Annotated in this window: 59 protein-coding genes and 1 other RNA gene (2 of these 60 only partly in view); 32 read left to right on the forward strand and 28 right to left on the reverse strand. The window is 55.4% G+C overall.

Features of this window, described 5'->3' with window-relative positions; translation table 11 throughout:
• The 3 genes from JYB84_RS16890 to JYB84_RS16900 form a co-directional block, all read left to right on the forward strand.
• Positions 1–926, forward strand: the 3' portion of a protein-coding gene (locus JYB84_RS16890) for a helix-turn-helix domain-containing protein (protein ID WP_207321171.1). The gene continues 55 nt to the left of window position 1, outside the view; only the last 926 of its 981 coding nucleotides appear in the window; the start codon falls outside the window, past its left edge; its stop codon occupies positions 924–926.
• A 302-nt stretch (positions 927–1,228) separates the two neighbouring features.
• Positions 1,229–2,632 carry a DUF3300 domain-containing protein gene (locus tag JYB84_RS16895; RefSeq protein ID WP_228290828.1) on the forward strand — a complete coding sequence of 468 codons (1,404 nt, stop codon included), beginning with the start codon at positions 1,229–1,231 and terminating at the stop codon, positions 2,630–2,632.
• 64 nt (positions 2,633–2,696) lie between these two features.
• Positions 2,697–3,338, forward strand: a complete 642-nt coding sequence (locus tag JYB84_RS16900) for a class I SAM-dependent DNA methyltransferase (RefSeq protein WP_207321172.1) — start codon at positions 2,697–2,699, stop codon at positions 3,336–3,338.
• Positions 3,339–3,378: 40 nt separating this feature from the next.
• On the opposite strand, the gene JYB84_RS16905 is transcribed toward JYB84_RS16900, so the two are convergent.
• Positions 3,379–4,116, reverse strand: coding sequence for a DUF1223 domain-containing protein (locus JYB84_RS16905; RefSeq protein WP_207321173.1), 738 nt, complete (start codon positions 4,114–4,116; stop codon positions 3,379–3,381).
• Positions 4,117–4,263: 147 nt separating this feature from the next.
• Between JYB84_RS16905 and JYB84_RS16910 the strand changes: the two genes are divergently transcribed.
• Complete coding sequence (locus JYB84_RS16910) at positions 4,264–4,527, forward strand: Rho-binding antiterminator (protein ID WP_207321174.1); 264 nt, start codon at positions 4,264–4,266, stop codon at positions 4,525–4,527.
• 14 nt (positions 4,528–4,541) lie between these two features.
• Here the strand turns inward: JYB84_RS16910 and JYB84_RS16915 are convergent, their stop codons facing one another.
• Together JYB84_RS16915 and JYB84_RS16920 are read right to left on the reverse strand one after the other, a co-directional pair.
• Complete coding sequence (locus JYB84_RS16915) at positions 4,542–4,895, reverse strand: RidA family protein (RefSeq protein ID WP_207321175.1); 354 nt, start codon at positions 4,893–4,895, stop codon at positions 4,542–4,544.
• A 45-nt stretch (positions 4,896–4,940) separates the two neighbouring features.
• Entirely contained in the window at positions 4,941–6,410 is a 1,470-nt protein-coding gene (locus tag JYB84_RS16920; protein ID WP_207321176.1) for a Na+/H+ antiporter NhaC family protein, read from the reverse strand.
• Between the two features lie 184 nt (positions 6,411–6,594).
• On the opposite strand from JYB84_RS16920, the gene zapB reads away from it, so the two are divergent.
• A complete protein-coding gene (gene zapB, locus JYB84_RS16925; RefSeq protein WP_207321177.1) occupies positions 6,595–6,798 on the forward strand; it encodes a cell division protein ZapB in 204 nt (67 codons plus the stop codon).
• Here zapB and JYB84_RS16930 read toward each other — a convergent pair.
• The 7 genes from JYB84_RS16930 to JYB84_RS16960 all read right to left on the reverse strand — a co-directional run bounded on the left by JYB84_RS16930 (position 6,795) and on the right by JYB84_RS16960 (position 11,999).
• Positions 6,795–7,007: a DUF1107 domain-containing protein gene (locus JYB84_RS16930; RefSeq protein WP_207321178.1), complete on the reverse strand. Its 213-nt coding sequence runs from the start codon at positions 7,005–7,007 to the stop codon at positions 6,795–6,797. The two genes, zapB and JYB84_RS16930, sit on opposite strands and share 4 nt — an antisense overlap.
• A 352-nt stretch (positions 7,008–7,359) precedes the next feature.
• Complete coding sequence (locus JYB84_RS16935; RefSeq protein ID WP_207321179.1) at positions 7,360–7,971, reverse strand: thiol:disulfide interchange protein DsbA/DsbL; 612 nt, start codon at positions 7,969–7,971, stop codon at positions 7,360–7,362.
• 115 nt (positions 7,972–8,086) lie between these two features.
• Positions 8,087–9,070 carry a serine/threonine protein kinase gene (locus JYB84_RS16940; RefSeq protein WP_207321180.1) on the reverse strand — a complete coding sequence of 328 codons (984 nt, stop codon included), beginning with the start codon at positions 9,068–9,070 and terminating at the stop codon, positions 8,087–8,089.
• Complete coding sequence (locus JYB84_RS16945; RefSeq protein WP_207321181.1) at positions 9,067–9,387, reverse strand: DUF3630 family protein; 321 nt, start codon at positions 9,385–9,387, stop codon at positions 9,067–9,069. Before JYB84_RS16945 ends, JYB84_RS16940 begins: the two co-directional genes overlap by 4 nt.
• A 21-nt stretch (positions 9,388–9,408) precedes the next feature.
• Positions 9,409–10,857 (reverse strand): protein adenylyltransferase SelO, encoded by a 1,449-nt coding sequence (locus JYB84_RS16950; RefSeq protein WP_207321182.1) that lies wholly within the window; start codon positions 10,855–10,857, stop codon positions 9,409–9,411.
• Complete coding sequence (locus tag JYB84_RS16955) at positions 10,847–11,149, reverse strand: hypothetical protein (RefSeq protein ID WP_207321183.1); 303 nt, start codon at positions 11,147–11,149, stop codon at positions 10,847–10,849. The genes JYB84_RS16950 and JYB84_RS16955 overlap by 11 nt, the downstream gene beginning before the upstream one ends.
• A 100-nt stretch (positions 11,150–11,249) precedes the next feature.
• The gene (locus JYB84_RS16960) at positions 11,250–11,999 is read right to left on the reverse strand and encodes a hypothetical protein (protein ID WP_207321184.1); all 750 of its coding nucleotides are present in this window, start codon (positions 11,997–11,999) and stop codon (positions 11,250–11,252) included.
• A gap of 309 nt (positions 12,000–12,308) precedes the next feature.
• Between JYB84_RS16960 and JYB84_RS16965 the strand changes: the two genes are divergently transcribed.
• Positions 12,309–12,704 (forward strand): nitrous oxide-stimulated promoter family protein, encoded by a 396-nt coding sequence (locus JYB84_RS16965; RefSeq protein ID WP_207321185.1) that lies wholly within the window; start codon positions 12,309–12,311, stop codon positions 12,702–12,704.
• 107 nt (positions 12,705–12,811) lie between these two features.
• Positions 12,812–13,381, forward strand: a complete 570-nt coding sequence (locus tag JYB84_RS16970) for a YSC84-related protein (protein WP_207321186.1) — start codon at positions 12,812–12,814, stop codon at positions 13,379–13,381.
• Positions 13,382–13,448: 67 nt separating this feature from the next.
• Here the strand turns inward: JYB84_RS16970 and JYB84_RS16975 are convergent, their stop codons facing one another.
• Together JYB84_RS16975 and JYB84_RS16980 are read right to left on the reverse strand one after the other, a co-directional pair.
• Entirely contained in the window at positions 13,449–14,498 is a 1,050-nt protein-coding gene (locus JYB84_RS16975; RefSeq protein WP_207321187.1) for an acyltransferase family protein, read from the reverse strand.
• A 12-nt stretch (positions 14,499–14,510) separates the two neighbouring features.
• Positions 14,511–15,866 carry a hypothetical protein gene (locus JYB84_RS16980; protein ID WP_207321188.1) on the reverse strand — a complete coding sequence of 452 codons (1,356 nt, stop codon included), beginning with the start codon at positions 15,864–15,866 and terminating at the stop codon, positions 14,511–14,513.
• A gap of 262 nt (positions 15,867–16,128) precedes the next feature.
• Here JYB84_RS16980 and JYB84_RS16985 point away from each other — a divergent pair, with 262 nt between their 5' ends.
• The 6 genes from JYB84_RS16985 to JYB84_RS17010 all read left to right on the forward strand — a co-directional run bounded on the left by JYB84_RS16985 (position 16,129) and on the right by JYB84_RS17010 (position 21,483).
• Complete coding sequence (locus JYB84_RS16985) at positions 16,129–16,638, forward strand: GNAT family N-acetyltransferase (protein ID WP_207321189.1); 510 nt, start codon at positions 16,129–16,131, stop codon at positions 16,636–16,638.
• A 95-nt stretch (positions 16,639–16,733) separates the two neighbouring features.
• Entirely contained in the window at positions 16,734–17,129 is a 396-nt protein-coding gene (locus JYB84_RS16990; RefSeq protein WP_207321190.1) for a BlaI/MecI/CopY family transcriptional regulator, read from the forward strand.
• Complete coding sequence (locus tag JYB84_RS16995) at positions 17,122–18,324, forward strand: M56 family metallopeptidase (protein ID WP_207321191.1); 1,203 nt, start codon at positions 17,122–17,124, stop codon at positions 18,322–18,324. Before JYB84_RS16990 ends, JYB84_RS16995 begins: the two co-directional genes overlap by 8 nt.
• Positions 18,325–18,672: 348 nt before the next feature.
• On the forward strand, positions 18,673–19,044 hold the full coding sequence (locus JYB84_RS17000) for a hypothetical protein (RefSeq protein ID WP_207321192.1): 372 nt from the start codon (positions 18,673–18,675) through the stop codon (positions 19,042–19,044).
• A gap of 95 nt (positions 19,045–19,139) precedes the next feature.
• Entirely contained in the window at positions 19,140–20,663 is a 1,524-nt protein-coding gene (locus JYB84_RS17005; RefSeq protein WP_207323281.1) for a putative bifunctional diguanylate cyclase/phosphodiesterase, read from the forward strand.
• Between the two features lie 280 nt (positions 20,664–20,943).
• Positions 20,944–21,483, forward strand: coding sequence for an HPP family protein (locus JYB84_RS17010; RefSeq protein ID WP_207321193.1), 540 nt, complete (start codon positions 20,944–20,946; stop codon positions 21,481–21,483).
• Between the two features lie 56 nt (positions 21,484–21,539).
• On the opposite strand, the gene JYB84_RS17015 is transcribed toward JYB84_RS17010, so the two are convergent.
• On the reverse strand, positions 21,540–23,918 hold the full coding sequence (locus tag JYB84_RS17015; RefSeq protein ID WP_207321194.1) for a YgiQ family radical SAM protein: 2,379 nt from the start codon (positions 23,916–23,918) through the stop codon (positions 21,540–21,542).
• 181 nt (positions 23,919–24,099) lie between these two features.
• Entirely contained in the window at positions 24,100–24,495 is a 396-nt protein-coding gene (locus JYB84_RS17020; protein WP_207321195.1) for an MAPEG family protein, read from the reverse strand.
• A gap of 181 nt (positions 24,496–24,676) precedes the next feature.
• Here JYB84_RS17020 and JYB84_RS17025 point away from each other — a divergent pair, with 181 nt between their 5' ends.
• Both JYB84_RS17025 and JYB84_RS17030 read left to right on the forward strand, forming a co-directional pair.
• A complete protein-coding gene (locus JYB84_RS17025; protein ID WP_207321196.1) occupies positions 24,677–25,897 on the forward strand; it encodes a threonine/serine exporter family protein in 1,221 nt (406 codons plus the stop codon).
• Positions 25,898–26,022: 125 nt separating this feature from the next.
• Positions 26,023–27,666, forward strand: coding sequence for a ShlB/FhaC/HecB family hemolysin secretion/activation protein (locus tag JYB84_RS17030; RefSeq protein ID WP_407696005.1), 1,644 nt, complete (start codon positions 26,023–26,025; stop codon positions 27,664–27,666).
• A 60-nt stretch (positions 27,667–27,726) separates the two neighbouring features.
• Here JYB84_RS17030 and rnpB read toward each other — a convergent pair.
• Positions 27,727–28,100, reverse strand: an RNA gene (gene rnpB / locus JYB84_RS17035) — RNase P RNA component class A.
• A 56-nt stretch (positions 28,101–28,156) separates the two neighbouring features.
• Positions 28,157–28,999, reverse strand: a complete 843-nt coding sequence (gene rsmI, locus JYB84_RS17040) for a 16S rRNA (cytidine(1402)-2'-O)-methyltransferase (RefSeq protein WP_207321197.1) — start codon at positions 28,997–28,999, stop codon at positions 28,157–28,159.
• 88 nt (positions 29,000–29,087) lie between these two features.
• Between rsmI and JYB84_RS17045 the strand changes: the two genes are divergently transcribed.
• From JYB84_RS17045 to dolP, 4 genes are all read left to right on the forward strand, one after another.
• A complete protein-coding gene (locus JYB84_RS17045) occupies positions 29,088–30,896 on the forward strand; it encodes a penicillin-binding protein activator (RefSeq protein ID WP_207321198.1) in 1,809 nt (602 codons plus the stop codon).
• A complete protein-coding gene (locus JYB84_RS17050) occupies positions 30,893–31,219 on the forward strand; it encodes a YraN family protein (protein ID WP_207321199.1) in 327 nt (108 codons plus the stop codon). Before JYB84_RS17045 ends, JYB84_RS17050 begins: the two co-directional genes overlap by 4 nt.
• Before the next feature lie 81 nt (positions 31,220–31,300).
• Positions 31,301–31,894: a phosphoheptose isomerase gene (locus tag JYB84_RS17055; protein WP_207321200.1), complete on the forward strand. Its 594-nt coding sequence runs from the start codon at positions 31,301–31,303 to the stop codon at positions 31,892–31,894.
• The gene (dolP, locus tag JYB84_RS17060) at positions 31,891–32,457 is read left to right on the forward strand and encodes a division/outer membrane stress-associated lipid-binding lipoprotein (RefSeq protein WP_207321201.1); all 567 of its coding nucleotides are present in this window, start codon (positions 31,891–31,893) and stop codon (positions 32,455–32,457) included. Before JYB84_RS17055 ends, dolP begins: the two co-directional genes overlap by 4 nt.
• A 69-nt stretch (positions 32,458–32,526) precedes the next feature.
• On the opposite strand, the gene trpS is transcribed toward dolP, so the two are convergent.
• The 3 genes from trpS to rpe are packed head-to-tail and all read right to left on the reverse strand — an operon-like array spanning position 32,527 to position 34,899.
• Positions 32,527–33,525: a tryptophan--tRNA ligase gene (gene trpS / locus JYB84_RS17065; protein WP_207321202.1), complete on the reverse strand. Its 999-nt coding sequence runs from the start codon at positions 33,523–33,525 to the stop codon at positions 32,527–32,529.
• Positions 33,526–33,547: 22 nt separating this feature from the next.
• Positions 33,548–34,225 carry a phosphoglycolate phosphatase gene (locus tag JYB84_RS17070; protein WP_207321203.1) on the reverse strand — a complete coding sequence of 226 codons (678 nt, stop codon included), beginning with the start codon at positions 34,223–34,225 and terminating at the stop codon, positions 33,548–33,550.
• Positions 34,225–34,899: a ribulose-phosphate 3-epimerase gene (gene rpe, locus JYB84_RS17075; protein ID WP_207321204.1), complete on the reverse strand. Its 675-nt coding sequence runs from the start codon at positions 34,897–34,899 to the stop codon at positions 34,225–34,227. The genes JYB84_RS17070 and rpe overlap by 1 nt, the downstream gene beginning before the upstream one ends.
• A gap of 195 nt (positions 34,900–35,094) precedes the next feature.
• Between rpe and JYB84_RS17080 the strand changes: the two genes are divergently transcribed.
• Entirely contained in the window at positions 35,095–35,445 is a 351-nt protein-coding gene (locus JYB84_RS17080; protein WP_207321205.1) for a hypothetical protein, read from the forward strand.
• Complete coding sequence (locus JYB84_RS17085; RefSeq protein ID WP_207321206.1) at positions 35,445–35,633, forward strand: DUF2970 domain-containing protein; 189 nt, start codon at positions 35,445–35,447, stop codon at positions 35,631–35,633. Before JYB84_RS17080 ends, JYB84_RS17085 begins: the two co-directional genes overlap by 1 nt.
• Before the next feature lie 51 nt (positions 35,634–35,684).
• Here the strand turns inward: JYB84_RS17085 and JYB84_RS17090 are convergent, their stop codons facing one another.
• The 9 genes from JYB84_RS17090 to JYB84_RS17130 form a co-directional block, all read right to left on the reverse strand.
• Entirely contained in the window at positions 35,685–36,527 is an 843-nt protein-coding gene (locus tag JYB84_RS17090) for a Dam family site-specific DNA-(adenine-N6)-methyltransferase (protein WP_207321207.1), read from the reverse strand.
• A gap of 61 nt (positions 36,528–36,588) precedes the next feature.
• Positions 36,589–38,016, reverse strand: a complete 1,428-nt coding sequence (locus JYB84_RS17095; RefSeq protein WP_207321208.1) for an AAA family ATPase — start codon at positions 38,014–38,016, stop codon at positions 36,589–36,591.
• A 13-nt stretch (positions 38,017–38,029) separates the two neighbouring features.
• Complete coding sequence (gene aroB, locus JYB84_RS17100) at positions 38,030–39,109, reverse strand: 3-dehydroquinate synthase (protein ID WP_207321209.1); 1,080 nt, start codon at positions 39,107–39,109, stop codon at positions 38,030–38,032.
• Positions 39,110–39,115: 6 nt separating this feature from the next.
• Complete coding sequence (gene aroK / locus JYB84_RS17105) at positions 39,116–39,631, reverse strand: shikimate kinase AroK (protein WP_207321210.1); 516 nt, start codon at positions 39,629–39,631, stop codon at positions 39,116–39,118.
• A 208-nt stretch (positions 39,632–39,839) separates the two neighbouring features.
• A complete protein-coding gene (locus JYB84_RS17110) occupies positions 39,840–41,846 on the reverse strand; it encodes a type IV pilus secretin PilQ (protein ID WP_407696041.1) in 2,007 nt (668 codons plus the stop codon).
• Between the two features lie 60 nt (positions 41,847–41,906).
• Complete coding sequence (locus tag JYB84_RS17115) at positions 41,907–42,422, reverse strand: pilus assembly protein PilP (protein WP_207323284.1); 516 nt, start codon at positions 42,420–42,422, stop codon at positions 41,907–41,909.
• Positions 42,423–42,424: 2 nt separating this feature from the next.
• On the reverse strand, positions 42,425–43,054 hold the full coding sequence (locus JYB84_RS17120) for a type IV pilus inner membrane component PilO (RefSeq protein WP_207321211.1): 630 nt from the start codon (positions 43,052–43,054) through the stop codon (positions 42,425–42,427).
• A complete protein-coding gene (locus JYB84_RS17125; protein ID WP_207321212.1) occupies positions 43,051–43,650 on the reverse strand; it encodes a PilN domain-containing protein in 600 nt (199 codons plus the stop codon). The genes JYB84_RS17120 and JYB84_RS17125 overlap by 4 nt, the downstream gene beginning before the upstream one ends.
• On the reverse strand, positions 43,638–44,717 hold the full coding sequence (locus JYB84_RS17130; RefSeq protein WP_207321213.1) for a pilus assembly protein PilM: 1,080 nt from the start codon (positions 44,715–44,717) through the stop codon (positions 43,638–43,640). The genes JYB84_RS17125 and JYB84_RS17130 overlap by 13 nt, the downstream gene beginning before the upstream one ends.
• A gap of 185 nt (positions 44,718–44,902) precedes the next feature.
• On the opposite strand from JYB84_RS17130, the gene JYB84_RS17135 reads away from it, so the two are divergent.
• The 11 genes from JYB84_RS17135 to JYB84_RS17185 form a co-directional block, all read left to right on the forward strand.
• Positions 44,903–47,416, forward strand: coding sequence for a penicillin-binding protein 1A (locus JYB84_RS17135; protein ID WP_207321214.1), 2,514 nt, complete (start codon positions 44,903–44,905; stop codon positions 47,414–47,416).
• 155 nt (positions 47,417–47,571) lie between these two features.
• Complete coding sequence (recG, locus tag JYB84_RS17140; protein WP_207321215.1) at positions 47,572–49,647, forward strand: ATP-dependent DNA helicase RecG; 2,076 nt, start codon at positions 47,572–47,574, stop codon at positions 49,645–49,647.
• A gap of 96 nt (positions 49,648–49,743) precedes the next feature.
• Positions 49,744–50,631, forward strand: a complete 888-nt coding sequence (locus JYB84_RS17145) for a DUF3014 domain-containing protein (protein ID WP_207321216.1) — start codon at positions 49,744–49,746, stop codon at positions 50,629–50,631.
• Positions 50,632–50,839: 208 nt separating this feature from the next.
• Positions 50,840–51,547 carry a beta-ketoacyl synthase chain length factor gene (locus JYB84_RS17150; RefSeq protein ID WP_207321217.1) on the forward strand — a complete coding sequence of 236 codons (708 nt, stop codon included), beginning with the start codon at positions 50,840–50,842 and terminating at the stop codon, positions 51,545–51,547.
• Positions 51,540–52,349 (forward strand): lysophospholipid acyltransferase family protein, encoded by an 810-nt coding sequence (locus tag JYB84_RS17155; RefSeq protein WP_207321218.1) that lies wholly within the window; start codon positions 51,540–51,542, stop codon positions 52,347–52,349. The genes JYB84_RS17150 and JYB84_RS17155 overlap by 8 nt, the downstream gene beginning before the upstream one ends.
• Positions 52,346–52,600, forward strand: a complete 255-nt coding sequence (locus JYB84_RS17160) for a phosphopantetheine-binding protein (RefSeq protein ID WP_207321219.1) — start codon at positions 52,346–52,348, stop codon at positions 52,598–52,600. The genes JYB84_RS17155 and JYB84_RS17160 overlap by 4 nt, the downstream gene beginning before the upstream one ends.
• Before the next feature lie 11 nt (positions 52,601–52,611).
• Positions 52,612–52,860: an acyl carrier protein gene (locus JYB84_RS17165; protein WP_207321220.1), complete on the forward strand. Its 249-nt coding sequence runs from the start codon at positions 52,612–52,614 to the stop codon at positions 52,858–52,860.
• Positions 52,860–53,405, forward strand: coding sequence for a COG4648 family protein (locus JYB84_RS17170; protein WP_407695867.1), 546 nt, complete (start codon positions 52,860–52,862; stop codon positions 53,403–53,405). Before JYB84_RS17165 ends, JYB84_RS17170 begins: the two co-directional genes overlap by 1 nt.
• Entirely contained in the window at positions 53,402–54,763 is a 1,362-nt protein-coding gene (locus JYB84_RS17175) for an AMP-binding protein (protein WP_207321221.1), read from the forward strand. The genes JYB84_RS17170 and JYB84_RS17175 overlap by 4 nt, the downstream gene beginning before the upstream one ends.
• Positions 54,756–55,115, forward strand: coding sequence for an ApeI family dehydratase (locus JYB84_RS17180; protein ID WP_207321222.1), 360 nt, complete (start codon positions 54,756–54,758; stop codon positions 55,113–55,115). The genes JYB84_RS17175 and JYB84_RS17180 overlap by 8 nt, the downstream gene beginning before the upstream one ends.
• Positions 55,115–56,307: the 5' portion of a glycosyltransferase family 2 protein gene (locus JYB84_RS17185; protein WP_207321223.1), read on the forward strand. 502 nt of this gene lie beyond the right edge of the window; only the first 1,193 of its 1,695 coding nucleotides appear in the window; the start codon lies at positions 55,115–55,117; its stop codon lies beyond the right edge, outside the window. Before JYB84_RS17180 ends, JYB84_RS17185 begins: the two co-directional genes overlap by 1 nt.

Raw genomic sequence — 56,307 nt, forward strand, 5'->3', positions numbered from 1 at the left:
AGGAGTTGGCTGACAAGATGGGGGTGTCCAGGCAATCCGTATCCAAGTGGGAGAGCGCCAACAGCATCCCCGATCTGAACAAAGTCATCCTCCTGGCAAACTTATTCAGCGTCTCTACCGACTACCTGTTAAAGGACGAGATAGACAGCTTTGACACCGGTAAGGTCAGCGAGCTGCCGGACGTCTCACTGATCACCATGGAGCAAGCCAATCACTATCTTGAGTGCAAGGTCAGCGCTGCGGAACTCACCGTCAAAGGAGTATTACTCTGTGTGTGCTCGGTTATTCCCTTGTTCTTTTTTGGGGCTATGGCGGCGGCACAGCGGATGGGTATGACGAATAACCTGGCGGCTGCCTGCGGAATTGTAGGCATACTGATACTGGTATGCCTGGGTATCAGTTATTTGATCAAGATAAACCAATTTGAAACCGATACGGCCACCATAGATAACGAGCAATTTGAACTCAGTTATGGTGTCCACAGTGCCTTTCAGGAAAAGCTGAATCACTTTAAACCCAGGTATCATCGTCGGTTGTCACTGGGAATTTTCTTTTTCATCGGCAGTTTTATTCCGCTCATGCTGGGCAGCCTTTTCTATCCGGGAGCCGAGACCATATTCATGATGCTGATTGTGCTGATACTGATGATAGCGGCAGGCTTGTACCTGGTAATCCCGGTGTCAGCAAGGCTCGATGCTTATAGCGCCATCCTCAGGGATAGCCTGAACAAAACTGCGAAAGCAAGACGAAGCGAGAAAGCAAAAAAGCTAGCGGGGTTTTATTGGCCGCTTGTCACTGCAGTCTTTCTGGGGTGGAGTCTGTGGACCATGAATTGGGGCATGACCTGGATTATTTGGCCAGTCAGCGCAGTGCTGTTTGCGGCCTTGGTCGGCTTAACGGAACTGCTCGAAAAAGACCAGCGATAGCATCTCCATCAGCTTGCAGGGTGAAGTTTGGCAAAACGCCCTGCAACGCTCACGATGGAGCCCCTTCCCCGACTTGCCCAGTCGCATTTTCCCTAAAACGGTGCCTTCTGCGTTAACAGAATATCCGCGTGGCGGGCCTGAGGCCCTTCGGTTCAAAACTCATTTTAAATAAGCAGGCGACAGAAACTGTTCTGTCCCTTGCCTTTCAGGCCCGTTTTCGCCCTTTCAGCTAATGTTCATCTTGACGGTCCTAATATGGTCTCAAGGCTGGCGACCTGCCAGCAAATTTCAGCGGAGGCCCTATGAAAAAGGCAATCACCCAAGCGACCAAAGCAGCGACACTGGCACTGTGTGCCATGACCCTGTTTGCCGCCCCTGTGACCCAGGCGCTGGCCGCACCCCAAGCCCAGGAACACCAAGCCCGGGAACAAGAGTGGGGCAATGAGAAGTTTTCCGATGCCGAGCTGGCCCAAATGCTGGCACCCATCGCCCTTTATCCCGACAGCCTGCTGACCCACATACTGATAGCCGCCAGCTATCCGCTGGAAGTGGTGCAGGCAAATCGCTGGCGCAAGAAACACGACAATCTCAGCAGTGACCGTTTGATGTCCGAGGCAGGCAAGCAGGATTGGGATCCCAGCGTGGTGGCCCTGGTGGCCTTCCCCAATGTGCTGGAAAAAATGAGCGAGGATCTCGACTGGACCCAGAGACTGGGCGATGCCTTCCTCGATGACGAAGCGCGGGTGCTGGACAGCATTCAGCAGCTGCGCCGGGACGCCGACCGGGCCAACAGCCTGGATGACATGGATAAGCTGGTGGTGAAACGGGTCAATACCCAGATCATCATTGAAGCACCGCAGCCCGAAGTGGTGTACGTGCCCTATTACGACCCGCGCACCGTCTATGGTTACTGGCGCTGGAGTGCCTATCCTCCAGTGTACTGGACGGTATTTCCGAAGCACAGACATCATCACGGCCATTTCTGGTGGCACAGCGGTATAGGGATCTCGTTCAACTTCTACTTCGGCAGCGTCTTCTGGGCCGAGCGCTATCTGGTGGTTAACCATCACCATCACTACCACCGCCCACCAGCAACGCGGATCTCGATCAGCAACGGTGGCAGCCGTTGGCACCACAATCCACACCACAGGCACGGCGTAGCCTATCGTACACCCGAAGTGAAGCATCGCTACTTCAGCCACGCCCCCAGTCAGTTCGAACGTCATCAGGCCCGTGAGCATGAGGTTCGGCAATTGACTCCGGGAAAAGCCTCCTGGCACGCAGTGAAGGAAAGACGGGAGCAAGGGTTCGAGCAAAAGCTGAGAGGTGAGCCCAAATTCCGGAATGAAGCTAAATTCAGCAATGAGCCCAGATCCCGTGACGTAAGTAAGTACCGGGATGAGCCCAAACACCGCAATGAGCCTAAATTCAGCAATGAATCAAGCCATAAAGCCGAGGTTCGCAGCCCGCAACGGGAGATCCACCAGCCCAAAGCCGAACACAGGCAGGCACCCGCCCGGGTTGAGACTCAAAAGCCGGCACGAGTTGAGAAGTTTGAGCGGGTGGAAAGAGCGCCGAAGCAGGAAAGCAAACCACGCCAGGACAGAGGCCAGGACATGCGCTCACATCAGCCGGCAAGGGATCAGGGACATCCACGGCAGGAATCCCGTGGTAACAATGAAAGATCCCGCCATCAGGAACGCTGATTTGCCATTGGCTTCCCTATTGATTAGCCTGAGGAATTCCTCGGGCTAATTTTTTAAGGCAACTATGGAAAGTGAAGTAACGGACAAGTACCAGATCACCGCCGACACCTTCAGTCGTCTGGCCCAGAGGTATCAGGAGCGCTTCCTCGAATGGCCGCCCTACGCCCAGAGCTACGAGTGGTTGCTGGCGGAAATGGCGGCCACCGATGTGCGCCTGCTGGATGTGGCCTGCGGTCCCGGCAGTTTGGGACTATACCTCAAGCGCAGGCGGCCCGAGCTACAGATCACAGGTACGGATCTGGCGCCGGGCATGTTGGCACTGGCCAGGGGCAATATTCCCGATGGCGAATTTCTGCTGAAAGACAGCCGCGACATAGCCACACTGGAAGGCCAGTTTGATCTCTGCTGCTGTGGCTTTGGCCTGCCCTATCTGGATGGCACCGATCTTGAGCGGTTTATTGCCGGCGCCCACGACAAGTTAAGGCCCGGAGGACTGCTGTATCTTAGTACCATGGAAGGTGAGCCCGAGCGTTCGGGTTGGCAGACCTCCAGCAGCGGTGACAGTGTCTTTATTCACTATCACAGGGGGGCGGAGCTGCAAGCCTTGCTGGAGCAACAGGGATTCACTGTCTTCAAACAGTTTCGCCAGGCCTCCACCAATGGTGATACCGACCTGTTCATCTTTGCCCGCCGTTGTTTATCTTAGCCCGCCGTAATGGCTGACCTGAGTCATGTGGCGCCCCGGGTCATTCGGCGTCCCGGGTCAGCCAATGGCCAAGGGCCTGCTGCACCTCGGCTCCGGACTCAATCCAGTAAACCCGCGCCAGGCGGGTGGCACCGGCGGCAGTGGTCGGCAGCGCCGGCCATTGGGCCTGGAAATGCCAGGTGCCCTGCCCCAGCTCGCCACTGACCTGCTGATGTTGCAGCACACAAAAATCATGCTTAAGCACCCGACTGCGGTTTTCCCCCGCGGTCACCTGGGATGTTAAGCCCATGGCCACCAGTGCCAGGTGCAGCTCGGGCGCCGCCATGGCATTGAGCGGCGTAAAGCTGGCCTCAATGAGCGAACCCCTGGTGTCGATTCGCAGCTCTCCTGTGGACTGGGAAGCAGGTTCCGGCAATTCGCCGCCGCGCCATTCGCGGCTGTTGATAAAGAATTGCGGGGTATAGACGCTGCGGCTGTGGCGGGCGTTCAGGTGTTGGTATTGACGGGCGCTGAAGGCCTTGCTGCCATAGGGATCGCGCCACCCCAGGTAATCCCAGTAACTGACATGGAAGGCCAGCACAAAGGTATCGCGCCACAGGCCGGGTTCAACCGCGAGGCCCGACAGCCATTGCTCCGCCGGTGGGCAACTGCTGCAGCCCTCGGAGGTGTACAGCTCGAACAGCCGGATGCCGCGGTTGCCGCTGGTCAAGAGTTCAGCCTGCGCCAGCGGCGCAGCCAGCAGCCATCCGCAAATCCATGCCCATACCCATGCCTTCATCTTGCCCTCCCCTTGCCTTATCCAGAAGACCGGGATGAGTCTCTTTTTGGCACAAAGGGAATGGCGTGCGCTAACTTATTGCTTTTTCAGCAAGACAAGCTAAGTTTAGGAAACTGAAGGGGTTGGCTAACAATTAAGAGATAATCAATGCAAGACTACCGCGCTATATCCTGCGATCTCTATGATTGCATCGAACTGGCCTGCATTCGCGGCTATCCCTTGCTGCTGGAGCTGAAGGATGAAGGCAAGCTGCACGCCAGGGCCATGACCACGGAAACCCGGGCCGACAAGAGCGAATGGCTGGTGGTGGAAACCGCCACCCAGATCCGCTCCATCCGCCTCGATCAGATCATTGCCCTGACACCCGATGTCGAAGGTGCCGAATTTGGGCGGCTGCAACTGCAGCCCTGAGCATTGCTTGAGGATTAGGGCTTCAGGGCGGCGATAACCGACACTTCCACCAGGTACTCGGGTTCGGCTATCTTTGCCTCGACACAGGCCCTCGCCGGGGCATGGCCCCGGGGCACCCAGGCATCCCAGACCGCATTCATGGCATCGTAGTCGCCCATGTCTTTCAGATACAGGGTGGCACTGAGCAGATGCTCACGGGAGCTGCCGGCTTCCAGCAGCAGGGCGTCCACCTCCTCCAGCATGGTGCGGGTTTGCTCTGTGATCCCCTGGTATTTGTCCTTGGCCACCTGACCACAGAGGTAAACCAGGCCCTGGTGGATCACTATGTTGCTCATGCGCTGGCCCACACCCAAACGTCGAATTGTCATTGCTTTGCTCCCGTAAATTAAACAGTGAAATGTGCTTAACATCGGCTATTGGCCGATGACCCTATTGTTTGAGCGGGTCAGCCGGCGCAGCAGCGCCAGCATGACAGGCAAGAGGCCCAGGGCCAACAACAGCCCCCAGCCATAGCCCAGCCCCAGATTGAATAAAACATATCCCCCCAGACTGGCCAATGCCGCCATCATGGCAAAGGGCAACTGGGTCAGCACGTGCTGCTGCACTTCGCAGCCACTGGCGGTGGCACTGAGAATACTGGTGTCGGAAATCGGCGAACAATGATCGCCGAACACTGAGCCGGCCATCACGGCGCTGAGGGCCGGCAACAACAGTTCCGGCGCCAGGGAGTGGGCTATCTCGGCACAGATGGGGATCATGATGGCAAAGGTGCCCCAGCTGGTGCCGGTGGCGAAGGCCATCAAGGCACACAGCACAAAGATCCCCGGCAGCAGGAAGCGGGGCGACAACCAGAGTTCCGCAGTTTCGGCCAGCAACTTTGCCACCCCGAGATCCGCGATCGCCTTGCCCGTCATCCAGGTCAGCAGCAGTATGGCGATGGCGAGGGAAATATTGCGCAGCCCATGGAGCAGATCGCCAAGCAATTGCCCGACTTTACGGCCCCCGACGGCAGACAGCAGCAAGGCCACCAGGCAGGCCAGCAAGGCCGCATCCCGCATTGCTGTGCCTATGTCGGCGTTGGCAAGCCACTGGGCCAGATCCCCCCCTTGCTGAGCGCCCGAATACAGGGTCAGAATGACGGCGGCCGTCAGCAAAGTCAGTAAGGGCAACAGCAGTTGCCAGGGGCTGCCCCGGCGCAGCTCCCCATCCGTTGGCCTGGCCTGGGCCTCGGGCCAACCCCAATTGCCCCAGGCCACCAGCGCCAGCAACACCAGGGTGCAAATGGCATAGAGGTTATAACGGCCAATCTCGAGAAAGGCCGCCAGTGGCGGCAATGGCAGGAAACTTATGGCCGCCAGCAGTGCCATCACATAGGGGCCCCAACTGGAAAAGGGTACCAGTGAACACAGGGGCGAGGCACTGGCATCCACCAGGTAGGCCGCCTGCCCCTTGGGCAGACCGTAACGTTCGGCAATGGGGCGGCTGATGTGGCCCACCACCAGGCAACTGAAAATGCCGTCGATAAAGACCAGCCAGCCCAGCAGCATGATCCCCAAGCGGGCGCTGCGACCATCGCGAATGCGCCGCTCCAGCCAATGCCCAAAAGCAGCCACGGCACCGCCACGGGCCAACAGTTCGGTCATCACCCCCAGCAGCATCATGGCGGCCAGCACATTCAGGTGCCAACTTTGCCAGCCATCAAGGTAGAATTGCCCACTCAGGCTGTCCCCCAAATAGGCCAGAGTGGCCAGCGGCCCATAATCACTGAGCATGGCGGCGCTGGCCAGCACCCCAATCCCCAGGGCCAACAGGGTTCGGCGCAACACCAGAGCAAGTATCAGGGTCAGCAGCAAGGGCAGTAAATGGGTGGCGGAAATGTCCATAGGTGTGGGTGGGCTATGTCGGAAAATGCCAGCATAACCAGTCTGATAACAGAGTTGCAAAGAAAAGCCCCAAAAGCGTGGTCATTTCGGACGCTTTTTTGCGCTGTCGGCAAGAATGACTATGCCTGGGTCCACCGGGCTTGTTAGAATCTCAATCCCATACGGAAACCCAATAGGACTCCCCATGAGCCTTGAATTATTGTCCAAACTGGAAACCAAAATCCAGGCAGCGCTGGAAACCATTGAATTGCTCAAATTAGAGCTTGAAGAAGAAAAACAGAAGAGTGTTGGCTTAAGTGAGCAGAACCAACTCTTGCAACAGGAGCTCAACTCCTGGAATGAAAAAGTCACCGGCCTGGTTGGTCTGCTCAATAATCAGATAGATTAAGCGGTTTTAGCCTCTTGGCTTTGTGCCTCGATTAGCTCGTTCAGTTCCATGATGGCCTGCTTAACCTGCGGCAGGCTTTTTCTGGGAAGCAAAAACTTTCCCTTCTCAAACTCCAGCCTTCCCAGGTCTTTCACCCAGATCACCCCGGTCAGGAAAATCCTGACATGCTTGACGATCAGTTTGGGAGCGTAAACAGGAAAAACTCTCACGCGACCTCCTGTAATCTTGTTGGCGTTGTTTTCGGTACACTGTTTTGACCCACTTTGTACCAGTCTAGTTTCATTTTTCTAAGCCATTTTTTGTAAAATCATGCTTCCGTTAACGTAAACTGAAGCAATTGCTCACTTAACAAGCAGATTAATATAGCAAGTCAAGGATTTGGCACTTGCCAACAAAATGTCATACTGCTACATTGATGTCGTTACTCAGGGTAAAACTGAGCCATATGGCTCTATGCCGTGCTTCTTGCGACCAGGAAGTACGGTTTTTTTTATCCCGTCGCCGGCACACGGCAATAAAAAAAAGGAGCCTTAAGGCTCCTTTTTTTTATTGGGCTATCACTCAGGGCTTGTTGGTCGCCAGGTAAAAGGCAATATCCAGCAGCTCATCGTAGGACTTGATGGCGCCTGTCTCTACCCGGTATTTGCCATTGACCACCAGCGAAGGTACGCCGGAAATCTTGGCGTTTTCGGTATCGCGCTTCATCTTGGACATCTGGGCATTGACCATGAAGGAGTTGGCAGCGGCATCGAAAGCCTTGCCTTCCACGCCATTGGCCACAAACAGGGCACGAATATCATCACGGCTGGTGAAGTGCTCTTTCTTGGCATGGATGGCCTCAAACAGAGCGGCATCCATCTTTTCTTCCACGTTCAACTGGCGCGCTACGGCAAAGGCGCGGGACATTTCCTGTCCCATTTCGCGGCCGATAAAATCCACATGGGATTGGTTAAAGGTCACGCCTTCGGGCAGCTTCTCGGCAATCTTGGGAAGTACGGTTTTGGAGAAGTTGTAGCAGTGGGGGCAGAAGAAAGAGAAGAACTCGGTAACTTCGGGTTTGGCCGAGCCTGGGCCTTCGCTGATCACTGTGTAATGCACCCCTTCCTTGTACTCAACCGCCATGGAAACCAGGGGTGCGAACAACAGGGCAGCCATCAAAAGTACTTTTTTCATCTTTGGTTTTTCCTTAATACCGGCAATGCCGGCCATTGCGGGCACTTGTGTGCCCATACCTTAATACGGCTTTTGAGTGCTTCTCAAGCCCGGAGTTCAATTTTTTGGTGCCAATTCAATAGGGGATCAGGCTGAGCACAGGCTCATCCAGATTGGCCAGCTGTTCCTTGAAAGCCAGGATCTGCTGTTCCCAATACTTGTCACCGGCGAACCAGGGGAAATGCATCGGGAAGGCAGGATCGGCCCAGCGGCGGCTGAGCCAGGCAGTGTGATGCAGCATACGCAACGCCCGCAGTGGTTCTATCAGCGCCAACTCGCGGGTGTCAAAACTGCAAAATTCCTCATAGGCCTCCAGCAGGATTTCCAGTTGCAGCAGCCGCTGGCTGCGATCGCCGCTGAGCATCATCCACAGATCCTGAATCGCGGGTCCAGTGCGGGCGTCGTCGAGATCCACAAATCCCGGTCCATCGGGGGTCCAGAGAATATTGCCCGGATGCAGATCGCCGTGCAGCCTTAAGGTACCCGCCTCAAACCAACGCGATTTCACCGCCTGCAGCAGTTGTTCGGCCACGGTGAAAAACGCCTGCTCCAGGTAGGGTGGCACGTGCCCGGATTGCCTGAGCCAGGCGAGCGAGTCATCGCCAAAACCTTTCAGCGTCAGGGCCTCACGGCTGGTGAAGGCGGCGGATTTGCCCACCTGATGCAGGCGGCCGATAAAGTGGCCCACTGTCTCCAGTTGCTCCAGATTGTCGACCTCAAAGCCGCGTCCACCAATGGAGGGGAACAGGGCAAAGCGGAAACCGCCAAAGTGATGCAGGCTTTGACCATCTATGCACAGAGGCACCGCCAGCGGCACCTCGGCCTCGGCCAGTTCGAAGGCAAAACTGTGCTCCTCCAAAATCTGCGCGTCGCTCCACCGCTCGGGGCGGTAAAACTTGGCCACATAGCGCCGACCCCGATCACAGCGAAATTGGTATACCCGGTTCTCGTAGCTGTTCAGCGCCAGCAACCCGGTCTCGGGATAAATTCCCAGGGACTCCACCGCATCGAGGATCAGATCCGGGGTCAAGGCCTGGTAATGGAAAGCCGCATCGCTCATGGCTGTTGCTCCGGTTGCGGTTGCTCCAACTGCCTTTGCAGCAAGTGCTCCAGAAAGGCCAAGACTTCGATATCCTCGGCCCTGTCGCTGGCCAGCCAGGCCACATCGCCATAAAACTCATAATTGAGCCAGAGTTGGCAACCCTCAAAATCCAGCAACCACTGGTGGCGGTCGGCGCCCCACTGGCGTTCCAGCACCCGGCAATCCAGGGACTCGACCAAGGGCTCGGCAAAGGCGGCGAAGTCATCAAAGTTGATTTCGCCGCGGATTTGCAATGTGCCGGCGTCATTATCCAGCCACACCTGTTGTAATCTCATTTCACTCTCCAACAAAGGAATTCAGCTGCTGCAGGACATGATCAGCCCCTGGCCCCAATCCGGCGGCCGCTTGGCATAATCTTCTTTATCCGGTTGTTCATCAAAGGGCTTTTTAAGCAGTTCGAACAACTGTTGCAGCGGCTGATTGTCGCCCTGCTCTGCGGCGGCTATGGCCTCCTGGGCCAGATAATTGCGCAATATATATTTGGGATTGGCAGCGGCACGCTGCCTTTGCCACTGGGCCAAGTCCGCCGGCTGGCCCACGCGGTCACGATAGCTTTGATACCAGGCATCAAACCCCTGCAGATTTATCATATCGTCCCGCAGCGCGGGTTTGGGATCATTGGGATCCAGGGCGGCAAAACGCCTGAAACTCTGGGTATAGTCCAGGCGGTTGGCCTCCAGCAGCTGGGTAAATTCCCCGATAAGCGTCAGATCGCTTTGATCCTGCTCGTCACTGCCATCGGCACCCCAGCCCAATTTGGTACGCATCAAGGCCAGATAGGCCTGCACCAGTTCATCCTGATAGGTATTGAGCGCCGCCAGCAGATCGTCCGACGCAAGCACCGGCGTCAAGGCCTGGGCCAGGCGCTGCAGGTTCCACAGTGCCACCCCGGGTTGCTGACCAAAGGCATAGCGCCCCTCGGGATCCGAGTGATTGCAGATAAAGTCTTCCTTGAAGGTGTCGAGGAAGGCAAAGGGGCCGAAGTCGAAACTGTCCCCCAGGATAGACATATTGTCTGTGTTCATCACCCCATGGGCGAAACCGACCGCCTGCCAGTGGGCAATCATGCGGGCCGTGTCCCGCACCACTTCAAAAAACCAGGCCCGGTAACCGGCCATGTCCTGACTCAGATGGGGGTAGTGCTGGGCCAGGGTGAAGTTCAGCAACTGCAACAGTTTGTCTTTGGCACCGCGTTCGCTGTAACAGAAATATTCAAAGTGGCCGAAGCGGATATGGCTGCGCGCCAGACGCACTGTAATGGCGCCGGATTCCAGGCTTTCGCGCCATACCGGTAATTCCGAGCCTATCACCGCCAGGGCGCGGGTGGTGGGAATGCCTAAGTGAAACAGGGCCTCGGACACCAGAAACTCGCGCACCGCCGAGCGCAACACCGCCCGGCCATCGCCGTGGCGGGAATAGGGGGTCGGGCCGGCGCCCTTGAGGGCCACGTCCCAGGCGCCATTGGGCCCCATGGCCTCGCCCAGTATGATGGAGCGGCCATCCCCCAGTCTGGGACTGTAGCCACCAAACTGATGGCCACTGTAGACCTGGGCATAATAGCTGGCACCGGGAATTTCCTCATTGCCGGCCAAACCCTTGAGCAGCGCATCATCGGGCTGCTGCAAACCTATCAGACTCGCGGCTTCCGGGCTCCAGCACAGCCAGCGGGGATTGGGCAATCCGGCGGGCCATACCTGACTGTAGAACTCGGGCAGTTGCTCGAAAAAATCCTGCTTAAAGCGCATTCTCAGCCTCCTGCCAATCGCAGCGCAGGACCCTGTCCTGGGGTGCCAACTTATCATCGTCCACCAGCTCGCAGTGGCTGCCACAGCGAGATTCGCCTTTGCCCAGATGCTGCATGCCCTTGCCCTTGAGCAGGCATTGCTCCAGGCTGGGATAATATCCGGCGATATCGCCAAAGCGCCAGGGAGCCGATGCCGGCACGGCTTCACGGTACACCAGGGTCCAGTCGGGCGCCTTGGTGCAACCAAAAGCCAGCGGCAACAGCGACAGGTACAACAGGGGACGCAAGTTCATCGGTTCTCCGGATAAAAAAAGCGGTGCAAGGCGCACCGCTCTGCTGCGATCATTCTACAACGCCGGGGCGTCGCAATTAACCGCTTTTATCCTGAGGCTTTCAGGCACCGGCCTTGGCCTGGGCTTTTTCAATCCGGGCCACGCGGCCCTCGAAGCCGGTGACAGTGCCATCGCTGAGTTGATGTTTGATGGCCAGGCGACAGGCGGCCAATGCCGGCTCAAATTGACCGGCATCGCTGAGCAGGGTGGATGCCTGCATCAACCCGGCGCCCTTGATGGCTTCCCCCTGATCCAGCAAGGTCGCGACCAGGGACAGGTAATCGGCCGCCAAAGAGGCCCCCAAGGTCAGCCACTGGGTATCTTTGCGCTGTTTATAGCATTCGCCCAGGGCCAGCAGCAGGCTTTGGTGTTTCATCAGGGGATCGCCGGCAGCGGCCACATCCCCGAGTGCCTGCTTCAAGCTGTCACTGGCCCATTCGGGCGCCGCAGCCGGCGCCTGTGCCTGTGCCTGTGCCTGCACCTGGATAACCGGCTCTGGCTCTGGCTCTGGCTCTGGCTCTGGCTCTGGCTCTGGCTCTGGCTCTGGCTCTGGCTCTGGCTCTGGCTCTGGCTCTGGCACCACATCAGGCTGGGCGGCCTTGGGGGTAACAAGCTCTTCGGCCACAACAGGTGCAGCTTCCATCGCCTCGGCCTCGGATGGCGCCTCAACTTCGGGCTGGGTCTGCTCGGGCTGCTGTTGCAGCGGTTTGGCCGGCCTTGGTGGTTGCTGCTCTTCCCGCGCCAGTCGCTGGGCACGGCGATACAGATAAATGCCGATGCCGACCAGCAACAAGATAATAATGATTTTCATGGTTTCCACCTTGTATACCGGGCACTGACCCGGTGTCTGCTCTGAGCCGAAAGCGACACTCAGTTCGCCTTTGGCGTGCCATCCCTCCCCAAGGGAAATCAGGCGCATTCAGTGATTACTATTAACGCATTGTCTCCGATAAAATCAAGTATTTATCTCTGAATCAGCATCGGCCATCAAAATAATCAGGCTGCCCTGCCATCCCATGAACAACAATAGTGTGCGGCAGTTCAATTTTTCGGACTCTGCTGCTGTCGATACCGACTGCCGGGCTTATGATGAAGGCAGAGAACCGGGGAGGCATCCACAATGGCAAGCGACATCATACTTCTGGGAGGACTGCAGCAAGAGTTTGCCACCATAGAAGCCATGGTTAAGCTCTATTGCCGGGCTCACCATAAATCGACTTCAGCAGCTTGCCCCTGCCCCGATTGCATCGAGTTCCTCGACTATGCCAGGGAAAAGCTTGACCGCTGTCCCTATGGGGAGAAGAAACCGGCCTGCAATCGCTGCCCCATCCACTGCTACAAGCCAGAGCAAAGACAGCAGGCGAAAACCATCATGCGCTTCGCCGGACCGCGAATGTTACTGGCACACCCGCTGTTGGCCATACGCCACCTACGACTTGAGCGTCGCCCCGTACCTGACCTTCCCCAGGAAAATGTCTCTAATCGTCAGCGGCGCAAGCAGTTCAGCAACAACTGAATTACATTGCTGAACCCCGGCTGACCCGACAGTCGATTTTACCGTACCGGGGTTCCAATTCCGCAGCTGGCGGTTATGCTGAAATCAGTTCAGCAAAGGAGAACATCATGAAAAATCTGATTGTATCCCTCGGCACCGCCTTCATTTTGGCTCTGTCTGCCGCGACACCTGCCGTTGCCGACAGCTACCAGGATGCCCTGGCCAACTTCAAACAGGCCAATGAGACCCGCAGCTTCTTCAATTCCGCATACGGTTATGCCCTGTTCCCCACCATAGGCAAGGGTGGCATTGGCATAGGCGCAGCCTACGGCAAAGGTCGGGTATTCCGCGGTGGGGCCTATGTGGGCGACTCAAGCATGACCCAGCTGTCCATCGGCTTCCAGCTGGGTGGTCAGGCCTACAGTGAAATTATTTTTTTCCGCGATGCCAAGGCATTCCAGGAATTCACCAGCGGCAGTTTTGAATTTGGGGCCCAGGCCTCGGCCGTCGCCATCAATGTAGGCGCCAACGCCCAAGCCGGCACCACGGGCAATTCCGCCGGTGCCGGTCAATCAGGTGGAGAACAGGCCGCCACCGGCGCCTATGTTAACGGCATGGCGGTATTTACCGCCGCCAAGGGCGGGCTGATGTACGAAGCAGCACTCGCAGGTCAGGCCTTCACCTACGAGAGTAAATAAGCCAAGGTATGTGTTTATAAAGTAACAAGGCGCCCGAGGGCGCCTTGTTGTTTTACCTTGCCAAACATTACCAACCAATGAGACGCCTCGACCTGTCCCCCAGGCGGCGCTTTATCCACTTGGCAGTCCAGACACTGCCCAACATCAGAAACAGGAAAATCATTGCCGAGAACGCCAGCGCCGTCCAGGGATTGCCAGGCGGCAGCTTGTAGCGTGCCAACCCGGTAATAACCCCGAACAACAGAGAAAATAACGGGTGAATAAAGAAGATGGCAAAGCTCATTTCGGCCAAAGACTCCAGTCCGGCCTGGATCTTGGTCGGCAAATCCCTCGCGGCCAGCCACTGACACAAGCCCAGCACCAACAGGCAGAGGCAGAATTTCTGAATAAATTGCCAATCCAGGCCCTGGTATTCCCAGGCAAGCTTATGATAATTGCCCAAATGATCGGTGAAATAGCTCTGGTACACCAGGGTGAACACCAGACCCAGCAACGCCAGGATGCCAATGGGGAGCTTCAACCGCACCAGGCTCTGTTCATGGGCCGAATATTGGATCCCGAGCAAATAGAAGGGTGTGAAGTAAATCACCGATTGCACCACATTGATGTTGCCTATGGGCCTGTGCATGAAAATGGCGATCAGGGAGAAGAGTATCAACAGGGCCCAACGCCAGAAGGCGCTGAAACGGATATAGGCCGAATACAGCGGCGACAGGGCGAACACCGCCATGATAAAGGGAATGTACCAGTGGGGATAAAGCACATAGCCGTTGCGCACTGTGTAATAGATGCCCTTACCCACCTCGGTCAGAGGCCTGTGGTACATCAACGACCACTGCAGCGCCAGTGCCAGCAAGCCGAACAGGGACACCCACAAAAAAGGGTAAAGCACGTTGTGCACCTTACCCATAATGAATTCCCGGTAAATCAAGCGCGGATGAAACACCCTGTGGTAGAAGTAACCGGAAATAAACACGAACAGCGCGGTGCCGCCCCGCAACAGGTTTTCCAGCAAGGCGGGAAAGCCCTGACTGGAGTTGTATATGCTGTGCCCCAGCACGATCAGCACTATGGCCAGGCCCCGCATGTAGGTAAATTCAGGTTGATGTTTCTTCATCTTTCGATCCTGTTACAGCTCGGCGCAATAGAGACTGCGCCCGGCACTCTGGTGCAGCTCGGCGCGGATGACGCCCTTGAGCCGGTCACCATTCAATGACAGTTGACCATTTGTAAATGTGTGAGCCTGGGCCAGGGGGATCAGCAAGGCCGTCTCCAGACCATCACAGTCCTGCTCACCCACCAATTCCAGGGCATCCACATCCTTCAGCGCCAGCCCCTCAAGTTCACCATTGAGCCCCAGATAGGCCTGGGACGGCGTGTCCCCCAACACCATGATGTAGGGGCCGGCACGTACCCCTTGTCGATCCTCAAAATGGCTCTGTTCCACCACGGAGGGCACTATTAGCAGCGGCAATTCCGCATCCTGCAGCTCGGCCTCCAGGGATTTGAGCGCACCGTTGGTCGGGGTGTAATAAACATAATCGACAACCGGTTTGATCGTGGACCTTGGGTTGATACGACCGGCACTCACCGGCCCCAACAACAACTCCAACGGTAAACTGCCCTGGATGGCGGCATCCTGCCAACTGCCGGCCCCCCAACTGATATCCAGCAGCAAGCCGGCCAAAGCACCGATAAGACGGCTTTGAGCCTGGGCATCCATCGCGGCCGGTTGCCGTTTCAGCATGGCAACCACTTCTTCCTGCCAGCTTTTACCGCTGTGACTCGCCAGTTCCAAGGCCCGGGCCTTGATAGCCACATAGGCAGCCGTCCCCAGAGTCAGCTCGGCAGTGAACCCCAATTGATCTTCCCGGGGTGCCAGGGCACGCCAACGCAGACGCCAAAAGGCGGCCTCCGCCAACTTCTGTGGTCGCGCGCCCGGTTCGGCCAAGGCCTGTAACAACGCCTGCAGCAAATGCTGCCGCACCGACCGCACCTCGGCATTCAAAGGATAGATTTCGCCACTGAGTGAGGACTGCCACTCAAGCACACTCCATCCCGATTGCACATAGAAAATAAAGGCTTCCTGTAGCGTCTGCATCAGCAAGGACTCGGTCTGGGCTTCCGCTGCGGTGCAATCGGCCATCCCTTCAAGCACCAATACCGGCCAGCCCTGGTAATCGCCGAAACCGACACCGTTGCCGGCAGCGCCGACACCGTCCAACACGTCGTTATCGACACCAATAAGCTGACCGCTGCGCCACAGCCAGGGTTCCCCCTCCTGGCGATACACCAGCTGCTTGGCCGCCAGCTCATAGCCGGGCCAAACGCCATCGGCACGGTCAAGCAAGGCCTGCAACTGAGGGAGTATTTTCGCCGCATTCCGGGCACTGCAGGTTGGGGCGATATCGGGGGTGTCACTGGGCTGACCGGCCACCACACGGCTTGCCAAAAACAGCAAGAGTGCAGCGAAAAGATGCTTCATCGTTTGCTCAAACAATAGCCAAAGGAGGGTGAAAACGGCACAAGCATATAGCGGCCGGAGACTTTAGGGAATAGGGGCAGAAAACTATATTTGCATTGCGATATTTGGCCTTTAAAATCAATTAACTGCCAAAGCAACTCCCGCGGTCAATGTCAGTGATTTTGCGCTTGTTTCCAAGGGTATGCATGCCACTGGCACTTGCGCCCAGGTTGCGCGACCAATGAGCTGCCCGCAGAAAACCCAGCCACAGGAGGTTCCGGCCATGCACACCAGACTGCTCAGTGCCCCAGATGCCCATGCCATGGCCGACTATTTTCGCCGCAACCACGCCCATTTTGCCCCCTGGGAGCCCCTGCGGCCCGAGGGTTTTCACAGCCTTGCCAACTGGCAAAGTCGCATCCGTGACATACAGGCCGAAGGCAGCCAGTGCGCCTGGCTGGTACTTGCCGATGAACGCCACATTCTGGGGCACTGCGCCCTGTCCAACATAGTGGGCGGACCCTTCCAGGCCTGCTTTATGGGTTATGGCATTGACGGTCAATTGCAGGGCCGGGGCCTGGCCAGGCAGATGTGTGAAACTGCGCTGCAGTACGCCTTCGGCACGCTGAAGCTGCACAGGGTCATGGCCAACTACATGCCTGCCAATGTGCGCTCCGGCGCCCTGCTGGAACGCCTCGGTTTCGAACGGGAAGGATTTGCCCGCAGCTATCTGCAGATCAATGGTCGCTGGGAAGACCACGTACTCACGGCCAAAATCGCCCCCTGCGACTGACATCAAACGACCTGCGCAAAATTTCTGCTTGCGTTATTGATTACAAGTGTAATATGTTTTGTATTACAGTTGTAATCAATAGCCCAGGTATGATCATGACAGACACAGATATTAAAGACATCAGCCCCACCGAACTCGAAGTGCTCAAGGTGCTGTGGCAATCTTCCCCCTTGAATGCCAATGACATAGTGCAGCAACTCAACCAAAAGGATCAGTGGCACGAAAAGACGGTCAAAACCCTGCTGAACCGCTTGGTGAATAAGGGCGCAGTGGGTTTTGACAAAGACGGTCGCGCTTACAACTACTACCCCTTGCTGAGCCAACAAAGCTTCCAAAGCCGGGAAAGCCAGAGCTTTATCAAGCGGGTGTTCGGCGGCAAACTGGCCCCCCTGGTGGCAGGTTTTGCCGGCTCAAGCAAATTAACCCAGGATGATGTTGCCGAACTGAAGCAGCTGATCGATGCCTGGGAAAAGGAGCAAGGGCATGATTAATTGGCTGCTGGCTATCACGCCACCCTTGAGCCTGCTGCTGGCAACGATATTGTTACTCAGGCCCTGGGTGTTGACCCGCTTTGGCGCCCGTTTCCAGTATGGCCTCTGGCTGACAGTGCCACTGTTGCTGACCTTGCTGTCGCTGCCCATGGGGCTGCCGGCAACGGCTGATATGGAAACCTACCGGGTCACCTTGGGCAAACTGTCGCAACAGGCCAGTGAAATTGACTGGCTTGGTGGCGGATATTGGCTGGGGCTGCTTACCTGCCTGGGGTTACTGCTGCACAGCCTCATTCAGTTGGCCAAACTGCTGCGGAGTGCGTCGCCGCTGCCGGCACAGGGGCGGCTAAAGCTGCTCAGTTCAAATGACACCCTCAGCCCCTTTGTACTGGGATTCCTATCCCCGACCGTGGTTTTGCCATCGGGCTTTATGCACAAGACGCCGAACGAGGAAAAAAATCTCATCCTGGCCCACGAACTCGGGCATTGGCAGCGGGGCGATCTGCACCTCAACCTGCTGGCCATCAGCCTGGTTTGCCTGTGCTGGTTTAACCCCCTTTGTCTGCTGGCGTACCGTAGTTTCCGGCAGGATCAGGAACTCGCCTGTGACGCTGCCGTAACCGCCGGTCTCACCCAGGCAGAGCGTATTGCCTATGGCCGCGCGCTGATAGGCCATGCCACCCAGGTTGCCCGGAACTGGCAACCACTTTCACACCACTATGGAGATAAACACACCATGAAACAAAGACTCATGCAGCTCAAACGCCAACACGGCTTCAGCCGCAGCTCACTGCTGCTGCCACTGGTGCTGACCGCCGGGCTTGGCATCTGGAGCCAGGCGCCAGCTATCGCCGGTGAAAAGCAGGCCGCCCCCCATCCTGTGATGCGGGTTGAGCCCAAATATCCGGCACAGGCCGCCAAAGACTTGGTGGAAGGCTATATCCAGGCCAGGTTCGACATAGGCCAGGACGGGCGGGTATCCAATGTGACCATATTCAAGTCAGAACCCGCCGGCGTGTTTGATCAGGCCGCCATCGCAGCGCTCAATAAATGGCAGTATGAGCCCAAGGCCACCAAAGCCATGGAAGTACAACTCGATTTCAGAATGGGCCCGCCAGGGGCCAGCGACAAACGGGCCGATAATGATGAACGCGAACGTATAGACGTACTGCCTCACAGTGACAAACAGCACTGAGACCATTCTGGCGGTGATTAACCGCGACGCTTGACCAGGCGTTAATCAGGCATCTCCACAAGCGGGCCGGCCCTTGTGGTATTGCGATAGTGACAGCGCTCAAGATCAATTCATTCCACTTTTACACCCAGTCCAAGCGACTGAACCTCAAAAAGCAGAGCAACGAGCTGCTATGTCTGCCAGCTTGGGCCATGCAGTCAAACAGCCATTGAAACAGGCAACCCAGCATAAAGGTGGTCACATAATTTGGTTCATCTTGATATAAATGCACCAAAATGACATTTAAGCTACCAAGGCAACCAGCAACCAAACCCTGTTAGTAACGGGACTATCTGTTAAGGAAGAAAAATGGAATTTATCTTTTACTTGGCCACGTTATTACTGATTTCAGTGGCGTTCGCTCATTCATACCTGGGTGAACGCTATATCCTGTGCAGATTGTTCAAGCGCGACAATCTGCCCAAATTATTTGGCAGTGACGATTTTACCAAACGCACCCTGAGGTTTGCGTGGCATCTGACATCCGTTGCCTGGTTGGGCATGTCTGCGATAGTGGCAGTGATGGCGCAACCGGAACTGAATAAGTCCTTGCTTGGACAAATTATTGCACTGACTTTTGCGGCCCACTTCCTGGTGGCACTCCTGGGCTCCAAAGGCAAACATCTGTCTTGGATGGTATTCGGCGCTGTGAGTCTTTTGGTGGTTTGGGGTTCGACCTGAATCAGGATGGCGCCAGCGTAAAAGCGAGTTTCAGTCCACTTTCAGCTAAGCTGTGTTATTTTTAATTGAACAATAAATGACCGAGTCGGTTGGCGATGGAAAAAGCTGTTACTTCAGCTGTAAAAATCACAATCATATATGCCGTTTTCGCCGGTCTTTGGATCTTCTTTTCCGATATCGCCGTTGAGTTGTTGTTCGATACCCCACAACTGCGCGCCACAGCCCAAACCTACAAAGGTCTGGCCTTTGTTTTTGTTACCGCTGCTCTATTATTGATGTTGGTCCTGAAGAGCAATCAGGCTCTGGAAAAGGCTAACGATATTGATAGGCTCACGGGATTGCGCAGTATCAGTGTATTTATTGACGCTCTCAATTTCACCATTCGGCAATTGAAACCCAATGACCGGCTCATTCTGGGCTACTTGGATATAGATGATTTCAAAAGCATTAATGAGCGTCACGGATTTGACCGGGCTGATAATTTTTTGTACGAACTTGCCCGCGATATCAGTGATGCAGTGCTACCTGGATCTGTAGTATCACGTTTGCACGCCGATCAGTTTGCCAGTTTTGCCAAATTGGATGAGTCTGTTGACATGGAGGCCCATGTTCGGGAATTCCAGCACTTGTTTGCCTATCGAGCCAGACAACATGGAATAGACGCCACCTGCAGCATTGGCGTGGCTTTATATCCCGCAGATGGGACAAATGCCAAGGAAATGATGGTATCGGCTACCGAAGCTCTGAATATTGCCAAGCAAAAAAAGAACGCTATTCAGTATCATGACAAGACCCTGACTGACAAAGCCATGCAACGGCGACAGCTGGTGCTGGATCTGCGCAAGGCTATTGCCGAGCATCTGTTAGCAGTGGTGTACCAACCCAAGTATAACTTAACTACGCTAACACCCTGTGGAGTTGAAGTTCTTGTGCGTTGGAATCATCCGGTAAAAGGTTATATTTCCCCCGAGGTGTTTATCCCTATTGCAGAGGAAAACGGTTTAACCGGTGCAATCTCAAAATTAGTGGTGGAGAAAGCCGCACAGGAACTGGGTAATGCAGGTTTATTAGGCACCTTGATTCAGCATGTTTCAGTGAATGTTTCCGCAGACGAGTTTAACAATGCCGACGAGATGTACTCGCTGACACAATTCATTAAGAATCAGGTCTGTCTGGCACCCTATATAAGGATTGAAATTACCGAAACCGCAACCCTTACAGATATGCGCAAAAGTGTTGAGATCATCTCCAACCTGCAAGCAAGTGGTATCACTTTTTCCATCGATGATTTCGGTACCGGCTACACCTCGTTGGCAATGCTGAAAGATTTAACCGTGGATGAAATCAAGATTGACCGTAGTTTTGTATCGGGAGTAGAGCAGGATGAGCGCTCAAAAACTATAGTGAATGCCATTATTGCCATGGCCAAAAGCTTTAATATTCACATTGTGGCCGAGGGTGTAGAAAATGCGGCCCAACTTAAAATCCTGCAGGATATGGGATGCCAGCAAGCCCAAGGCTACTTTTTTAGTCGCCCACTGCCAGTTAACGAGTTACTTCAGCTTCTGGCCTCGAATGCTAATGATTCAATACTGAACCAAAGCAGCACCTTCACCTGAAGGCGAACGTGCCTATATCCGTATACCTCTAAAACCGAGCGAAGCTATTACGGCGAGCAGGGAATTGGACAATGAAGAAACTGCCCTCTCCTTTGCCGATAAAATGACCAAAAAACCATGACAACTTATTAGCTAGCAGGCGTCATGGCATCAGTTAAAGCAAACCTTTCCCTCATTTTTCCAGTGGTTGAAATACATCTTTTATCCGGTTACCGTCTTGGGCACTCGGTGCAAAGGGATTCATCCCGGAGGCAGCAGTCTGAGTTGGGGGAAGCAGTCGATGAAGTGTTATTTGCGCAGGATGCGGTCCAAGGACGCTTGCCCACCGCGCAAGCCGTTGAAAAAGATTGTCTGGTCCTGGCTCGGGGCCTTTGTGGGTATCTTTCTGGTGGCCAGTCTCGGCCAAATGTTGGGGCCGGCGCAGATGTTCATTATCGGCTCCTTCGGTGCCTCGGCGGTGCTGATCTATGGCGCGCCCATGGCCGAATTTTCCCAGCCACGCAATCTGATCTTCGGTAACCTGATCTCGGCCGTTATCGGTGTCAGCGTGTACCTGCTCTGTGGCAACAATATAGTGCTGGCCTCTGCTTTGGCTGTGTCCTTGGCCATTGCCGCCATGCACCTGAGCCGCACCATGCATCCACCGGCGGGCGCTGCGGCCCTTATCGCGGTGATAGGCGGCGATACAGTGCATTCCCTTGGCTATCAGTATGCGCTGACACCGGTTTTGACGGGCTCCCTGGTGTTATTGCTGGTCGCCCTGCTGGTCAACAACCTCTCCTCCAACCCCAAGCGTCACTACCCCAGGTATTGGATCTGACCGGACTTGGCTTGGGATTTGGCCCATAAAAAACGCCGCATAATGCGGCGTTTTCGTTATTTAGCCTTGGCTTTTCCACCCTGCTTGGCGCCCTGCGGCTTGCCTTGTGGTTTTCCAAAGACCGGCTTGGCGCCTGGGCGGGGGCTGCCTTTACCCTGGGATTGGCCCTGGGCTTTGCCTGGGCTTTTACTTGGCGCTTTGCCCGATGCCTTGACCATTTCCTTGCCAGAGGTCTTGCCGTCTGCGCTGCGAGCTTTCCCTTTGGCGGCTCCTGCGTTTGTGCCCTTGCGGTCGTCAAACTGGTTGCCGCTGAAACGGGTAAAGGCCTGTTGACCTTTCTCGGCCTTGGCACCTTTGCCGGCCCAGGCTTCGGCGCGGCCCTCGGGCGGCACCAGATGCTGGGGACCGGTACCTATCAGGTATTCCTTGCCCATGGCCACCAGGGCCTCGCGGATCAACGGCCAACCGGCGGGATCGTGGTAGCGCAGCAGCGCCTTATGCAGGCGGCGCTGACGGCCCTTCTTGGGCACGGGGACCTGCTCGCTGCTGTGTTTGACGTTCTTCAGCGAGTTCAGCTCGGTGTGATAGATAGTAGTGGCATTGGCCATGGGCGACGGATAGAAGTTCTGCACCTGATCGAGCTTGAACTTGCGCTCCTTGAGCCACAGCGCCAGGTTGAGCATGTCCTCATCCGTGGTACCCGGGTGGGCGGAGATAAAGTAAGGGATCAGGTACTGCTCCTTGCCCGCCTCTTTGGAGTACTTGTCGAACAGTTCCTTGAATTTGTCGTAGGTGCCCATGCCCGGCTTCATCATCTTCGACAGCGGGCCTTCCTCTGTGTGCTCAGGGGCAATTTTCAGATAGCCACCGACGTGATGCTTGGCCAGCTCCTTGACGTAACGGGGATCTTCGATGGCGAGATCGTAACGCACCCCGGAGGCAATCAGTACCTTCTTGATACCGGGCACATCACGGGCGGCGCGGTACAGGTCTATGGTGTGCTGATGGTCGGTGTCCAAATGGCCACAGATGCTGGGGAATACACAGGACAGGCGTCGGCAGGTCTTCTCGGCCTTTTCGCTCTTGCAGCCCAGGCGGTACATGTTGGCAGTGGGTCCACCGAGATCGGAGATCACCCCGGTAAAACCCGGAACCTTAGCCTGGATATCCTTGATTTCTTTGACTATGGATTCCTGCGAGCGGCTCTGGATAATGCGGCCCTCGTGCTCGGTTATCGAGCAGAAGGAGCAGCCGCCGAAACAGCCACGCATGATGTTAATCGAGGTCTTGATCATGTCGTAGGCCGGGATCTTCTCCTTGCCATAGACGGGATGCGGCACCCGCTGGTAAGGGAGGTCGAATACCGCGTCCATTTCATCGGTATTGAGCGGCCAGGCCGGGGGGTTGACCCAGACACCGCGATCGCCGTGTGGCTGGAACAGAGCCCGGGCACAGCCCGGGTTTTGCTCCTGGTGCAGAATGCGCGAGGCGTGGGCGTACAGGTACCTGTCTTCGCTGACCCGCTCAAACGCCGGCAGCAGCACATAGGTCTGCTCCCAGGGCCGCGGCTTGGGCGGCTGAATGCTGATGGGCTTGGCCACTGTCACGCCATCGGGGGCTGTCTCTTCATTGAAGATCTTGGTGTCAGTGGGGCCGGACAGGTTTTGGCAGCCCACATCGTCGGCGCCATAGGGATTGGGTATGGGGTCAATCTTGTGCAACTGATCGATTTTGCGCGAGTCCATGCCACGCCACTCGGGCATGGGGGTCTTGCTGATCACGGCCGTACCGCGTATCTGGGTCAGCTCACTGACGGGCTCCCCCTTGGCGAGGCGGTGGGCAATCTCCGCCAGCGGGCGCTCGGCGTTGCCATAGACCAGGATGTCGGCCTTGGCATCAAAGATCACGCTGCGACGCACCTTATCGGACCAATAGTCGTAGTGGGCTATGCGGCGCAAGCTGGCCTCGATACCGCCGATCACCACGGGCACGTCCTTGAAGGCTTCCTTACAACGCTGGGTATAGACGGTTACCGCCCGGTCGGGGCGCTTGCCGCCAATGTTGCCCGGGGTATAGGCATCGTCGTGACGCAGTTTTCTGTCGGCCGTGTAACGGTTGATCATCGAGTCCATGTTGCCGGCCGTAACCCCGAAGAACAGGTTCGGCTTGCCCAGGGTCATAAAGGCATCTTTGCTGGACCAGTCAGGCTGGGAAATGATCCCCACCCTGAAGCCCTGGGCCTCCAGCATACGGCCGATAACCGCCATGCCGAAACTGGGGTGATCCACGTAGGCATCCCCTGTCACCAGGATAATGTCGCAGCTGTCCCAGCCCAGCTTGTCCATCTCGGCGCGGGACAGGGGCAAAAAGGGCGCAGTGCCGTAACACTCGGCCCAATATTTGGGATAACTGAAAAGGGTGGATTCAAGGCGCATTACTGGTACCCGACAACTGGCTCACACTGATAAAACCGACCGCGCGGAGGCGGCCTTTCCAAGGGCGCGGAGTATAGCAGGCCGCCGCCCTTAAGTGTGACTAAAAAATCACCAAAAACCGAGTTTTTTTGTCCAAATGACAGTAGCCACAATTAAGCTGTGGCTATTGTCAGCTCTGGGATTAGCCCTGGATAAAGGCCCACAGATTGAACAGCGCCAACGTCAGTAGCACCAGCCAGGTGAACAATGTGCCGTTGAAACGGCCAAAGTGGTAACCGCCACCGCCCTGGGTCAGGCCTATGGCATGCAGCAGCCGCGCCGCCAGCCAGACGCTGCCCAGCAGGTGCAGCCAGGCCGGCGCCATGCCATTGCTCTCGGCCACCACCAACATCAGCATAATCAGCGGTGCATTTTCCATTAGATTGCCGTGGACCCGCATCGCCAACTGCAGCTGACGATTGCCACCGCTGCCGACACCAATCTTTTCCCGGCGCCGGATACGGACAACCCGCCAGCTCAGCACTATCATCAATACAGCCGTCAGACTGATATATACACCCGAAATGGCCAATGACATGGCGTCTCCCTGCACTCTCGATACTGTGACTCCGACGGGGAGCCGGAGGTCAGCTAAAAATTTGAAATGTCATTAAAACCCGTTAACCCTTTGTAGGCAAGATAGGGTAATATTCGCGCCGATCCGGGGCCAACAGACGCCGTCCGGTTAAGGTCAGGTTTTCAGTTTATGGAACACAGTGGTGGATAACGCGGAATTCATTGAAAAAAGGCGTTTTATCATTAAGTTGGGTAAGGCGTTGCACAAGTTTGGCACGCCGGCGTACCGACTGGAGACCCATTTGCAAAATGTGTCGCGCATGCTCGGCATCGAAGGCTATTTCCTGATCTCCCCCACTTCCATGACCTTTGTGCTGCAACACGATGCCGATCAGGAATACAACCACCTGGCCAGGGTGAAACCCGGCGAGCTGGACTTGGGCTCACTGGCCCGCACCGATGAACTGGTGGACGAGCTTATCAGCGGCAAGCGCACCCTCACCGAAGCCATGGAGCGACTGGAAGAAATCGCCAACAAGCCCAATCCCTATGGCCCGCTGCTGACCCTGCTGGCCTTCGGCTCCTCGGCGGCAGCCTTTGCCATGTTGGTGGGCAGCGGTTGGACCAACGTGTTCTGGTCCGGCATCCTGGGACTGCTGGTGTATGGCCTGGTGTACCGCGCCGAGCGCTCCAAACGTATGGCGGAAATGCTCGAACCGCTGGCGGCCATTGTCTGCGCCATCGGCGCCTGTGCCATCAGTCGCTTCGATCCCGGCCTTAATATTCCCGTGGTGATCCTCTCCAGCATCATCATCTTTATTCCCGGTCTGGCTTTGACCCTGGGACTGGCGGAGCTGGCGGCGCGGGACTTAATGTCCGGCACCATGCGCATCATGGATGCCGTGATGCTGCTGTTCAAACTCTATTTCGGCGCCGTGCTGGGCATGGTGGTGGGCCGGGCCCTGTTCGGCGAACATATTTATGTTGAGCCGGCGCCGCTGCCCAAGTTTGCCATCTGGTCGGCGGTGCCCATATTGTCCATGGCGCTGGTGATCATCTTCAAGGCGCGGATGAAGGACGCACCCTGGGGCGTGCTTGCCGGTATTGTGGCCTTTTTCTCGGCCATGCTCGGCGGTATCTATCTGGGCGATTCCATCGGTATCTTCTTCGGTGCCTTTGCGGTCGGTATCTATTCCAACCTGTTTGCCCGCTGGATGAAGGCCCCCGCCTCCATCGCCCTGTTGCAGGGCATAGTGATACTGGTGCCGGGCAGCAAGACCTATATCGGTCTCAATGCGCTCATTTCCGGCGAGACCATGCTCAACCAGGCCCACATAGGCTCGCAGATTTTTCTGATCTTTATGTCACTGATCGCAGGACTTATTTTCGCCAACGTGGCCGTACCGCCAAGACGCACGCTCTAATCCCCGTGGGCCGCGGATTTCACCCTGGCCCCATAATAGCCACCAGCTTATTTTTAGCCCCCAACCTTGACGAAGCCGTCCCAGGCATATGTTATTAGACTATGGCTGAGACATTTCGGACAAAGATGATGGTGAAGATCAGGCTGTTATTGCTGACCCCCGCGCTGCTGCTCAGCCCTTGGCTGATGGCCGACGAGCGGCAGGCAATAGCAACCCAGACCGGGGACGCCCAAGAGGCGCCACAGTGCCCGGTCAATCGAATCATAGTCATCAGCCATCCCATTTTTGACGAATCGGATCCCGACACCTTCTTTATCCATCGCTGGGCCAACTTCCTGCACATCAACACCCGTGAGTCCACGGTGCGCAAACTGCTGAGCTTCAAGGAGCAGGACGAGGTCGACAGCAAAGATCTGGAGGAAGCCCAACGGCTGTTGCGGGCCGAACCCTTCCTGCGGGATGCGGCGATTCATTTTGCCGAGCCGGATCCACAGGCCGACGACACGGGCCCGGGAAAAGATGTGGTGGTGGAGACCTGGGACAACTGGTCACTGCTGCCGACCTTCAGTGCCAGCCGCACCGGTGGCGCCAGCAGTTTTTCCTTTGGTATCAAGGAAGACAACCTGCTGGGCACAGGCATTCACACCCGGGTCAAGTACCAATCCAATGAAGACAGGACGGGGTATAAGCTGGCCTTTGACATGCCTTTAGCTGTAGTGCCCCACGGCCGTGTTGGCTTCGATTTTTACGACAACAGCGACGGTCAGGCCAAGCATCTGTACTTCGAGCGCCCCTTTTACACCCTGGACGGTGACAAGAGCTATGGCTTGGAATACCTGGATGATTTGCGCACCGATACCATCCGGCAGAATGGTCAGGATATCAATGAGTTTGAACACAGTGTCGATTACGCCAATGTGCACTATGGTTGGCTGAGTTATTACGATGGCCACAGTCTGCAGCGCTGGTCCCTGGGGCTGACCCGGGATCGCAACGACTTTGCCCCTTCTCCCCTGTATCCCGGTGGCCAGTTACCCCAGGACAGGGACTTCCTTTATCCCTGGCTGGGATGGGAGTACCTGCAGGATGACTTCCGGGTACTGCGCAATGTGCACCTGATTAATTACAACGAAGACTACAACCTGGGCTGGCATCACAGCGCCCGCCTGGGTTTTGAAACCCGGGATACGGACAATACCCTGGGCTATCATCTTGGCTGGCAAAGCAGCCGCGGTTACATGAACGATGATCACTTAATACTGCTGAACCTGGATGCCAATGCCACACTGGCGACCCGTCAAGCGAATACTTTCAAAACCAGTCTGCTGGCCGAGTATTTTTACCAGATCAATCCCAAATGGACCGCCTATGGCAAACTCAAACTCTCCGCCTCCCGCAATGCCTATTACGATCAGCAATTTGCTCTCGGCGATGAGACCGGCCTCAGGGGATTTCCCAACGATTACCAGCATGGAGATCATCAATGGTTGCTGAGCGCCGAGATCCGCAATTATCCCAATATCAACCTGTACCAATTGGCCGAACTGGGCTGGGCCGCCTTTGTGGACCTGGGCCAGTCCTTCGGCGGCGAAGCCGCCGACAATAATGAAATCCAGGGGCCCATAGGCGCCGTGGGCCTGGGGGCCCGCATCTATTCATCCCGCTCCAGCTACGGCCATGTGGCCCACATAGATATCACAGTCCCCTTTGTGGACGGAGAGCATGTGGACAGTTGGGAATGGCGTTTTCAGGTCAGAAACCATTTCTAACCTGTGGGCTAAGTGCCATTAAGACAAAAGGCCCCGCATTGCTGCGGGGCCTTTTTAAATGAGGTGAGTTGGCCTGTAAGCCGGGTCCTGTTCTCCCGAAGGAGCGGCAGCCATTCCTCTAGGCCTGCAATCGCTCACAGGCTCAAGCAATCTACCCGGTTCCAACGCGAGCCACGCATTAACTTACCTAGGTAAGCAGTGGAACCCTATTTGATCTTGCTCCGGGTGGAGTTTACCTTGCCACGAACTGTTGCCAGTCGCGCGGTGCGCTCTTACCGCACCGTTTCACCCTTACCGGCCCGAAGGCAGGCGGTCTGTTCTCTGTTGCACTTGTCGTCGGCTCACGCCGCCCAGACGTTATCTGGCACCCTGCTCTATGGAGCCCGGACTTTCCTCCCCGTTCTTGCGAACGCAGCGACTGCCCGGCCAACTCGCGGCGGATTATAGCCCAAGCACGGGGCCAGACCAAGGGCTTTCGCCCGGATGCCGCTTACCAGTCCTGTTCCAGACCGTATTTATAGAGGGCATTCTTCTTCAGGCCGTGGATTTGAGCAGCCAGGGCCGCAGCTTTTTTCAGCGGTAACTCCTCACACAGCAACTTCAACGTATCGAGCGCCTTGGCGGGCAGCGCCTCGTCATCGCCACTGCTGTGCCCATGGCACATCAGCACTATCTCGCCCTTTTGCTGGTTGGCATCGGCGGCAACGGCGGCGCAAACCTCGGCAGCCGTGCCGGAGAGGAAGGTTTCAAAGGTCTTGCTCACTTCCCTGGCCATCACCAGCTGGCGCTCGGCGCCAAAGACCTGAACTATGGCCTCCAGGCTGTAACAAATCCTGTGGGGTGACTCGTAAAAAATCAGCGTACGCGGGTCTTCCTTCAGCTCCTGCAACTTATCCAGCCGTGCTTTTTCCTTGGCGGGCAAAAAGCCTTCGAAGGAAAACCGGTCCGATGGCAGCCCCGAGGCCGACAGGGCCGTAATGGCGGCGCAAGGGCCCGGCAGGGGGATCACCTGGAATCCGGCCTGACGCACATGGGACACCAAGTGATAGCCGGGATCGGAAATCAATGGCGTACCGGCATCGCTTATCAGGGCCACAGCCTCACCGGCGGCCAACTTATCCACTATCCACTGGGCCCGGGCACGCTCGTTATGATCGTGCAACGCCGTGGTGCGGGTCGCAATGCCAAAATGGCTCAGCAGCTTGCCACTGTGACGGGTGTCCTCGCAGGCTACCAAACTGACGCCGCTAAGCACCTCGATTGCCCTTGGGCTCATGTCCCCCAGATTGCCTATGGGAGTGGGAACGATATAAAGCGCGCAGGGCAGTGACATATTTACCTCTGGTGTATGGCGGCCCAGGCTTTCACCCCGACCAAGAGAAGGTTAAACTTAGCGCAGCATATTACCAGAGTGAAGCCAAGTGTTGAAAAGCCAGATTTCATTGCAGTTTATTCTTGTTGTCCTGCTCGCCGTTTTCATGTCGGCCTGTGGCAGTCGTCCAGCCCCCGCTCCCGTGGATCACGGCCCGGTTCAGGTTTCCCTGGCCAAGGTAGAGCAGGGCTCGGCACAGTACCTTGCCCAGGCGGAGCAGAGCAGCGGTGAAAGCCGCATTCGGCTGCGACTGCTGGCGGCCCATGCCCTGCTTAACGAAGGCAATGAACAGGCTGCCGGGCAACTCTTGGCCAAACTGAAAGCCAACCTGAGCACAGCCGAATTACTGGCCGAGCACAGCGCCCTCAGTGCCCGCTTACTGGAGCAACAAGGTCGTTTTGATGAGGCCCTGACCAAACTGGTGTTACCCGCCGGGGTGGCCAAATGGCAAAAGGCCAACTTCCACCAGCTGAGGGCGCAATTGTTCCACAAGACCCAGCAGCCCATGCTGGAAGCCCAGGAACTGAGCGCCCTGGGACAGTACCTGTCTCAAGAACAGGCCATCCAGGCCCATGATGCCCTGTGGCAGATACTGGCAGCTCAAACCGAGGCCCAGCTGCAGCAAGCTGACAACAGCCAGCCCCAGTTCAGTGGCTGGCTGCAACTGGCCTATCTGGCCAAGCATTATGCCGTGTCGCCCAACGAGCTGGTACGCAATCTGGGAGACTGGCAGCGAGCCAATCCTTCCCATCCGGCTGCCCTGCGTCTGCCGGGGGATCTGCAAAAAGCCCTGAATACCAAACCCTATAAGCCACAGAAAATTGCCGTACTGCTGCCCCTCAGCGGCCCGGCCGCCAATGCCGCCAATGCCATACGCAACGGTATTGTCAGCAGCTATCTGGCTCAGAACGATGGGCAAGTGAGCATCAGCTTCTTTGACAGCGCGACAGATCCTGTGGCCGCGCTCACCCAGGCCCAGGCCGAAGGGGCCGAGTTCATCATAGGCCCGCTGCTGCAAAGTGAAATAGAGAAACTGCTGCAGCCCGGGATCAGCGCCGGCATTCCGCAACTGTTCCTCAACAAGGCCGAGCGTTTCAGCCCCGAAAACGACAGATTCTTCTTCTCCCTGTCACCGGCCGAAGAAGCCAGCGACGCCGCCGAACACCTGTTCAAGGACGGCATAGCCCATCCCTTGCTGCTGGTGAGCAACGATGCCACCGGTCGCCGCATGGCCGAGGCCTTTAACCACACCTGGCAACAGCTGACCCAGGACAGGGCCGAGGTGCACTTTTACGACGGCGGCGACAAGATGAAACTGACGGTACAGCAGGCATTGGGTGTCAGTGACAGCCAGGAGCGCATCGCCCGGATCAAGGAGCTGCTGGGCAGTAAGATCAAAGCCGACTTCCGTTCCCGCCAGGACATAGACGCCATTTACATGATCTCGGCACCTCAGGATATCGCCCTGCTGAAACCCTTTATCGATGTCAGTTTCAGCGTGTTTGCCGAGCCCGTGCCCATGTACGTTTCCAGCCGCGCCCGCAACCAGGACAATACCGCGGCTGTACCACCGGAATTCAACAACCTGATCGTCAGCGACATCCCCTGGTTGATGCAGCTGGGGGCTGAAAATCGCGAGATCAATGGCCTGTGGCCGGACTGGAACAATAGCCAGAAGCGCTTGTTTATCATGGGTTATGACGCCTTTGAACTTGTTGGCCGCCTGGCCCAGATGCGCGCCTTCCCCGGCTTTCAGTACCAGGGCCGCGGTGGCAAACTGTCGGTGGGTGCCGATGGCGTCATCAAACGTCAATTAAGCTGGGGCAAGTACCAGCGGGGCGCCTTGAGGCCACTGTGAACCTGGGCCAACTCGCCGAGCAACAGGCGCAGGACTATCTCTGCGCCCAAGGCTTAACCCCGGTAGCGACCAATGTGCGCTATCCCTTCGGCGAGCTGGATTTGGTAATGCGCCAGGGCGGTTGCTGGGTGTTTGTCGAGGTTAAATACCGCAGCAGCAGCCGGTTTGGCGGTGCCCTGACCGCCCTAAGTGCCGCCCAAATAAGACGGATCCGTGCCGCCGCCAGCCATTTCCTGCAATTGCAGGGGATAAATGCCCCCTGCCGTTTCGATCTGGTGGCCATAGATGCCGGCGCGGTCGAATGGTTGCAGAATGCATTTTAAACAAGAATTTGCCGGGGACGGCTCTACTCCCCAGCCGCTTTGTGGCATGATAGCGGCAGTTTATTTTGTAAGGGTTTATCCATGTTAGAACGTATCAAAGACAGCTTTACCGAGTCGATCCAAACCAAGATCGATGCCGCTGAAGCCCTGCCGGAATCCATTGCCAAGGCGGCCGAAATGATGGTGCACTGCCTGCTCGGCGGCAATAAGATCCTCGCCTGCGGCAACGGTGGCAGTGCCGGCGATGCCCAGCACTTTTCGGCCGAGCTGCTGAACCGTTACGAAGTGGAACGTCCACCGCTGCCGGCCATAGCCCTGACCACGGACAGCTCCACCCTGACCGCCATCGCCAACGATTACAGCTATGACGAAGTGTTCTCCAAGCAGATCCTGGCCCTGGGTCAACCCGGCGACATCTTGCTGGCGATTTCCACCAGCGGTAACTCAGGCAACGTGATCAAGGCCATGGAGGCGGCACTGAGCCGCGATATGACCATAGTGGCTCTAACCGGCAAGGACGGTGGTGCCATGGCCGGCCTGCTCGGAGGTGGCGACGTGGAAATTCGCGTACCGTCCAACGTAACGGCCCGCATTCAGGAAGTGCACCTGCTGGTGATCCACTGCCTGTGCGATAACATAGATCGCACCCTGTTCCCACAGGACGAACAGCAATGAAACCGTGGCTGCTGGCTCTGACGGCCTGCGCGGCCCTGTCCGGTTGCGCCGGAGCCCTGGTGGCGGGGGCCGTGGGTGGGGCCGTGATGGCCAACGACGAGCGTTCCATCAAGACTCAGATAGACGACACCAACGCCGATCTCAAGATTGCCACAGCCTTTGCCGATGATGCCGAGCTCAAGCAGCAAGCCAATATCACCGCCGTGGTGGTCAATGGCAACGTGCTGCTGATAGGCCAGGCGCCCAGCTCCATGCTGCGCGATAAGGCGGTGCAAGTCGTTCAGCGTCTGCAGTTGGGTGGCAAGATCCACAACCAGATCCGCATCGGCAATCCCACCTCCTTCACCACCCGCAGCAATGACACCTGGATCACCACCAAGGTCAAGGGGCGTATGTTGGGCGAGAAGGAGCTGGACATCACCCGCATCAAGGTCGTCACCGAAAACGGTGAAGTGTTTTTGCTGGGCCTGATTGCCCGTAGCCAAGCCGATCTGGCGGTGGATGTGGCGCGAAATACCGCCGGGGTGCGCAAGGTCATCAAGGTATTCGAATACATCGAATAATGATGCCAACTTAAGCCATAAAAAAATCAGCCACTTGGGCTGATTTTTTTATTGGGCACTCTTGCTTGCTCAGGCGAGCAGGCCAATCTTCTCGTACACCTGCTTGAGGGTCACTTCGGCACGGGCGCGGGCCTTTTCGGCACCTTGGTGCATGACAGTATCCAGGAAAGCGCGGTCTTCGCGGAACTGGCGGAAGCGCTGCTGCAGCGGTTCCAGCATGCCGACCACGGCTTCACCGGCTGCCACCTTGAGGTGACCATACATCTTGCCTTCAAACTCGGCTTCCAGACTGGCGATGCTCTGGCCGGTCACGCCCGACATCAGGCTCAGCAGGTTCGACACGCCTGGCTTGGCATCGAGATCGAAGCGCACCACCGGCGGCTCGTCGCTGTCTGTCATGGCCTTTTTCAGCTTCTTCATCACCGCCTTGGGATCTTCCAGCAGGCCAATAACGTTGTTGCGGTTGTCATCCGACTTGGACATCTTCTTGGTCGGATCCTGCAACGACATCACTTTGGCACCATGCTCGGGAATGAAGGGCTCAGGCACGGTAAAGGTATCGCCATAGGCATTGTTGAAGCGGATAGCGATATCACGGGTCAGCTCCAGATGCTGCTTTTGATCCTGACCAACGGGGATCTCATTGGCTTGGTACAGCAAAATATCGGCCGCCATCAGCACTGGATAGCCAAACAGACCCACGTTGATGTTGTTGGCGTGCTTCTGTGACTTGTCCTTGAACTGGGTCATACGGCTCAGTTCGCCCATCTGGGTGTAGCAGTTGAGCACCCAACCCAGCTGGGTATGCTGGGGCACCTGGGACTGAATAAAGACTGTGCTCTTTTTAGGGTCGACGCCACAGGCAAGGTACAGCGCCAGGGTATCCAGGCAGGCTTCGCGCAATGCGGCCGGATCCTGGCGCACTGTGATGGCATGCAAATCCACCACGCAATAAAGACAATCATGGCTGTCCTGCATGGCCACCCACTGACGCAGGGCACCCATGTAGTTGCCTATGGTCAACTCGCCCGATGGCTGCGCGCCGCTGAGTACTATGGGTTTGGTCATTTCAGTGCTTACTCCGTAATTGTCAGTATCCCGCATCAAGCCGGGACAAAATCTCTGTAAAGCTGTTACAAACGGCCTCTGGACCGCAAAGCCCAATATCTTCACCGTAGTTGTAGCCGTAGGTCAAGCCGAACGAGGCAATTCCAGCCGCTTTGGCGGCCAAAATGTCATTGCGGCTGTCACCGACCATCAAGAGTTCGTCTTTCTCCAGGGACCAATGGGCTCGCACATGCTCCAGCGGCAGTGGATCGGGTTTCATCTTTGCCAGGGAATCCCCACCCAGAACCAACTCAAACAGTTCATCCAGGCCGAAGGCCCGCAGCAGCGGCAAGGTAAAACGATGGGGCTTGTTGGTGACCACGGCCAGCTTTAATCCCCGCTGGCGCAATGCCGTCAGAGTTTCGATGACGTCAGGATAAAGGCGGCTGTGGCGCTCCAGGTGTTGCTCATAAAAGTCGAAAAATACCGGCATGGCGGCATTCAACTCTGCCTCGCTGACCTCGCGCGCCAAGGCATGGCTCATGGCCCTGGTAAGCAGCACCCTGGCACCATTTCCCACCCAGGTGCGCACCTCATGCTCACTGCACGTCTTGAGTCCAAGCTGCGACAGGGTGCAATTGGTGGCCGCGGCCAGATCCGGCACACTGTCCACCAGGGTGCCGTCAAGGTCAAAGGCAATGGCCTTGAGTCTTTGGCTCATCAGGCGTCGACCTTGGCCAGCTCGGCGCGCATTTGGTCGATAACGGCCTTGTAATCCGGCTTGCCAAAGATGGCACTGCCGGCCACAAACATGTCGGCACCGGCGGCAGCAATTTCGGCGATGTTGTCTTCTTTGACCCCACCATCCACTTCCAGGCGAATGTCATAGCCACTGGCATCAATACGGGCCCGCACCTGACGCAGCTTATCCAGGGTCGACGGAATAAAGGATTGGCCGCCGAAGCCAGGGTTGACCGACATCAGCAGGATCACGTCCAGCTTGTCCATCACATGATCCAGACAATGCAGCGAGGTAGCAGGGTTCAGCACCACACCCGCCTTACAGCCGGACTCGCGGATCAATTGCAGGGTGCGATCAAGATGTTCGGTGGCTTCCGGATGGAAAGTGATAATGGAGGCACCGGCCTTGGCGAAGTCAGGGATGATGCGATCCACTGGTTTAACCATCAGGTGCACATCAATCTCAGCGGTGATGCCGTAATCGCGCAGCGCCTTACACACCATGGGGCCTATGGTGAGATTGGGCACATAGTGGTTGTCCATAACATCGAAATGCACCACATCGGCACCGGCGTCGAGCACGGCCTTAACATCGTCCCCGAGACGGGCAAAATCAGCGGATAAAATAGAAGGAGCAATCAAAAATGGGCGCATAGCGGACTCACTGCATTGGTTGAGAAGTCGGCTATTTTACCCGAAAACCGGCTTAATTCCCCCTGCTACAGCACGTTTTTGTGCCAGGAGCAGCGATAACTCCAGGCACAAGCGGAGGTCTGCCCAGAAAACTGTTCAAAAACCGTTCGCATTTGATATAATCCGCCCATCTGCATTTTCGGCCAAGGAAGCCCAATGAAAGGCACAAACCATCAATTCAGGAAATTCGCCAGCGTGAAGTCGGCCGCTCTTCTTGGCTTGAGCGCAGCATGCTTTGCCAGCTTGGGCGCCTGGATCCAGGCCGCAGATGATTCAGCCACGGTTGCCTGTGCATGCAGCGGTGAAATACGCTATAACAACAGCTTACCTGCAAGTCACCCCAATAACCGCTGTGCAACCCAAACCCGGGATTTAACCTGGGGCTCCTGGCTCAGCGGCAACAGTCGCTCAGGACAATTTCACTTCATCGACCTGCTGGAGTTGCTTAACGGCCATCAGGACAAGCCCATGGACAAATCACCGTCCTCGGCTCGCGACGAGATCTGATGCAGTCTTCTTTCTGGCAGGTTTTTCTCAGTACCCTGGCGGCATTTTTTGGGGTGCAGTCCGATCAAAATCGACGTAAGGATTTCAGCCAATCCTCCCCCATGCCATATATCATCATGGGATTGGTACTGGCCATTGGGTTGGTGCTGGGATTGGTGCTCTTGGTGTCTGTGGTGCTGGCGCCCTGAACCTCGGCCCAGGCTGGCCTATGGCTAGTAGCTAAAACACTTGCTTCAGGCTCAGTCAATGGACTCCAGATGATAAGTCTCATCATAGAGCGCCATCAATTCATCCACTTTATTACGCTTGCTGCCGTTCTGGCTGATATTGCGCTGCACCTGTAGGGTCGCCAATCTGGCCCCGTGGTATAACTCCCGGGTCAGTGGAATATCATGGTTGCTGATCAACACAGGAATACCACGTTCCATGGCAGTATGGCGGGAATAACGCGCCAGCAGCGCCTGGTCATCGAGCGTAAAGCCGGCACCTACATAGGTGGTAAAACTGGCCGTACTCGACAGTGGCGCATAGGGGGGATCGCAATAAATGACATCGCCCTGACCTGCCAGTTCAAAGGCCTGCTCATAGCCGATGCATTTGAACTCGGCCTTCTGCGCCTTCACTGAAAAAGCGCGAATTTCCTGCTCAGGAAAGTAAGGCTTTTTATAGGAGCCAAAGGGCACATTGAACTCGCCCTTACGATTGTAGCGACAAAGGCCGTTGAAACCGTGACGATTAAGGTACAGGAAGTACACAGCACGACTGAAGGGATCTTTACTGCGGTTAAAGCGCTGACGAACGTCGTAATAGGCTTCCTTGTTGTTCATTTCTTCACAGAACAAGGCCTTGGCAGCAGCTATATATTCTTCCGCCCTGTCTTTGACTATCTGGTACAGGCCAATGAGATCTTGGTTGATGTCACACAAAAGATAAGAAGAGTAATTCGTATTGAGAAATACCGAACCTGCACCGACAAAGGGCTCCACCAACCTGTCACCTTTGGGCAAATGCCTGGACAGCTCGTCCATCAATTTGAACTTGCCACCGGCCCATTTCAGAAAGGCTCTTTGTTTCTTGGTCATTTGCAGGAAAGGTCGCCCCAATTAAAGAAGTGAATGATTGTACTCTGTTTAATAGCAAAATTCACTGCGCTTCCGCCTCCAGGGGCTGATACTGCGCCAGATGGCGCCAGTTCCTTATCCAGGGGGATAGCTTGGAATTGTGACGTGATAGGGCTTCGGCTTCCTGTCTAGCCTGCTCCATACTGTCATATTGACCCACCAATATCACAATTTGTTGCTGGTAGCGGGCCAGGATGGGGCTGACGTCCTTGGGCAGCATCTTGAGTACCCGGGAAATAGAGCTGCGCTTGCTGACGGTCGCCAGTTGCAGGGTAAAGCCCTCAACAGGAAATGCAGGAGGCATCCCCACTTCCTGCTCCTCTTGCATCTGTGCGACCTGCCCCGTTTCCTGTGGTGGCGAAGAGGGACTCAACTCAACCACGGGGGTTCCATTTTCGACCTTCGGCAGCTCGCCCGTCTGGACTTGTGCCACCGCCTGGGCGTCTGCCAGTAATTCTGATGCCATGCCTTGCTCATCCTCAACGGCATCAGCCACTGCGGTCACTGCAGCCACTGCGACATTATTGTCCTCTTGTGGTTCAGCGCGTTCGGCTTCCGTCGGCTCATGGCTTAAAAGCTCTTGCTCATCTTCAACCCTTTGCTGGCGTTCAGCAAAGTATTCCTGCAACAGCCTTTCTCCCCAGGGAATGGCTTCTCCCGTGAGTGTTGGCCACTGATTAGCCGGCTTGTCGGCTGGCCAGAACCATCCGATGGCGACAGCGAGCATAACAACCGCCGCTGCGACCACCCACCACAGGGGCTTGTGGGCCTTAATAGCATGGGATTCCGGTTCGAGCGCCTTACGCAATAGATTAACCACTTCTGCAGGACTGCCTGATTGCTTCTCCAACTGGGCCTTTACTATCTCACGCGGCACATAGGGCAAGCTGTCGCTGCGACTCATCAGGGTAAAATAGAGCGCTTCCCGTTCGGTCATGGGCAAAGACTCAATGCTGATTTGCAATATCAGCTCCCTTTGCTCCGGCGCCAGGGAGGACGACAGGGATTCCAACATATCAGGCTCAGAGGTGAGCGTTACCGATATGGGCCGACCGCCACAACGAATTTCACTGAGCAGCAGGCATTCGGCCCAAAGCTCCAGCGGCATAAAGTGCGCATCATCTATGGCTATGTGAATGGGCCTGGAAAAATCCGCCGCCAAACGCAAAAGAGTTTCCGTGAGCGGCACTTCGTCATCAAACAAGGGATCAGCGAGCAGTTGGATCAGTATTTTTCGGCGGATTTCAGCCGCGGAGGCGTGCATGGGGCATATGACCAGCGCCGAGTTGTACTCCTCCAATTCACTCACCAGGGCGGTGACCAAAGTGGATTTCCCCACCCCTTTGGAGCCGGAAAGCACCCGCAGCTGCTGACTGTAACTGGCAACGTAAAGCAAACGCTCAAGCAGCGCTTCCTGGGTTGGCAGAAGTATGGATGTGGAATCTGTCACGTCTCACCCGCTGTTACATGCGGTTGATGACCTGTCTGAGTAGCTCGTCACCGGCGGCATCAGTCACCTTGGCGCTGCCAATCCCAAGGGGCAACACCAATCTGATTTGGCCGGCGAGCACTTTCTTGTCGCGCCGCATATGTTGAATAAAGCTGTCAAAGTCCATGGACTCGGGAGCCTGGGTGGGCAGGTCGAATGCCTCTATCAAGGCCTCGATACGTCCAAGAATTGACGCATCCATGAGCCCCATGGCTACTGAGGTTTGCGCAGCAAGGACCATGCCAGTGGCCACTGCTTCGCCATGGAGCCAGTTGCCGTAACCCATTTCAGCCTCGACTGCATGGCCAAAGGTATGCCCCAGATTCAGCAAGGCGCGTACCCCCTGCTCGGTTTCATCTTCGGCAACGATTTGGGCTTTGATCTCGCAACAGCGGCCAATGGCATACTGCAACGCCTGCTCATCCAGGGCTTTCAATGCCTCAATATGGCCTTCAAGCCACTCAAAGAAGGCAGCATCCCAGATAATACCGTACTTGATAACCTCGGCCATACCGGCGGCAAACTCCCGGGCAGGCAAGGTTTGCAGGCAATCCGTGTCTATCATCACCAACTTGGGCTGATAGAAAGCACCTATCATATTCTTGCCAAGTGGGTGATTGACCGCAGTTTTCCCTCCCACAGAGGAATCGACCTGGGACAGCAAGGTGGTGGGAACCTGGATAAAATCGATTCCTCGCTGATAGCAAGCGGCAGCGAATCCTGTCATGTCACCGATCACACCACCACCCAAAGCCACCAACAAGCTGTCGCGGGCAAAATTGCCTTCAAGCAGGGCGGTAAAGACGGTATTGAGCTGCGCCAGGGTCTTGTATTGCTCGCCATCGGGCAAGATCACTTGCTGAACCTGGCTGGCACAGGATCCCAATTGCTGCTTCAGCTCATGGAGATACAGGGGGGCAACTGTGTCATTGCTGACGATAAGCACTTTTTTGCCACGGCAATAGCCGGACCAAAGCTCGCTATGATTAAACAGGTCCCGGCCAATATAGATGGGGTAACTACGACTCGCTAAATCGACCAAGACCTGTTTCATAACATTTTAAAATCCCAATTGTTCTACGATTTGGGTGGCGACAACCTTGGCACTCTGGTCATCGGTTTTGACTATCACGTCGGCAATTTCCTCGTAGAGAGGATTGCGGACTTCGGCCAGATTCTCCAACACGGAACGGGGATCATCCACCTGCAGCAGCGGACGACGCTTATCACGTTGGGTACGGGCGACCTGCTTGTCTATTGTGGTTTCCAGATATACTACTATCCCACGGGCAGACAAGAAGTTACGTATGTCTTTGCTTTGTACTGAGCCGCCACCGGTTGCCAGCACTATGCCTTGCTTTTCGGTCAAATCAGCAATCACCTGAGCCTCGCGGCGACGAAATCCCTCTTCGCCTTCAACGTCGAACACCCATGCGATATCAGCACCGGTACGGTTTTCGATCTCCTGATCTGAGTCGTGGAATTCCAAATGCAGCATTTGCGCCAGATGACGACCTATGGTGCTTTTACCTGCGCCCATAGGGCCTACGAGAAAAATATTACGTTTTTCAGCCATTTCTTGTACGTCTGAATCTTATGAAGAGTTTGCCTATGCCGACTTAGTTTCAAGCCGACCTATGTGTTACCTTGCTCTAATGAGACTTGACCCGGGATTATCTCAGTTCAGCACCATGAAACGCAAGTTTGTCCTGCATGAATGATGGAATTAGCTGAAGACAAAAAAAGACCGGCAAGATGCCGGCCTTTTGTGTGTCACGCTAAAATCAGATCTTTTCTGTCACTATCTTCGGGGTCACGAAGATCAGCAGTTCCTGCCGCTCATTGGAATCCGAGGTGTTGCGGAACAGGAAGCCCACTAAGGGGATGTCGCCCAACACAGGTACCTTACTGACCCTGGAGATCAGGTTCTGCTGGTAGATACCACCGAGCACTATGGTTTCACCGTTATCCACCAGCACCTGGGTACCGATGCGCTGGGTATCAATGGCCACGGCGCGACCTGTCGGCGTATCCACTGTGTCACCCTGAGTATCCTGGGTGATCTCCAAATCCAGTATCACCCTGTTGTCAGGAGTAATTTGCGGTGTTACCCGCAATGACAGTACCGCCTTTTTGAAGGTTACCGTGGTGGCACCACTGGATGCCGCCTGCACATAGGGAATTTCCACACCCTGCTCAATATATGCCGCTTTCTGGTTTGAGGTGGTAATACGGGGGCTGGCGATAATTTCACCTTTATTTTCCTGCTCCAGCGCACTCAGCTCCATATCCAACACGGTACCGTCAGCCAATTTGGCTACATGGAACGCCAGGCTGGCCGCACTGGTGGAGGTCACAGGCAGGTTAACGTTAAGACGATCATTGACCGACGGGATCACACCATTGGACATATCCTGCGCCCCTTCAATGGTGCCAGAGGTGCCCTTGGTGCCCTGTTGATCCGAGATACCCCAGCGGATACCCAGGTCTTCGGCAATATTATCTTTCACAGTCACCATGCGTGATTCAATCAATACCTGACGCACAGGAATATCCAGTACATCCACCATGCGGTGAATGTTTTCCAGCGTTTCAGCCGTGTCCTTGACCAACAGGGTATTGGTGCGCTCATCAACGGCCACGCTGCCACGACTGGTCAACAGGCTGGTGTCTTTACCCTTGAGCAGTTCGGCTATGTCGGCAGCCTTGGCATAATTGATTTGCAGGTATTCGGAATAGAGTGGTGCCAGCTCCTGCACTTCCTGACGATTCTTCAGCTCCTGACTTTCGCGAATGGCCAACTCTTCGGCCGGAGCCACCATCAGGATGTTACCTTCAATGCGCTTGTCCAGACCTTTGGTTTGCAAAATCAAATCCAGGGCCTGATCCCAGGGAACATCATCAAGACGCAGTGTGATGCTGCCTTCAACCGTATCACTGGTGACCAGGTTGAAATTGTTGTAATCCGCAATAATCTGCAGCACGGTACGCACAGAAATATTCTGGAAATTCAGAGATAAGGTACGGCCGTTGTACTTCTTCTCTTCCTTAATGGCATCGGCACGCTCCACCTTGTTCATGCTGACCCGGAACAGATTACCTTCCTGCTTGTAGCTGTATTCGTAATTGCCCGCTACATCCACCTGAATTCGAGTAGTCATGTCCTCTTTAAAGGTTTCAAAGCTCTTCACCGGCGTGGCAAAATCCTGTACATCCATGACGTAGAGCATGTCGGACTGGATATCGGTATTGAAAAAACTGATCTCCAGCTTGGCACCTACCTGTTCAACATTGGCTGCCACGGTCGGATTATTGAGGTTGACCAGCAATTCACCACCGCCCGTCTCATTGCGGTGAAAGTCCAGACTCTTGATACCGTTAACAAAAGGACTGCTACGATCCTGGCCCTCGGCAGCAATTTCGTCATTGATAACCAGTCGGTAGCTATTGCCCATCACCAGGCCCTGATAGGGCTTTACCTGGCTGAGGTTCAAGGTCAAAGCCAAATCGCCGCCTTCCTGTGTGGATAGCAGAGACTCAACTCCGGCCACATTGATGGGCAAATTGTCTTTTTCCAAACCAGAAATACTGTCGGCAAAGGTCATCTTGATCTGAGCCGGTGTCGCATTCAAGTTGATTTGAGGCTCAAATATCGGCTGCTCGAACTGCAAATCAAGCTCAACCTGATGATCAACTACGCCATGGTATTTAACATCAACCAGACGATTGGCTGCCTGCGCCACGGATGTTGCTCCCATCAGGAGACTTAAACCCAGCATTAATCTAAACATCCGGCCGGACACTGTAATAAAAGCGGCAGAAGATTCCATCATTCCCATATCCTTCGCAGGTTATTCTCCAGAGAGTTCCATATTGCTGGTGCGCTCAGACCAGCAGCCCGAACCATCCGGAATTAATTCTATGACTTCGACATTCACGGGCGTCACCTTGCTGATATGACCGTGATACATGCCTAAATATGCACCGACACCCAATCTAAACACGTCGCCATCATTGGTTTGGATTAGAGCCCAAATTTGCTCACCTTCCTGCAAAGTACCCCGCATTTTAAGGTTATCCAATGCATAGGTTTCCAAGCGGCTCTTGCGACGTTTTAAGTCTGGTTGCAGACAATCCTTGGTCTTATCCAATACCTCTTCAGTTAATTCCCGTGAAGGAGGTATAAAGGGACTGCGCATTAATTCGGCTTGATAAGCAAAATGCTCGAACTGGGGTGGCGATTTCAGTGGCGGAATTTTGGCCACATGTTGTGCCTTGGTTGTAGTAACAAATAGCTCCAAATCACTACGATCGTCAACACAAGCTGTCAAAAATAAGCTGGTTAAGACCAGAGGCAAGTATTTCATCATCACTTTCCTCCAGCCTTTTTCTTGGCGTCTTTTTCAGAGGGTAATTCAGCCCCCTCTTTAAATCTGTAAGTTTTCGCCAAAATATCCATGGTCAACAAACCGCTCTCAGTGCGCTTAATCACAAAGTCATGCAGGCTAACGATTCGCGGCAACTTGGCAACACCACTGACCATGTGTCCCATATCATGGTAATCACCGGCCACTGACATTCTGATAGGGAACTCGATGTAGAAGTCCCTTGGCACCTCAGGCTCCCAATCCAAGCTGTTGATTTTCAGACCAGAATCGGTTGCCACAAAGGTCAGATCGTCAAGCAGACCCGGCATTTCATTTTCTGAAGGCAACATTTTCAGCAGTTCAGCAAACTGGGCTTCCATTTCCTGCAACTGTTCGCGATACAGCTTTAAATTCGCAGCCAGTTGATACTTGGACTTGAAGTCCTCTCTTAACTGCACTTCTTTTTGCTGCTCGGCCTTGAGAACATCAACCGCATCGGCAACAAACATAAAATAGCCGGCAACCAATACCAGCAACGCCAAAAAAGTGGCAAATACGATCTTAACCTGTTTAGGCCATCCACCTACATTCTCAAAGTCAATATCGTTGAATTGGCTCAGATCCAGACTCATCTTGCAGCTCCTTTGGTGCCGGCAGCCTTATTATCTTTCCCAGCTTCAAGCATTGCCTTGTCAACCACATTCACCTTAAGCGTAAATCTTTGCAACTGACGGACATCGTCACTTTGAGCCACAATCGACTGCATTGCGGGATCATCGAGCCAAGGAGAAGCCTTCATTTTACGCATCATGTTAGCCACGTTATTGTTCGACTCACTGCGTCCCTCAATAGACACCACACTGCCTTTCTTTTCCACACTGGAAAGATAAATGCCTGGAGGGACAATTTTTACCAACTCATCCAGCACGTGGGTCGGCAGGTTACGGGACCTTTGCAAGTTGAGAATAATCTCGGTGCGGCGTTCAATATCCTTTTTACGCTCGGTGATCTTCTTTATTTCTGCGATCTGCTTTTCCAGCAACTGAATTTCCGATTGCAGATAGGCATTTCTGCCACGCTGTTCCTCGGTCATCATATCCAGCACCACCAAAGCGCCGTATACCAGCAGGGCGGATAACAGAAAAGTGGCGGCAAGTGCACCAAGATAATCCCGTTTACTTTTTTCCCTGGCCTCTTCCCGCCAAGGCAATAAGTTTATGTTCGCCATTGACCATAGCTCCTTAATGCCAAGCCGCAGGCAACCATATATTTGCTGATATTGGGCTGCAGGATATTTTTAGTCTGTTCATCGGCATGCAACGCCCCTTGAAAGGGATCTGCAATGATAGTATGCACACCGAGTTCATTTGTCAGTAAATTCGCCATGCCTTCAAGTCGTGAAGTGCCACCGCACAACACTATGTAATCCACCTTATCGCGACCGCTGGAGGTACAGTATATCTGCAGGGTACGTTTTACCTGCTGCAACAGCTGCGTCTGGAAGGGCGACAGCACTTCAAACATATAATTCCGTGGTAAGTCCCCTTCAATCTTGGCTTTTTCCGCCTGTTCATGGGACATGCCATAGAAAGACAAAATCGATTGGGTGAACTGCTCACCGCCGAAGGCCTGTTCGCGGATAAAGGCGGTCTCGCCGGCCTCAACCACGGCAAAGGTGGTCATGTTGGCACCTATATCGACCAGGGCAATGACTTTCTGATCGGCTCCCTCCGGCAACTGCTGATAAATCAGTTCAACAGAACGACCAAGAGCATAGCCTTCTATATCAACGACCTTTGCCTGGAGATCGACCTCCTCCAAAGCATCTACCCGGGCATCAATATTCTCGGTACGACAGGCGCTCAGCAGAACATCCACCTTGGAGGGATCTGTCGAATTGGCGCTGAGCGTTTCAAAATCGATACTGACTTCGTCCAGGGAATAGGGTATCAGGTTATCAGCTTCAATCTCGATTTGGGCTTCCATTTCAGATTCACTCAGCGCTGCATCCATATAGATGACCTTGGTCATCACTGCCGAGCCCGAAACAGCCACAGAGGCAAATTTGCAAGTTTTGGGAAGCGCGCGCCGCACTTGCCGTAAACTTTCAACCACCGCAGCAGAATCCCGAATATCATGATCGTTAACGGCCCCCTTTTTAACGGGGACCGCAGCATGACTCACTATTTTATAGCCATCAGCCGTCTTGCTCAGCAGTATCGCCTTGACTTCGTGGGAGCCTATATCAACACCCACCATCTGCGGAGCCTGACGCTTCCATAAGTTTGAAAGCATAGTCTGTTGTCACTTATTGTTTTGGTTGCAGAAGTTAGATTAGCACAAAATCAACTCGTTATAGCTATTTGTATTAAATGTTTAAGGCTTTTACAATTGGCAATTTTTTGACGCTGTATTTTACTTCACCAAGACAATGCTGCCTTATATACTGTGTGGCCCGTGATTAAATTTGGAAAACTCTGGTGAAGTGGTTAAAACGTATTCTTATTGCCCTCTTTAGTCTAGCTCTCCTCGGTGTTGGCGCTATTGCAGCGGCATATTTCTATGTTTTGCCCGATCTGCCGGATGTAGCCACCCTGAAAACGGTGAAATTACAAACACCGCTGAAAATATACAGCAGTGATGGCAAGCTCATTTCCCAATTCGGCGAAAAACGCCGCATTCCTCTCAAATTGGATGAAGTTCCCAAGCCCCTGCTGCAGGCCTTTTTGGCCACCGAGGATGCCCGTTTCTATGAACACAGCGGTATCGATCCTGTCGGTGTGGTCAGGGCCGCTCTGGTCATGTTGGCTACCGGAGAAAAAAAACAAGGCGCCAGTACCATTACCATGCAGGTTGCTCGCAACTTCTTTCTCACCAGAGATAAAACTATCATACGGAAAGTGAAAGAGATTTTTATTTCTTTCCATATTGAGGAGCTTCTCACAAAGGATGAGATCCTCGAACTCTATGTAAATCGTATCTATCTGGGCCAGCGGGCCTATGGTGTAGGTGCAGCGGCACAGGTGTACTTTGGAAAAGAGGTGAAAGACCTCACCCTTGGCGAAATGGCCATGATTGCCGGCCTCCCCAAAGCACCTTCAACACTCAATCCCGTGACCGCACCCGATCGCGCTCTGGCGCGCCGCAATGTGGTCTTGATGCGTATGAATGAAGTGGGTTACATCAGCGCCAGCGAGTATCAGGAGGCACTGGCCGAACCTCTGGTCGCCAAATACCACGGCGCAGAAATTGACCTGTACGCCCCGTATATTTCAGAAATGGCTCGCGATTACCTGGTCCAAAAATTTGGAGAGGAAGAAGCCTACACAGGTGGCTACAGCATTTACACCACCATTTCCTCAGACCTGCAGCTTAAGGCGCAGCAAGCACTGCGCAATAACGTGTATGCCTACGACGAACGCCATGGTTATCGGGGCGCAGCAGAGCGCTTGTGGCAGGATACCCCACCTGTCGATGCGGAAATTATCAAGGCACTCAAACGCACTGTAGCCGTTCAGGAATTGCAGCCGGCCGCGGTACTGAGTGTGGCAGAACAGGCGGCGGAGGTGTTGCTGGGCACCGGAGAGCGACTGACCTTGAATTGGGATGGCATCAAATGGGCCCGCCGCTTTATCAGCGACAAACGTCAGGGAGCCGCTCCCACCAAGGCCGCTGATGTGCTCAATCCCGGCGAACGTATTTGGGTCCGCCATAATGGCGAGCAATGGCAACTTTCCCAGGTGCCGGAAGTCTCCAGTGCCACAGTCACCCTGGATCCTCAAAATGGTGCTATTTTGGCCTTGGTGGGCGGTTTCAGCTTCTCCCAGAGCCAGTACAACAGGGTCACTCAGGCCAAACGCCAACTGGGCTCCAATATCAAACCCTTTATCTATGCGGCAGCGCTGGAAAAAGACTTTACCCTGGCAACCCTGATCAACAACGCCCCCATTAACAAACCCGATATCCGTCAGGGAACCGTGTGGCGCCCCAAAAACTCACCGGATATCTATGGCGGGCCAACCCGTCTTAGAGTGGGCCTGGCTCAGTCCATCAACGTGATGTCGGTGCGGGCCATGCGCCATATTGGGATAGATGAGACCATAGCGACCCTGACCCGTTTTGGCTTTGATCCTGCCGATCTGCCCCATAACGAATCTCTGGCCCTGGGTTCACCCTCGGTCACCCCGCTGCAGGTTGTCACCGCTTTCGCCAGTTTTGCCAATGGCGGCTTCCTGCTGGAGCCCTATTTTATCGATCGCATTGAGTATGCCGATGGCACGCTGGCGGAAAAGGCCAATCCGGCGTTGGCATGCGAGCCGCCACCACGCGACGAGCAGGCAATGCAATCCATGATCGATGCGCTGCAGCAGGAAACGGGCACGTCACAGGCGCCATGCGGTGGCACGGATGCCCGTTATGCCGCACGGGTTATTTCCAAGCAAACCGCATTTTTGATAGGTGATGCACTCAAGAGCGTGATTTGGGGTGGCGGTGACTGGAGCCAGGGCACAGGTTGGAACGGTACGGCCTGGCGGGCGGCAAGGCTGATAAAACGTCACGATATTGCCGGTAAGACAGGTACCACCAACGAATCCCGCGACACCTGGTTCAGTGGATTCAACCCCAAGTTGGTCAGCACCTTCTGGGTTGGGTTTGATGATCACAGCCGCGAACTCGGTCGTACCGCCTGGAACGCCAATGGCGCCAAGGATCAGATTTCAGGCGCCGAAGCCGGTGCGAAAACGGCCGGTCCGGGCTGGAACGAGTTCATGCTGCACGCATTAGAGGGAACGGAAGAAATAGCTATAGTGCCGCCCGAAGGGATAGTGTCGGCGCGCATAGACCTGGCCAGTGGCAAACTGAGTCGCAAAACAGACCAAACCAGCGACTTTGAATATTTCCGCGCCGGCACTGAGCCGACCGAGTATGCCACCGAAACCCAGGACAGCAGCACTATCTTCACCGACTCGCCGCCGGAAGAATTATTCCAATAGCGTATTTGAAGGGGCCGTAAGGCCCCTTTCATATATGGCACACAGCCCATGGCAGGCGAGCAAACCGACAAGCCCAGCGGTTACAAGCCTTGGTTGCTCAGTCGTTATTCTCTGTTAGTATATGTATAAATTCACAGTAATTCGGTGCAAACCGCGTGCAGAGACTGGATCTTGTCCCAATTACCGAGCTCAAGGGCGTTGCCGCCCGGGTTGCGGAAAAACTGGCCAAACTGGGGGTACATACCGTCCAGGATCTGTTGTTTCATTTGCCGCTGCGCTATGAAGATCGCACCCGCATTTATCCCATCGCAGGATTGACCCCCGGCAGTTACGCCACGGTTGAGGCCGAAGTTGTATCGGCCCAGATAGTCAATGGTCGCAAGCGCATGCTGACCTGCAACGTCCGCGACAACAGCGGCGGTCTGACCCTGAGATTCTTTAATTTCTCCATGGCGCAAAAAAACGGCCTGCAACCCGGATTGACCATCAGGGCGTATGGCGAGATCCGCCGTGGCCAGACCCAGTTGGAAATCATTCATCCGGAATACAAGCTGACCGCCCCGGGTGAAGCCCCGGCCCTGAGTGAAACCCTGACTCCCATCTATCCCACCACAGAGGGATTAAAGCAGGCCAGCTGGCTCCGGCTGACGGAGCAGGCTTTGGAAATGCTGGAAGAAGGAGGATTGCAGGAGCTGCTGCCCACGACGCTGCAACCCAATCAATTGAGCCTGGCGCAGGCGGTGCGAATTCTTCACCGCCCCCCAACCGATGCCGATCCCCTGGCCTTTGAACTGGGGCAACACCCGGCACAACAAAGATTGGTACAGGAAGAGCTGCTGGCACACAACCTCAGCATGCTTAAACTGCGGCAACGCAGTAATCAGGATAGCGCCATCCAAATGCACAGCACTGGGCAGCTGATCCCCGATTTTCTTGCCGCCCTGCCCTTCAGCCCCACGGGGGCGCAGCAGAGGGTGGTCACGGATATTCACAAAGATCTGGCCAAGCCCACTCCCATGATGCGCCTGGTTCAGGGTGATGTTGGCTCAGGCAAGACCCTGGTGGCCGCCCTGGCAGCACTCGCGGCCATAGAAAATGGCTATCAGGTCGCCATGATGGCCCCCACAGAGCTGCTGGCGGAGCAACACGCGGCCAATTTCGAGCGCTGGTTCAGCCCGCTGGGCCTCAAGGTCGGTTGGCTCGCCGGCAAACTCAAGGGCAAGGCCAGGCAACAATCCCTGGCCGACATCGAGTCCGGCGCCGCGCAGATGGTCATAGGCACCCACGCCATTTTCCAGGAACAGGTGAATTTCAAACAGCTGGCCCTGGTGATTATCGACGAGCAGCACAGGTTCGGCGTCCACCAGCGGCTGGGACTGAGAGAGAAAGGCATGGGCCAGGGCTATCATCCTCATCAATTGATCATGACGGCCACGCCGATTCCCAGAACCCTGGCCATGACGGCCTATGCGGACCTGGATACCTCGGTAATAGACGAATTGCCGCCGGGAAGGACACCCATTACCACGGTCGCCATTCCCGATGGACGCCGCCAGGACATCATAGAGCGGGTGCGGCAGGCGGCATTGCAGGACAAACGCCAGGCTTATTGGGTCTGCACCCTGATAGAAGAGTCCGAGGTGCTGGAGTGCCAGGCGGCCGAAGATACCGCCAACGAGCTGAGCGCCGCCTTGCCGGAACTCAGGGTCGGCCTGGTACATGGAAGGATGAAGGCGGCGGACAAGCAGGAAATCATGGCGGCCTTCAAAGCCGGCACCCTGGATCTGCTGGTGGCGACCACGGTGATAGAGGTAGGCGTGGATGTCCCCAACGCCAGCCTGATGATCATTGAAAACCCGGAAAGACTGGGGCTGGCCCAATTACATCAATTGCGTGGCCGGGTCGGGCGCGGAGCCGTCGCCAGTCACTGTGTCCTGCTCTACAAGGCACCCTTATCCCAGACCGCTACCAAGCGCCTCGGCGTGCTGAGACAGAGCAATGATGGGTTCGTTATTGCCCAGCAAGATCTGGAAATCCGCGGCCCGGGAGAAGTATTGGGCACCCGCCAAACGGGACTGGCACAGATGAAGGTGGCGGATCTGGTGCGGGATCAGGCACTGATCCCCCACATTCAAAAGCTCGCCAGACACGTGATGGAACAGGCGCCGGCCAATGTCGATGCCATCATTCACCGCTGGCTCGGTGACCGCGAGCAATACGTCCAGGCCTGATAAATTCGGTCTCCAACCGTCAAGGCTATGGACAACGCCTGTGGATAGCGCAGAATGGGAAACAACGCCTTTTGTCAGTGCAGTCAAGGACCTCGTATGCAAGTCAATCAAGAAGACAGGATCTCTCACACCGAATCCCATGGGAGCAGCAACCGTATGGCCATAGGGGCCATAGTGCTTCTGGTCGCCATCGGTGCCGGCCTGTATTTCTATTTTTCCAAGCCCACCTCAGTCCCGGCAGAACCAACACAGCGGGTAGAGCAAGCCCCGGAGCCTCAGCCGCCAGCCCAGGCCGAGCCCGAAGTTGAACCGATTCCCGAGCCTGTAACCAGCGAGATCGACGAGCCAGAGACCGTACCTGAAGCAACTCAGGCGCCTCAGCCACCTGAGCCAACCGAGCCATTACCGGCATTGGCGGACAGCGATGCTCTGGTACAGAAGCAGGCTTTGTTGTTGGCCGCAGACAATCCACTGCAACCCTTGCTGGCCCAGGCAGATCTGGCGCGCCAATTTGTAGTGTTTGTTGACAATCTGGCGCAGGGTGAACTGGCACGTAAAACCAGCCCGGTGAAAGGCCCGGAACAGACATTCAGCGTCAGTGAAATCACCGACAAGATTTATATAAATCCCGACAGTTTTCACAGGTACGACAAATACGCCACTCTGATAGCGGCCATGGATCCGCAGCAACTGTTATCCAGCCTGAAATTGCTGGCCCCCTTATTCAATGAGGCGTTCGCCGAGCTGGGTTACAGCGATATGAGTTTTGAAAGTCGCTTGCAACAGGCATTCGAGCAAGTACTGGCAGCCCCCATAATTGAAGAGCCGATAGAATTGACCAGCGTCAGCGTCAACTACCGCTTTGCCGATCCCAAACTGGAAGCCTTACCTGCAGTGCAGAAGCTGATGTTGCGCATGGGACCGGAAAATGCCAACAAGATCAAAGCCGCCATCCGCAACATACAAGCGGAATTAAGCCGCTGATCTCACAAAGGGGTAACAGATTGGTTACCCCTACCTCATTATTTCCACTTCTTCAATGTGACATTTTCGGTTTAGAATACCCGGCTCAAAGCAGATGACGGGAAAAGCTGGGCCTTCAACAGGGCCACAGTCAGGCGTTCGGCTCGCCGCATTTTGACCTTCAGTGATGGAAAACGACGGCAGCTGATGCAGTGCCAGAGGTAACGCAGTGCAACTTACTTTCAGCCTAATATCCTGGGGCGCCTGGTCACCGGATTGTCAACATAGGGATGCCTGGTCCGCCTGGCACGCACAACAGGGATCGCCCAATACCGAGGCCGTACCTGCCCTTGAGCATGTGCCGGCTATGCAAAGACGCCGTTTCAGTCGCCTGACCCGGATGATGCTGGAAGTCGCCCACCAGGCCAATGCCCCCGACAATTGCCGTTCCGTGTTCGCCTCCCGTCACGGCGAACTCAATCGCACTATCGATCTGCTGCAAAACATCATAGGCGATGAACCCCTTTCCCCCATGGGATTCAGCCAGTCAGTGCATAACACCGCCAGTGGGCTGTTTGGCATAGTGCACCAAAACCGCGCGGCCTCCACTTCAATCGCCGCCGGCACCGAAACCCTGTCCCAGGCCATGGTGGAAGCCTACGCCCAGCTGGCAGAAGATCCCGAGCCACTATTGTTGGTTTTCGGTGACGATCCTGTCCCGCCCGTCTATGACGAGTACACCAGTGAATATGAATTGCCACTGGCCATGGGGCTGGTATTGGCCCCCGCAGGTGTCACAGGTAAACCACAATTGACGCTGAAAAACAGTCGCGAACTGCCCGGCATGGGATTTGGTCGCCTGTTGCATGCCCTGGCAACCGGCCAGGATTGTCAGGGACAACTTTCCCGCTGGGACTGGAAACTCAGCCATGCTTGAAAACACCCTGCCATCCCCCAAACGTCTCTCGGGCCTGGCCTACGTGCCACGCTGGCTGGGGGGGATCAGCTGCTATATCGCCTTTGGCCTCGGTGGACTGCTGAGCTCACTGACGATTCTGCCGCTGCTGAAGTACTGGCCAGGCAAGCCCGAGGTCAGGATCAAGCGGGTTCAGAAAGCGGTACACATCATGTTTCGTGGTTTTGTGCATATGCTGAGCTGGGCCGGAGTGATCCGGTTACAGACCCGCAATCTGGATGCCCTGCGCAATGCCAACCATGTGCTGGTCATTGCCAACCACCCGACGCTGATCGATGTGGTAGTGTTAATCAGCCTGATGCCCAATGCCGGCTGCATAGTCAAACAGGGACTGTGGCGTAATCCTTTTTTGCGGGGTGTAGTTGCCGCGGCGGGTTATATTCCCAATCGCGGCGCCGAGTTACTGCTCAATGATTGTCGCGAAGTACTTGAACGGGGCACCAACCTGATCATTTTCCCCGAAGGAACACGCACGGTCCTGGGAAGCCAAATCAATGCCTTTGCCCGGGGCGCCGCCAATATTGCCCTGCGCACCGGCAACGATATATTACCTGTAATGCTGCATACCCATCCGCCGGGATTGACCAAGCAGGAGCCCTGGTGGGAAATCCCCAGGCGCACCATAGGCATGACGGTGGAAACCGGTGAAACAGTGTCAATCAGGGATTTCCTGGGGCAGGACGGCTGTGAGGCCAAGCAGGCCCGCGTTCTGACCAGAGAACTAGAAAATTATTATAAACAAAACCTTAAAGTAATCTTATGACTATACATGATGAAATAAAGCAGTTGATCATAGACTGCCTGGACCTGGAAGACGTAAGCGTCTCCGATATTGATACCCAAGCCCCCCTGTTTGGTGACGGCCTTGGATTGGACTCCATCGATGCCCTGGAATTGGGTCTGGCGATCAAAAAGCATTTTGATGTGAAAATCGAGGCCAACTCAGACGCCACCAAGGCGCATTTTTTCAGCGTTGCCACACTGGCAAGCTTTATTGAGTCACAACGGGTTTAAGGGACAAGAAGATGCAGAATCGCGAACAAATTCTGGAAATGCTCACGGGCATATTGGTAGACGAATTCGAAATCGACGCTGCGGCTATCACTCCCGAAGCCTCCCTGTATCAGGATCTGGATCTGGACAGCATAGACGCGGTGGATTTGGTCATTAAGCTGCAACAGCTGACCGGCAAAAAAATCCAACCGGACGAATTCAAATCCGTCCGTACTGTCGATGACGTAATCAATGCCATCGAAGGCTTGGTTAAAGCCTGATGCAGGCAGTTAAGCTGCTGACATTCGCCCTGCTGCTGGCCTACCCTTTGGCCGTGTGGCTGGGATTGAACTATTTGCCACCGGGCACCCTGGCACTGGCACTGTGCCTGTTGCTGCTGCTCCGACTGGCATTGGAAAAACAGCAGCTGAAACTGCTGACCCTGCCGCTGCTGGCGGGGCTGCTGCTCAGCGCCTTAAGCCTGCTGGCAAAACAGCAGCATTGGCTGCTCTACTATCCGATAGTGATCAATCTGAGTATGTTGGGGTTATTTGGTTACTCTCTGCTCAGGGAACCCACCATAGTGGAGCGACTGGCCCGTCTGCAGGAACCGGATTTACCTGCCGAAGCCAGGCCCTATCTCAGAAATGTCACCCGGCTTTGGTGTGGCCTGTTTGTTATCAATGCCGGTATGGCATTTTACACGGCACAGTTTGCCGGCCTGGATGCCTGGACCCTTTACAATGGCTTGATCGCCTATCTGTTGATGGGGCTGCTGGCCGGTGGTGAATGGCTCTACCGTAAACTCTGGTTGAAAAGAACATGACAGCATCCCTTATCAACTGGCTGAAACAGGGCCCAACCGGGCAACAGCTCATCAGTTTCAACCACCATGACATAGTGACGGGAAGTCTCTTCACGCAACAAGTGAGCCATTGGTGGCAGAAGTTGCAACAGCAGCCTGCCCAGCGCTGGCTGTTGGCCTGCGAAGCCAGCGATCTGTTTGCCGTTGGATTATGTGCCGCCCTGCTGGCGGGAAAGGAAGTGGTGTTACCCCCCAATACCCAGAAGGGCACACTGCAGGCCTTAAGCCATGCCTTTGATGCCATTCTGGCGGATACCGAGCTGGCCCAGGGTTGCACTCAGCTGATGTTGCGCAAGGAAAACGGCTTGGCCGACGCCCATTGGCCAAGCCCGTCACATCTGGGCAGCCTGACCCTGTATACCTCAGGCTCCAGTGGCGAACCCAAGGCGGTGACCAAATCCCTGGCCCAGTTGGATGCCGAGGTCGCGACCCTGGAGCGAACCTTCGCCGATCATCTGCCCCATTGCAGCGTGCTGGCAACCGTCTCCCACCAGCATATTTATGGATTGCTGTTTAAAATCCTCTGGCCGCTGGCAGCCAGCCGTCCCTTTATGAGTGAACAAATTGAGTACCCCGAGACCCTGAGCTACTACACAGCACTGCTGCCCAACCTCTGCCTTATCAGCAGCCCGGCGCAGCTCTCCCGTTTGCCGGAAGCTCTGGAGTTTGAACCACAGCAGCACAGCCCCAGCCTGATTTTCAGCTCCGGCGGCCCACTGAGTCAGGAAGCCGCCGCGGCCATTGCCAAAGTGTACGGCAAGCTGCCCATCGAAGTGTATGGCAGCACAGAAACCGGTGGCATAGGTTACAGGCGGCAGCTGAACATGAATGAGCCCTGGCAACCTTTCCCCGGAATTGGCGTTAAGCAGGATAAGGAAGGTGCGCTGCTGTTGACCTCACCCTATCTCGCCGATGCCAACACTCTGCGCTGCGATGACCAGATATCCCTGCTGGCCGATGGTCGTTTTGTGCTTGAAGGCCGCCTCGACCGGATTGTAAAAATTGAAGAGAAACGCCTGTCGCTGGTGCAAATGGAACAACTGCTGACCCGTCACCCCCTGGTCAACCAGGCGGCACTGGTGGTATTGGAGCAATCACGCACCCAATTGGGCGCCGTGATAGAACTGTCCGCCGAGGGACAAAGGGTCTTGGCCGAAGAAGGTAAGCTGGCGCTCAATAATCTGCTCAAAGCCCAGCTGCTGACCGAGTTTGAACGGGTAACCTTACCAAAGCGATGGCGTTACCCCAAGCAGCTGCCAGTCAACAGCCAGGGCAAACGACAGCTGCAATCCCTGTTGGAGTTGTTCAGTCATGATTGAATCCCAATTGCCCCGGGTGCTTGAACGTCAGGTAGAAGAACAGCAAGTGCGTTTGTTACTGGCGCTTGATGCCGGGCTGCCGTTTTTTCAAGGGCACTTCCCAGCTCAACCCGTGTTGCCGGGCGTCGCACAGCTGGATTGGGCCATTCGCTTTGGCTGTGACTACTTTGGTTACGATGCTGAGGTAGCCACATTGGAAGTGCTCAAATTTCAACAATTAATGCTGCCTGATACAAAAATTGAACTGCTACTGAACAATCAGCCAGGACAAAATAAATTCAGCTTCAGTTATCAGCTGGGTGACAACCGCTTCGCATCTGGTCGGGTGCTGCTCGCCAAGGGAGAGCACTGATGCGGCTTGCTTTGGTGATCCCCAATTACAATCACAGTGATGCCATGTCCGCCACTCTGGAGCGATTGGCTCCCCTTGGGCTGCCGGTATTTGTGATCAATGATGGCAGCAACGATCACACCCGCCATGTGCTGCAACAATTGGCACAGCAGTATACCTGGGTAACCTTGCTGCACCATCCCTACAACCGGGGAAAAGGAGCCGCGGTGATGACGGGGCTCAGGGCGGCATACAGTGCCGGGTTCACCCACGGGTTGCAGGTGGATGCCGACGGTCAGCACAATCTGGATGATATCCCGGCCATGATAGCCCTGGCCCGGGCAAATCCTGAGGCCGTGATCTCCGGCCTGCCCCAGTACGATGCCTCCATTCCCAAAGGGCGCCTCTATGGCCGCTACATTACCCATTTCTGGGTTTGGGTCGAAACCCTGAGTTTTGATATTCAGGATTCCATGTGTGGTTTCCGCATTTATCCATTGGCAGCAACTGAAGCCCTGTTTCAAGAGGAATGTCTCGGCGAACGCATGGACTTTGACATAGAGGTTTTGGTCCGGCTGTTCTGGCGCCGCACCCCGGTATTACACTTGCCAACGCGAGTGATTTATCCAGAGGGTGGCATCAGCCACTTCCAGGGACTGCAGGACAATTTGCGTATCAGCTGGCTGCATACCCGGTTATTTTTCGGCATGCTGAAGCGCCTGCCGCGACTGCTCAGCCACAGGCCGGAACATCACTGGGCCAGCATAGGCGAACGCGGCAGTTATTGGGGCATTCGCCTGTTGGCTGCCAGCTACCGCCTTGGTGGCCACTGGCTGTGCCGGGCAATCATGTACCCGGTAATAGGTTATTTCTTTCTGACCGGCAGCGCGGCCAGACAGGCCTCACAGCAGTTTCTCAATAAAGTGCTGGCTCAGGATCCCAAGCATCCGCAATTACAGCCCAAGGTTCACTGGTACCACAGCTTCAAACACTTCATTCAATTCGGTAATGCCGCCCTCGACCGCATTGATGCCTGGTGTCAGCGCTCAGGCATGGAGCAAGTGGACTTTCCCGAGCGGCAATCCTTGCTGGACAGGTTGAACAGTGGCAAGGGAGCAATACTGCTGGCATCCCATCTGGGTAATCCGGAATTATGTCGCGCCATCTCAGTGAACCAACGCAAGGTGACAGTGAATGTGTTGGTGATGACAGC

It is taken from the genome of Shewanella cyperi (genome assembly GCF_017354985.1).
Classification (GTDB): domain Bacteria; phylum Pseudomonadota; class Gammaproteobacteria; order Enterobacterales; family Shewanellaceae; genus Shewanella; species Shewanella cyperi.

Bases quoted from the DNA above. Each gene is read 5' to 3' on its own strand.
- JYB84_RS17165 (WP_207321220.1), top strand. From the start codon at position 52,612: ATGCAGAATCGCGAACAAATTCTGGAAATGCTCACGGGCATATTGGTA.
- JYB84_RS17120 (WP_207321211.1), bottom strand. From the start codon at position 43,054: ATGAGTCTGGATCTGAGCCAATTCAACGATATTGACTTTGAGAATGTA.
- JYB84_RS16995 (WP_207321191.1), top strand. From the start codon at position 17,122: ATGATTAATTGGCTGCTGGCTATCACGCCACCCTTGAGCCTGCTGCTG.
- JYB84_RS17010 (WP_207321193.1), top strand. From the start codon at position 20,944: ATGAAGTGTTATTTGCGCAGGATGCGGTCCAAGGACGCTTGCCCACCG.
- JYB84_RS17070 (WP_207321203.1), bottom strand. From the start codon at position 34,225: ATGAGCCAAAGACTCAAGGCCATTGCCTTTGACCTTGACGGCACCCTG.
- JYB84_RS16945 (WP_207321181.1), bottom strand. From the start codon at position 9,387: ATGAGATTACAACAGGTGTGGCTGGATAATGACGCCGGCACATTGCAA.
- dolP (WP_207321201.1), top strand. From the start codon at position 31,891: ATGAAACCGTGGCTGCTGGCTCTGACGGCCTGCGCGGCCCTGTCCGGT.
- JYB84_RS16955 (WP_207321183.1), bottom strand. From the start codon at position 11,149: ATGAACTTGCGTCCCCTGTTGTACCTGTCGCTGTTGCCGCTGGCTTTT.
- JYB84_RS16895 (WP_228290828.1), top strand. From the start codon at position 1,229: ATGAAAAAGGCAATCACCCAAGCGACCAAAGCAGCGACACTGGCACTG.
- rsmI (WP_207321197.1), bottom strand. From the start codon at position 28,999: ATGTCACTGCCCTGCGCGCTTTATATCGTTCCCACTCCCATAGGCAAT.
- JYB84_RS17085 (WP_207321206.1), top strand. From the start codon at position 35,445: ATGCAGTCTTCTTTCTGGCAGGTTTTTCTCAGTACCCTGGCGGCATTT.
- JYB84_RS16990 (WP_207321190.1), top strand. From the start codon at position 16,734: ATGACAGACACAGATATTAAAGACATCAGCCCCACCGAACTCGAAGTG.
- JYB84_RS17000 (WP_207321192.1), top strand. From the start codon at position 18,673: ATGGAATTTATCTTTTACTTGGCCACGTTATTACTGATTTCAGTGGCG.
- JYB84_RS17080 (WP_207321205.1), top strand. From the start codon at position 35,095: ATGAAAGGCACAAACCATCAATTCAGGAAATTCGCCAGCGTGAAGTCG.
- JYB84_RS17115 (WP_207323284.1), bottom strand. From the start codon at position 42,422: ATGAAATACTTGCCTCTGGTCTTAACCAGCTTATTTTTGACAGCTTGT.
- JYB84_RS17090 (WP_207321207.1), bottom strand. From the start codon at position 36,527: ATGACCAAGAAACAAAGAGCCTTTCTGAAATGGGCCGGTGGCAAGTTC.
- JYB84_RS17015 (WP_207321194.1), bottom strand. From the start codon at position 23,918: ATGCGCCTTGAATCCACCCTTTTCAGTTATCCCAAATATTGGGCCGAG.
- trpS (WP_207321202.1), bottom strand. From the start codon at position 33,525: ATGACCAAACCCATAGTACTCAGCGGCGCGCAGCCATCGGGCGAGTTG.
- zapB (WP_207321177.1), top strand. From the start codon at position 6,595: ATGAGCCTTGAATTATTGTCCAAACTGGAAACCAAAATCCAGGCAGCG.
- JYB84_RS17155 (WP_207321218.1), top strand. From the start codon at position 51,540: ATGCTTGAAAACACCCTGCCATCCCCCAAACGTCTCTCGGGCCTGGCC.
- JYB84_RS16960 (WP_207321184.1), bottom strand. From the start codon at position 11,999: ATGAAAATCATTATTATCTTGTTGCTGGTCGGCATCGGCATTTATCTG.
- JYB84_RS16905 (WP_207321173.1), bottom strand. From the start codon at position 4,116: ATGAAGGCATGGGTATGGGCATGGATTTGCGGATGGCTGCTGGCTGCG.
- JYB84_RS17175 (WP_207321221.1), top strand. From the start codon at position 53,402: ATGACAGCATCCCTTATCAACTGGCTGAAACAGGGCCCAACCGGGCAA.
- JYB84_RS16935 (WP_207321179.1), bottom strand. From the start codon at position 7,971: ATGAAAAAAGTACTTTTGATGGCTGCCCTGTTGTTCGCACCCCTGGTT.
- JYB84_RS17055 (WP_207321200.1), top strand. From the start codon at position 31,301: ATGTTAGAACGTATCAAAGACAGCTTTACCGAGTCGATCCAAACCAAG.
- JYB84_RS16915 (WP_207321175.1), bottom strand. From the start codon at position 4,895: ATGACAATTCGACGTTTGGGTGTGGGCCAGCGCATGAGCAACATAGTG.
- JYB84_RS17180 (WP_207321222.1), top strand. From the start codon at position 54,756: ATGATTGAATCCCAATTGCCCCGGGTGCTTGAACGTCAGGTAGAAGAA.
- aroK (WP_207321210.1), bottom strand. From the start codon at position 39,631: ATGGCTGAAAAACGTAATATTTTTCTCGTAGGCCCTATGGGCGCAGGT.
- JYB84_RS16985 (WP_207321189.1), top strand. From the start codon at position 16,129: ATGCACACCAGACTGCTCAGTGCCCCAGATGCCCATGCCATGGCCGAC.
- JYB84_RS17125 (WP_207321212.1), bottom strand. From the start codon at position 43,650: ATGGCGAACATAAACTTATTGCCTTGGCGGGAAGAGGCCAGGGAAAAA.
- JYB84_RS17160 (WP_207321219.1), top strand. From the start codon at position 52,346: ATGACTATACATGATGAAATAAAGCAGTTGATCATAGACTGCCTGGAC.
- JYB84_RS16940 (WP_207321180.1), bottom strand. From the start codon at position 9,070: ATGAGCGATGCGGCTTTCCATTACCAGGCCTTGACCCCGGATCTGATC.
- JYB84_RS16910 (WP_207321174.1), top strand. From the start codon at position 4,264: ATGCAAGACTACCGCGCTATATCCTGCGATCTCTATGATTGCATCGAA.
- JYB84_RS17030 (WP_407696005.1), top strand. From the start codon at position 26,023: ATGATGGTGAAGATCAGGCTGTTATTGCTGACCCCCGCGCTGCTGCTC.
- JYB84_RS17130 (WP_207321213.1), bottom strand. From the start codon at position 44,717: ATGCTTTCAAACTTATGGAAGCGTCAGGCTCCGCAGATGGTGGGTGTT.
- aroB (WP_207321209.1), bottom strand. From the start codon at position 39,109: ATGAAACAGGTCTTGGTCGATTTAGCGAGTCGTAGTTACCCCATCTAT.
- JYB84_RS16920 (WP_207321176.1), bottom strand. From the start codon at position 6,410: ATGGACATTTCCGCCACCCATTTACTGCCCTTGCTGCTGACCCTGATA.
- rpe (WP_207321204.1), bottom strand. From the start codon at position 34,899: ATGCGCCCATTTTTGATTGCTCCTTCTATTTTATCCGCTGATTTTGCC.
- JYB84_RS16900 (WP_207321172.1), top strand. From the start codon at position 2,697: ATGGAAAGTGAAGTAACGGACAAGTACCAGATCACCGCCGACACCTTC.
- JYB84_RS17005 (WP_207323281.1), top strand. From the start codon at position 19,140: ATGGAAAAAGCTGTTACTTCAGCTGTAAAAATCACAATCATATATGCC.
- JYB84_RS16970 (WP_207321186.1), top strand. From the start codon at position 12,812: ATGAAAAATCTGATTGTATCCCTCGGCACCGCCTTCATTTTGGCTCTG.
- JYB84_RS16950 (WP_207321182.1), bottom strand. From the start codon at position 10,857: ATGCGCTTTAAGCAGGATTTTTTCGAGCAACTGCCCGAGTTCTACAGT.
- JYB84_RS17145 (WP_207321216.1), top strand. From the start codon at position 49,744: ATGCAAGTCAATCAAGAAGACAGGATCTCTCACACCGAATCCCATGGG.
- JYB84_RS17170 (WP_407695867.1), top strand. From the start codon at position 52,860: ATGCAGGCAGTTAAGCTGCTGACATTCGCCCTGCTGCTGGCCTACCCT.
- JYB84_RS16975 (WP_207321187.1), bottom strand. From the start codon at position 14,498: ATGAAGAAACATCAACCTGAATTTACCTACATGCGGGGCCTGGCCATA.
- JYB84_RS16980 (WP_207321188.1), bottom strand. From the start codon at position 15,866: ATGAAGCATCTTTTCGCTGCACTCTTGCTGTTTTTGGCAAGCCGTGTG.
- JYB84_RS16965 (WP_207321185.1), top strand. From the start codon at position 12,309: ATGGCAAGCGACATCATACTTCTGGGAGGACTGCAGCAAGAGTTTGCC.
- JYB84_RS17020 (WP_207321195.1), bottom strand. From the start codon at position 24,495: ATGTCATTGGCCATTTCGGGTGTATATATCAGTCTGACGGCTGTATTG.
- JYB84_RS17110 (WP_407696041.1), bottom strand. From the start codon at position 41,846: ATGTTTAGATTAATGCTGGGTTTAAGTCTCCTGATGGGAGCAACATCC.